53 protein-coding genes (2 of these 53 cut by a window edge) are annotated in these 57,671 nt (G+C 56.9%); 22 read left to right on the top strand and 31 right to left on the bottom strand.

The genetic code is table 11. From position 1 onward, the window contains the following. Positions 1-1,774: the 5' portion of a PAS-domain containing protein gene (locus tag ACR3E6_RS19330; protein WP_480489162.1), read on the bottom strand. It extends 92 nt beyond the left edge of the window; the window shows 1,774 of its 1,866 coding nt (coding positions 1-1,774); the start codon lies at positions 1,772-1,774; its stop codon lies beyond the left edge, outside the window. A gap of 158 nt (positions 1,775-1,932) precedes the next feature. Continuing rightward, positions 1,933-3,465, bottom strand: coding sequence for an alkaline phosphatase family protein (locus ACR3E6_RS19325; protein ID WP_209835057.1), 1,533 nt, complete (start codon positions 3,463-3,465; stop codon positions 1,933-1,935). 261 nt (positions 3,466-3,726) lie between these two features. Between ACR3E6_RS19325 and ACR3E6_RS19320 the strand changes: the two genes are divergently transcribed. The 4 genes from ACR3E6_RS19320 to ACR3E6_RS19305 are packed head-to-tail and all read left to right on the top strand — an operon-like array spanning position 3,727 to position 7,643. After that, positions 3,727-4,851, top strand: coding sequence for an ABC transporter permease (locus ACR3E6_RS19320; protein ID WP_480489160.1), 1,125 nt, complete (start codon positions 3,727-3,729; stop codon positions 4,849-4,851). A gap of 1 nt (position 4,852) precedes the next feature. Beyond that, complete coding sequence (locus ACR3E6_RS19315; protein WP_171636362.1) at positions 4,853-5,668, top strand: ABC transporter ATP-binding protein; 816 nt, start codon at positions 4,853-4,855, stop codon at positions 5,666-5,668. A 5-nt stretch (positions 5,669-5,673) separates the two neighbouring features. Further along, the gene (locus tag ACR3E6_RS19310; RefSeq protein WP_171636364.1) at positions 5,674-6,990 is read left to right on the top strand and encodes an MlaD family protein; all 1,317 of its coding nucleotides are present in this window, start codon (positions 5,674-5,676) and stop codon (positions 6,988-6,990) included. Then, positions 6,987-7,643: an ABC-type transport auxiliary lipoprotein family protein gene (locus ACR3E6_RS19305; protein WP_480488822.1), complete on the top strand. Its 657-nt coding sequence runs from the start codon at positions 6,987-6,989 to the stop codon at positions 7,641-7,643. Before ACR3E6_RS19310 ends, ACR3E6_RS19305 begins: the two co-directional genes overlap by 4 nt. Positions 7,644-7,726: 83 nt before the next feature. On the opposite strand, the gene ACR3E6_RS19300 is transcribed toward ACR3E6_RS19305, so the two are convergent. Beyond that, a complete protein-coding gene (locus ACR3E6_RS19300; protein ID WP_480488820.1) occupies positions 7,727-9,307 on the bottom strand; it encodes an FMN-binding glutamate synthase family protein in 1,581 nt (526 codons plus the stop codon). A 249-nt stretch (positions 9,308-9,556) separates the two neighbouring features. Between ACR3E6_RS19300 and ACR3E6_RS19295 the strand changes: the two genes are divergently transcribed. Next, positions 9,557-9,925: a fluoride efflux transporter FluC gene (locus ACR3E6_RS19295; RefSeq protein WP_171724558.1), complete on the top strand. Its 369-nt coding sequence runs from the start codon at positions 9,557-9,559 to the stop codon at positions 9,923-9,925. Then, a complete protein-coding gene (gene crcB, locus ACR3E6_RS19290) occupies positions 9,922-10,284 on the top strand; it encodes a fluoride efflux transporter CrcB (protein WP_171724559.1) in 363 nt (120 codons plus the stop codon). The genes ACR3E6_RS19295 and crcB overlap by 4 nt, the downstream gene beginning before the upstream one ends. Here the strand turns inward: crcB and ACR3E6_RS19285 are convergent. From ACR3E6_RS19285 to ACR3E6_RS19260, 6 genes are read right to left on the bottom strand one after another with little or no spacing between them, the layout of a single operon-like run. Beyond that, complete coding sequence (locus ACR3E6_RS19285) at positions 10,281-11,804, bottom strand: DHA2 family efflux MFS transporter permease subunit (RefSeq protein WP_480488818.1); 1,524 nt, start codon at positions 11,802-11,804, stop codon at positions 10,281-10,283. The two genes, crcB and ACR3E6_RS19285, sit on opposite strands and share 4 nt — an antisense overlap. Beyond that, positions 11,801-12,784 carry an HlyD family secretion protein gene (locus tag ACR3E6_RS19280; RefSeq protein ID WP_480488816.1) on the bottom strand — a complete coding sequence of 328 codons (984 nt, stop codon included), beginning with the start codon at positions 12,782-12,784 and terminating at the stop codon, positions 11,801-11,803. Before ACR3E6_RS19280 ends, ACR3E6_RS19285 begins: the two co-directional genes overlap by 4 nt. 34 nt (positions 12,785-12,818) lie before the next feature. Beyond that, positions 12,819-13,145, bottom strand: a complete 327-nt coding sequence (locus ACR3E6_RS19275) for a cytochrome o ubiquinol oxidase subunit IV (RefSeq protein ID WP_224856200.1) — start codon at positions 13,143-13,145, stop codon at positions 12,819-12,821. After that, positions 13,138-13,770, bottom strand: a complete 633-nt coding sequence (locus ACR3E6_RS19270) for a cytochrome c oxidase subunit 3 (RefSeq protein WP_171636380.1) — start codon at positions 13,768-13,770, stop codon at positions 13,138-13,140. The genes ACR3E6_RS19275 and ACR3E6_RS19270 overlap by 8 nt, the downstream gene beginning before the upstream one ends. Next, complete coding sequence (locus ACR3E6_RS19265) at positions 13,767-15,857, bottom strand: cbb3-type cytochrome c oxidase subunit I (RefSeq protein WP_171724563.1); 2,091 nt, start codon at positions 15,855-15,857, stop codon at positions 13,767-13,769. The genes ACR3E6_RS19270 and ACR3E6_RS19265 overlap by 4 nt, the downstream gene beginning before the upstream one ends. After that, positions 15,854-16,813: a cytochrome ubiquinol oxidase subunit II gene (locus ACR3E6_RS19260; RefSeq protein WP_253283324.1), complete on the bottom strand. Its 960-nt coding sequence runs from the start codon at positions 16,811-16,813 to the stop codon at positions 15,854-15,856. The genes ACR3E6_RS19265 and ACR3E6_RS19260 overlap by 4 nt, the downstream gene beginning before the upstream one ends. 179 nt (positions 16,814-16,992) lie before the next feature. On the opposite strand from ACR3E6_RS19260, the gene ACR3E6_RS19255 reads away from it, so the two are divergent. From ACR3E6_RS19255 to ACR3E6_RS19240, 4 genes are all read left to right on the top strand, one after another. Next, a complete protein-coding gene (locus ACR3E6_RS19255) occupies positions 16,993-18,234 on the top strand; it encodes a lytic murein transglycosylase (protein WP_480488814.1) in 1,242 nt (413 codons plus the stop codon). 658 nt (positions 18,235-18,892) lie between these two features. Continuing rightward, positions 18,893-19,786 (top strand): UTP--glucose-1-phosphate uridylyltransferase GalU, encoded by an 894-nt coding sequence (gene galU / locus ACR3E6_RS19250; RefSeq protein WP_480488812.1) that lies wholly within the window; start codon positions 18,893-18,895, stop codon positions 19,784-19,786. Positions 19,787-19,855: 69 nt separating this feature from the next. Beyond that, a complete protein-coding gene (locus ACR3E6_RS19245; RefSeq protein ID WP_480488810.1) occupies positions 19,856-21,295 on the top strand; it encodes a mannose-1-phosphate guanylyltransferase/mannose-6-phosphate isomerase in 1,440 nt (479 codons plus the stop codon). A gap of 169 nt (positions 21,296-21,464) precedes the next feature. Further along, on the top strand, positions 21,465-22,535 hold the full coding sequence (locus ACR3E6_RS19240) for a DUF2793 domain-containing protein (protein WP_480488808.1): 1,071 nt from the start codon (positions 21,465-21,467) through the stop codon (positions 22,533-22,535). A gap of 258 nt (positions 22,536-22,793) precedes the next feature. On the opposite strand, the gene ACR3E6_RS19235 is transcribed toward ACR3E6_RS19240, so the two are convergent. The 4 genes from ACR3E6_RS19235 to ACR3E6_RS19220 form a co-directional block, all read right to left on the bottom strand. Next, complete coding sequence (locus ACR3E6_RS19235; RefSeq protein WP_480488806.1) at positions 22,794-23,540, bottom strand: outer membrane protein; 747 nt, start codon at positions 23,538-23,540, stop codon at positions 22,794-22,796. A gap of 17 nt (positions 23,541-23,557) precedes the next feature. Next, positions 23,558-24,667 carry an HlyD family secretion protein gene (locus tag ACR3E6_RS19230; RefSeq protein WP_480488804.1) on the bottom strand — a complete coding sequence of 370 codons (1,110 nt, stop codon included), beginning with the start codon at positions 24,665-24,667 and terminating at the stop codon, positions 23,558-23,560. Positions 24,668-24,810: 143 nt separating this feature from the next. Then, the gene (locus ACR3E6_RS19225) at positions 24,811-26,475 is read right to left on the bottom strand and encodes a sulfatase-like hydrolase/transferase (RefSeq protein ID WP_209835065.1); all 1,665 of its coding nucleotides are present in this window, start codon (positions 26,473-26,475) and stop codon (positions 24,811-24,813) included. Between the two features lie 4 nt (positions 26,476-26,479). Then, positions 26,480-26,701, bottom strand: coding sequence for a hypothetical protein (locus tag ACR3E6_RS19220; RefSeq protein ID WP_152460509.1), 222 nt, complete (start codon positions 26,699-26,701; stop codon positions 26,480-26,482). A gap of 90 nt (positions 26,702-26,791) precedes the next feature. Between ACR3E6_RS19220 and ACR3E6_RS19215 the strand changes: the two genes are divergently transcribed. Then, the gene (locus ACR3E6_RS19215; RefSeq protein ID WP_480488802.1) at positions 26,792-27,706 is read left to right on the top strand and encodes an AraC family transcriptional regulator; all 915 of its coding nucleotides are present in this window, start codon (positions 26,792-26,794) and stop codon (positions 27,704-27,706) included. 162 nt (positions 27,707-27,868) lie between these two features. Here the strand turns inward: ACR3E6_RS19215 and ACR3E6_RS19210 are convergent, their stop codons facing one another. The 8 genes from ACR3E6_RS19210 to ACR3E6_RS19175 form a co-directional block, all read right to left on the bottom strand. Then, positions 27,869-28,858 carry a HupE/UreJ family protein gene (locus tag ACR3E6_RS19210; protein ID WP_480488800.1) on the bottom strand — a complete coding sequence of 330 codons (990 nt, stop codon included), beginning with the start codon at positions 28,856-28,858 and terminating at the stop codon, positions 27,869-27,871. Next, positions 28,855-29,685, bottom strand: a complete 831-nt coding sequence (locus ACR3E6_RS19205; protein ID WP_171724570.1) for a peptidyl-prolyl cis-trans isomerase — start codon at positions 29,683-29,685, stop codon at positions 28,855-28,857. Before ACR3E6_RS19205 ends, ACR3E6_RS19210 begins: the two co-directional genes overlap by 4 nt. A gap of 157 nt (positions 29,686-29,842) precedes the next feature. Continuing rightward, the gene (locus ACR3E6_RS19200) at positions 29,843-31,729 is read right to left on the bottom strand and encodes a DUF3604 domain-containing protein (protein WP_480488798.1); all 1,887 of its coding nucleotides are present in this window, start codon (positions 31,727-31,729) and stop codon (positions 29,843-29,845) included. Positions 31,730-31,963: 234 nt separating this feature from the next. After that, positions 31,964-33,112, bottom strand: a complete 1,149-nt coding sequence (locus tag ACR3E6_RS19195; protein WP_171724571.1) for an energy transducer TonB family protein — start codon at positions 33,110-33,112, stop codon at positions 31,964-31,966. After that, a complete protein-coding gene (locus tag ACR3E6_RS19190) occupies positions 33,109-33,486 on the bottom strand; it encodes an ExbD/TolR family protein (protein WP_152460515.1) in 378 nt (125 codons plus the stop codon). The genes ACR3E6_RS19195 and ACR3E6_RS19190 overlap by 4 nt, the downstream gene beginning before the upstream one ends. A 4-nt stretch (positions 33,487-33,490) precedes the next feature. Further along, positions 33,491-33,823, bottom strand: coding sequence for an ExbD/TolR family protein (locus ACR3E6_RS19185; protein ID WP_480488796.1), 333 nt, complete (start codon positions 33,821-33,823; stop codon positions 33,491-33,493). Positions 33,824-33,848: 25 nt separating this feature from the next. After that, positions 33,849-34,514, bottom strand: a complete 666-nt coding sequence (locus ACR3E6_RS19180; protein ID WP_171636404.1) for a MotA/TolQ/ExbB proton channel family protein — start codon at positions 34,512-34,514, stop codon at positions 33,849-33,851. Beyond that, positions 34,511-34,939: a hypothetical protein gene (locus ACR3E6_RS19175; RefSeq protein WP_171636406.1), complete on the bottom strand. Its 429-nt coding sequence runs from the start codon at positions 34,937-34,939 to the stop codon at positions 34,511-34,513. Before ACR3E6_RS19175 ends, ACR3E6_RS19180 begins: the two co-directional genes overlap by 4 nt. 650 nt (positions 34,940-35,589) lie before the next feature. On the opposite strand from ACR3E6_RS19175, the gene ACR3E6_RS19170 reads away from it, so the two are divergent. Both ACR3E6_RS19170 and ACR3E6_RS19165 read left to right on the top strand, forming a co-directional pair. Continuing rightward, entirely contained in the window at positions 35,590-36,417 is an 828-nt protein-coding gene (locus ACR3E6_RS19170; RefSeq protein ID WP_480488794.1) for a FecR family protein, read from the top strand. Between the two features lie 57 nt (positions 36,418-36,474). Then, a complete protein-coding gene (locus ACR3E6_RS19165) occupies positions 36,475-38,706 on the top strand; it encodes a CHASE2 domain-containing protein (protein WP_480488792.1) in 2,232 nt (743 codons plus the stop codon). A 59-nt stretch (positions 38,707-38,765) separates the two neighbouring features. Here ACR3E6_RS19165 and ACR3E6_RS19160 read toward each other — a convergent pair whose 3' ends face one another. From ACR3E6_RS19160 to ACR3E6_RS19135, 6 genes are all read right to left on the bottom strand, one after another. Next, entirely contained in the window at positions 38,766-39,761 is a 996-nt protein-coding gene (locus tag ACR3E6_RS19160; protein WP_171636408.1) for an ABC transporter ATP-binding protein, read from the bottom strand. Then, entirely contained in the window at positions 39,758-40,792 is a 1,035-nt protein-coding gene (locus tag ACR3E6_RS19155) for a Gfo/Idh/MocA family protein (RefSeq protein WP_480488790.1), read from the bottom strand. Before ACR3E6_RS19155 ends, ACR3E6_RS19160 begins: the two co-directional genes overlap by 4 nt. Continuing rightward, positions 40,789-41,628, bottom strand: a complete 840-nt coding sequence (locus ACR3E6_RS19150) for a carbohydrate ABC transporter permease (RefSeq protein ID WP_171229417.1) — start codon at positions 41,626-41,628, stop codon at positions 40,789-40,791. The genes ACR3E6_RS19155 and ACR3E6_RS19150 overlap by 4 nt, the downstream gene beginning before the upstream one ends. A gap of 10 nt (positions 41,629-41,638) precedes the next feature. Continuing rightward, complete coding sequence (locus ACR3E6_RS19145) at positions 41,639-42,553, bottom strand: carbohydrate ABC transporter permease (protein ID WP_171118044.1); 915 nt, start codon at positions 42,551-42,553, stop codon at positions 41,639-41,641. 63 nt (positions 42,554-42,616) lie between these two features. Beyond that, a complete protein-coding gene (locus ACR3E6_RS19140; RefSeq protein ID WP_209835070.1) occupies positions 42,617-43,867 on the bottom strand; it encodes an ABC transporter substrate-binding protein in 1,251 nt (416 codons plus the stop codon). After that, complete coding sequence (locus ACR3E6_RS19135) at positions 43,864-44,787, bottom strand: N-acetylmuramic acid 6-phosphate etherase (RefSeq protein WP_171636414.1); 924 nt, start codon at positions 44,785-44,787, stop codon at positions 43,864-43,866. Before ACR3E6_RS19135 ends, ACR3E6_RS19140 begins: the two co-directional genes overlap by 4 nt. Before the next feature lie 158 nt (positions 44,788-44,945). On the opposite strand from ACR3E6_RS19135, the gene ACR3E6_RS19130 reads away from it, so the two are divergent. The 5 genes from ACR3E6_RS19130 (at position 44,946) to ACR3E6_RS19110 (ending at position 49,802) form a co-directional block, all read left to right on the top strand. Continuing rightward, positions 44,946-45,833, top strand: coding sequence for a glucosamine kinase nucleotide-binding domain-containing protein (locus tag ACR3E6_RS19130; protein WP_480488788.1), 888 nt, complete (start codon positions 44,946-44,948; stop codon positions 45,831-45,833). Further along, positions 45,820-46,575: a GntR family transcriptional regulator gene (locus ACR3E6_RS19125; RefSeq protein ID WP_171636418.1), complete on the top strand. Its 756-nt coding sequence runs from the start codon at positions 45,820-45,822 to the stop codon at positions 46,573-46,575. The genes ACR3E6_RS19130 and ACR3E6_RS19125 overlap by 14 nt, the downstream gene beginning before the upstream one ends. Positions 46,576-46,587: 12 nt before the next feature. Continuing rightward, complete coding sequence (locus tag ACR3E6_RS19120; RefSeq protein ID WP_171724577.1) at positions 46,588-47,616, top strand: SIS domain-containing protein; 1,029 nt, start codon at positions 46,588-46,590, stop codon at positions 47,614-47,616. After that, the gene (gene nagA, locus ACR3E6_RS19115) at positions 47,613-48,746 is read left to right on the top strand and encodes an N-acetylglucosamine-6-phosphate deacetylase (RefSeq protein WP_480488786.1); all 1,134 of its coding nucleotides are present in this window, start codon (positions 47,613-47,615) and stop codon (positions 48,744-48,746) included. Before ACR3E6_RS19120 ends, nagA begins: the two co-directional genes overlap by 4 nt. Positions 48,747-48,929: 183 nt before the next feature. Next, positions 48,930-49,802, top strand: a complete 873-nt coding sequence (locus tag ACR3E6_RS19110; RefSeq protein WP_171724579.1) for a bifunctional allantoicase/(S)-ureidoglycine aminohydrolase — start codon at positions 48,930-48,932, stop codon at positions 49,800-49,802. Here the strand turns inward: ACR3E6_RS19110 and bhcR are convergent. Then, positions 49,780-50,628, bottom strand: coding sequence for an HTH-type transcriptional regulator BhcR (gene bhcR / locus ACR3E6_RS19105; protein WP_480488784.1), 849 nt, complete (start codon positions 50,626-50,628; stop codon positions 49,780-49,782). The two genes, ACR3E6_RS19110 and bhcR, sit on opposite strands and share 23 nt — an antisense overlap. A gap of 169 nt (positions 50,629-50,797) precedes the next feature. Between bhcR and bhcA the strand changes: the two genes are divergently transcribed. The 4 genes from bhcA (at position 50,798) to bhcD (ending at position 55,229) form a co-directional block, all read left to right on the top strand. Beyond that, entirely contained in the window at positions 50,798-51,988 is a 1,191-nt protein-coding gene (bhcA, locus tag ACR3E6_RS19100; protein WP_480488782.1) for an L-aspartate--glyoxylate aminotransferase BhcA, read from the top strand. After that, positions 51,988-52,956: a beta-hydroxyaspartate dehydratase BhcB gene (gene bhcB, locus ACR3E6_RS19095; RefSeq protein ID WP_171636430.1), complete on the top strand. Its 969-nt coding sequence runs from the start codon at positions 51,988-51,990 to the stop codon at positions 52,954-52,956. Before bhcA ends, bhcB begins: the two co-directional genes overlap by 1 nt. Before the next feature lie 27 nt (positions 52,957-52,983). Beyond that, positions 52,984-54,147: a 3-hydroxy-D-aspartate aldolase BhcC gene (gene bhcC / locus ACR3E6_RS19090; RefSeq protein ID WP_480488780.1), complete on the top strand. Its 1,164-nt coding sequence runs from the start codon at positions 52,984-52,986 to the stop codon at positions 54,145-54,147. Positions 54,148-54,263: 116 nt separating this feature from the next. Continuing rightward, positions 54,264-55,229, top strand: coding sequence for an iminosuccinate reductase BhcD (gene bhcD / locus ACR3E6_RS19085; RefSeq protein WP_171724584.1), 966 nt, complete (start codon positions 54,264-54,266; stop codon positions 55,227-55,229). Between the two features lie 166 nt (positions 55,230-55,395). Here the strand turns inward: bhcD and ACR3E6_RS19080 are convergent, their stop codons facing one another. The 3 genes in view from ACR3E6_RS19080 to puuE are tightly spaced (at most 53 nt apart) and all read right to left on the bottom strand, a layout consistent with a single transcriptional unit that may run on beyond the window. Then, positions 55,396-56,820, bottom strand: coding sequence for a uracil-xanthine permease family protein (locus ACR3E6_RS19080; RefSeq protein ID WP_480488778.1), 1,425 nt, complete (start codon positions 56,818-56,820; stop codon positions 55,396-55,398). 53 nt (positions 56,821-56,873) lie between these two features. Next, on the bottom strand, positions 56,874-57,359 hold the full coding sequence (locus ACR3E6_RS19075; protein WP_171636438.1) for an ureidoglycolate lyase: 486 nt from the start codon (positions 57,357-57,359) through the stop codon (positions 56,874-56,876). Next, positions 57,356-57,671, bottom strand: the final stretch of a protein-coding gene (gene puuE, locus ACR3E6_RS19070) for an allantoinase PuuE (protein ID WP_480488776.1). It continues 1,097 nt past the right edge of the window; 316 of the gene's 1,413 nt are visible here — the last part of the coding sequence; its start codon lies beyond the right edge, outside the window — the gene reads right to left on this strand; the stop codon is at positions 57,356-57,358. The genes ACR3E6_RS19075 and puuE overlap by 4 nt, the downstream gene beginning before the upstream one ends.

Raw genomic sequence — 57,671 nt, 5'->3', positions numbered from 1 at the left:
ACCGGTCCGAACTGGGCAGCGATGTCATAAGGATACATGGCAATCCTGGCTTCACCTGCCGCAAAATGTCCAGACCGGTACCACTTCCTTCGAGACGGATATCGGACAGGACAAGAGAAATGTCTTCAACGCTGTTAATCAACGCCAGCGCCTCATCTACCGAATTGGCCTCGATGACGGCGAAGCCCAGCTCTACCAGCATATCCCGAAACTGCCCCCGCAAATCTTCGCTGTCTTCGACCAGAAGTACCAGACCGTCTTGCACGGGCGGAGCTGGCCGATAGGGCAACCGCAAAACGACGGACGCGCCTGATACCGTGTTCTTGAGATTCAGATCGCCCCCGGCCAGCTTGACAGTGTCATACACCATGGGCAGACCAAGCCCCGACCCGTCGCTTCCCTTGGTGGTAAAGAACGGGTTCAGCGCCTTTTCCAGCGCCTCTGGAGTAAAGCCCGGGCCAGTGTCCGATACGGTGATTTCAACCCAGATTTCTCCGATGGTATGCGCGCTGATTGTAATCTGACCCGAACTGCCGCAGGCATCCCGCGCATTCAGCACTAGGTTCAGCAACGCATCCTGCACCATTCCCGGGTCCAGCATCAAAGCCCGGTCGGGCAAAGTGTTGACCACCGACAAACCGACGCCGCGCGGCAAGGAAGGCGAGGCCAATATTCTCAGGTCTTCCAACAGCGCCTTCATGTCCGTGGCCTGAGGATGTGGCGTTCGGTTCCCGGTCATATCCGCAATCCGGTTCAGCAATTGCCCACCCCGACGCGCCGTTTGCTGTGTCGCGGCAACCAGCTCATGTGCTTCATCCGACAGGTCCATTTTGTTCAGTTTGGACTGCATCCCAAGAATGATCGTCAGCAAGTTGGAGAAGTCATGGGCCAATCCACTGGTCATCTGGGCGGCCATAGCCCGCCGACGCGTTTGCTGCAAAACGACGCGCGCCTGCGTTTCTTCGGTGATATCAACCGACATTACATAGACGCCACCGGCGTCATCGGGCGTGAATGAAACGCGGATACGGCGGGAATCCTGATCCTCGGTGAACTCGAATACGGAGGTTTCTCCGTCATATGCTTTTGCCAGATGCGCTTTGACCCGCCGATACGCGGCGGCACCAAGAGCTTCGGATATGTGAAGCCCAAGAACCTCCGACGGACGTCCGGGAAGGACCGCGCTCAAACGGCGGTTGGAGTAGTCATATCGACCAGTGCTATCCAAATGCGCGATATGAGCCGGCATCATTTCGGTCATCATGCGTGTGCGGGCTTCGATTTCGGTCAGCTCGCGTTTGGCCTCTTCCAATGCCTTGATCGTGGCCGCAAGCTTTCGGTTGGTTGCAGACAGTTCTTCGGCGTGGCCGAGTAATTGTTCCGACAATTCTTCCGATCGCGCCCGCAGCAGGTTTTCTGCACGCCGGGTGCCGGTAATGTCAGTGTAAACCGCAACCCATCCGCCCTGTGGCAACGGCGCGCCTTCTATCGAGATAACCTGCCCGTTGGGCCTTACGCGTTCCATGTAATGAGGCTCGAAAGCCAAAGCCTGCTCGACGCGCAGGTTCACCATTTTTTCCACACTTTCTTCGTCACCGTATTCGCCACGGCTGGCGAGAAAATGGATGGTATCCCGAAACAAGGCTCCGCGTTCGACCAGCTCGTCCGGCAGGTCGAACATTTCCTTGAACCGACGATTGCTCAGCACCAGTTTCAGGTTGCTGTCATAGATCGAAAGCGCCTGACCGATGAGATTCAGTCCGGCAGTCGTCATCGCCTTTATGCGCTGTTCGGTGATGTCCAGGTTCGTCTTCTCCACGCCCCATGGGTACCATCAGAATTGATGCGCCGGTAGTGGAATTGATGAACGACAAAACGTCTCATGCAACTTCCATGATCCAACTGAAAAGAGCGCGAAAGCGTGCAGTAATCCTAATATCTGGAACGGGACTTCGCGCCTTCGGAAGTGATGGAGTGCAACGACAAGGTATGATCCATGTTTCGCATCCGATGGCGCAGCATCTGTCTGCCCAACCGGGCAAGATCAGCCGCAAAAGCGGGGTTTTCCGCAAGGTTTTCGAATTCTCCTTGTCCCTGGTGATCAAACAGGATCGGCGGCAGGTCGGCTGCAAATTCGATCAACGTGAATCGTTCGTCCCGCAATATTCCCAGACAGGAATCACTGTTGCCCGTTCCCAACCGCCGCTGCCAGAGGGTCGGTTCTTCGGGTTCCGAAAAATCCAGCTCGCTGAAGGAATAGCTGCGCCAATCACCGGGAACGTCGCCTTGCAACAAGGGCAACAAAGACCTGCCATCCATGGCGTTTGGAACAGTCTGCCCAATCCAATCAAGGATAGTCGGCGTGACATCAATCGACTCGGTAGGAACGGTCACTTTCGCGCCGGCCATGGCCTCGTTCCCCGGCAGACGTATCATCAACGGTGTGTGATAGGCCGCGTCGTACACAGTCATTTTGCCCCAGCTGTACCTGTCGCCCAGCATTTCGCCATGATCAGCCGTTATGACCAGCATGGTATCGTCGTATTGCCCACTGTCCTTGAGATACTGAACGACGCGCCCGATATGGTGATCGACCTCGGTCGCCAATCCCAGATAAACGGCGCGCAAAGTGCGGATGTTTTCATCCGTTGGCTCAACGTCAGCAAAGCCATGAACGAACTTTTCTGCCGTATAGGCGTCCAGCTTTGGTCCGAAAAACGGATGCAGTGCCTTTTCAGCGGCTTCGCTTGGCAGGCGTTTCGGCAGAGGGATTTCCGCCGGATCGTACATGTCGTTATACGGGGCAGGCGCAACCAAAGGTGGATGAGGACGGATGTAAGTCAGATGAGCAAACCATCCCTCGCCTTGATGAGGTGCAATCCCGTCCAGAAACGCATCGGTCAGGAAGGCTGTGTCGCTGTGTTCTGCCCGATACATGGCCGGGTCGTTCAGCTTGGGCGTTTGACCATCCGGTGAGACAGGCTTGTAAACATCCCAATATGTATCGAACGTATAGCCATTTTTCATTAAATATGATCGCCAGGGGTATGACTCTTCCAGGCGCATTTCGACAACTTCAAGGAACCCGTTCATCGATTGCTCGTAAGATTTGAGCACGGGATCGTTGGGATCATGGACTCGGGGATCGGCAGAGGTATCGGTGTACCCGAACAGCATCGGCATATAACCCGCCTTTCGCATTTCCGTGGCGATGTTCGGCGTGTCATGACGCAGCGGAGTACCATTTCGCACGGAACGGTGGTTCATCGCGTATTGGCCGGTCAAAATCGATGCGCGGGATGGCCCACAGGGATTGGTGACAGAGAAGTGGCGCGTAAAACTTACCGCCTCGTCCATGAAAGCCCGAAGGTTCGGTAGCTGCACGTGCTCGGCCAGAGCGCCATTCAGGCAATCTGCCCTCAATTGATCGATGATGATGAACAGAACGTTCTTGGCGTGATGCATACCGACTTCTCCGAATTCCGCACCCAGGGTTCCGCAGCGGAATGTGTCCCGCTTCCGTTTTTCGCGCAACCGATTAGTCCAACAGCCCTGCGTTTTCTTTTCCGGCCTGACTTGAGTCGAGAAAAGTAACACCCCTGTTTACAGTTACGCTTGCTTCAACTCATGGTCCGGCGTGACGCCAAGGCCATCCTGTGCGGCAAAAACCACGTCAAAGGGCACAAAGTCATTGCAGGCATTGAATGTTTTACTTCACATGGCACCATGACGCAGCCAACGATCACATCAGAGCGCGACGCCAGCGGCAATCAAGTGCGCATTTCTGGTGAGTTGCTCACACAATCCCTGCAAACCGTGGAGCGTGATTTTGCTGCGGTCCAACCTTGCGGGGGCAAAGTCGTTATTGATCTGTCCGGTATAGAAGCATTGGATACGGGCGGAGCCTGGCTGGTTGCGGACCTGGGCCGGAGGTTCACGTCAAACGGTGCCACGCTGGAGTTTCAAGGTGTGAAACCCGCACATGCGACACTGATAGACACGGTGACACGCAGCATCCCGGACAAACCCGGCAAGCTTGGGGACCCTCGTGGATTTCTGGACTGGGTCGCACATGTGGGTCAGGGCACATTCGGAGCCTGGAAGGATACCCTGTCGATTCTCGAATTTCTGGGCCTCACCCTGCACCGCTTGTTTCGGACCCTGGTTATGCCGTGGCGTCTGCGCAAAGCGGCCCTTGTCACTCATATGGAGGAAACCGGGGTCAAAGCCCTTCCCATCGTGGCCCTGATGGGTTTTCTGATCGGTGTCGTGCTGGCCTTTCAGGGTGCGACACAACTGAAACAGTTCGGGGCCGAGATCTTCGTGGTCGAACTGATTTCAATCTCGATTCTGCGAGAGCTGGGAATTTTGCTGACCGCGATTATTGTTGCCGGCCGCTCGGGTTCTGCATTCACGGCCTCGATCGGTTCGATGAAAGTACAGGAAGAGATCGACGCCATGCGGACGCTGGGCCTTGACCCGATCGAGGTTCTTGTCATTCCACGTGTTTTGGCGTTGCTGATCATGCTGCCCATTCTTGGCTTTGTCGCAGATGTTGCCGGCCTCTTCGGCGGCGCGCTGATGAGCTGGATCGATCTGGGCGTAAGCCCTGGCATGTTTGTCACCCGTTTGAAAGAAAACACCGATGTCTGGCAACTTGCGGTTGGGTTGATCAAGGCACCATTCTTTGCGCTGGTCATCGGGGTCACAGCATGCTGGCAGGCCTTGCAGGTCAAAGGGTCGGCCCAGAGTGTGGGGCAGCGTACAACCGCCTCGGTTGTGCAATCCATTTTCATGGTGATTGCAATCGACGCATTGTTTTCGATTTTCTTTTCCGAAATCGGAATCTGACATGAACGATAGCACGCAACACGAAACGGAACAGAACGCAGCGCAGCGTGACGCCGTGATCCGCGTTCGCGGTCTCAGAAACCAATTCGGAACGCAGGTGGTTCATGACGATCTGAACCTTGATGTCTGGCGCGGCGAGGTTCTGGGCATTGTTGGCGGGTCCGGAACCGGAAAATCCGTCTTGCTACGTACAATTGTGGGTCTGAACAAACCTGCTGCTGGCAGTATAGAAGTGTTGGGAGTGGATGTCCTGAACGGTCCCGAAGAGGAACGCCGCAGGATCGAACGCCACTGGGGCGTGGCCTTTCAAGACGGTGCGCTGTTTTCATCGCTGACCGTATTGCAAAACGTGATGGCCCCACTGCGAGAACATACGGGCATCAGTGAAAAACTGATGGAATCTCTGGGTGCGTTGAAGATCAGCCTTGTGGGTCTGCCCCAGCTGAGTTGCGGCAAATTTCCATCGGAGCTGTCAGGCGGCATGCGAAAGCGCGCGGCGCTTGCACGGGCACTGGCGCTTGATCCCGAAATCGTTTTTCTGGATGAACCGACTGCCGGATTGGACCCGATTGGCGCGGCTGCGTATGATGAATTGATCGGCGAATTGCAGCAGGCACTTGGGTTGACTGTTTTCATGGTCACCCATGATCTGGACAGCCTTTACGCCATCTGTGACCGAATTGCAGTGCTTGCAGAAAAACGCGTGCTGGTTGAAGGTCCGATTGAGGATATGACCAAGGTGGATCATCCTTGGGTGCAGGAATATTTCACAGGCCCCCGCGCCCGCGCGGCGCAACAGAAGGGTCAGGACAGGTAAAGGCGATGGAAACCAGAGCAAATTACATCCTGATCGGCGCGTTCACCCTTGCGGGACTGTTGGGCGTATTCGGCTTTTTCCTGTGGTTGGCGAAATTCGAAGTGACCCGGCAATACGCTTACTACGATGTATTGTTCGATAACGTCTCGGGGCTTTCGGCGGCGGGCGGGGTGAATTTCAACGGCCTTCCTGTTGGGCAGGTGATCTCTCTGAACCTGGACGAGGACGATCCGTCCAAGGTTCGCGTGCGAATAGAAGTGGATGCAGATATTCCGATCACCGAAGAAACGATCGCCCAGCTTCAATCGCTGGGTGTTACCGGCGTCGGTTACGTTGAACTTACTGGCGGGTCGCCTACTGCCGAAAGATTGCCGCAGGACAGCGTGATCAAAAGCAAGCGCAGCACCATCCAGTCATTATTTGAAGGCGCACCAAAAGTGCTGGACGAGGCCGTTACACTTCTGGAAAGCCTGAACAAGGTCGTCGACGACAAGAACCGGCAAGCCGTGAGCAGCATTCTGGACAACCTTGCCTCTGCGACTGGCCGGCTGGACAAAACATTGACAAGCTTTGAATCCGTGGCCAGCGACATAGGCAGTGCAGCCAAGGATATCGGTGAATTTTCAAAACGTCTGGACCCTTTGATCGAAACGGCGGATACGACCCTCAAGACCGGCACGGACACGCTCAATTCGGTCAAGTCCGCGTCCGAGTCAGCCAGGGCTGCGCTGGACGAAGCGAAAACGACGATCGAAACGGCAGACCGCATCTTGCAGCAGGACGTTCGACCTTTCATCGAACGCGGGTCGCAACTGGCCGAACGGTTGACCCTCTTGTCGGACGAAGGCAGCGTCACGCTGGGGATCGTGAACGAGACCGTGTTGAACGCCAACACGACACTTGGTTCGATCACATCTGCAATGGACACGGCCAAAGGTGCGCTGTCTTCGGCGGAAACGGCCTTTGAATCGGCCAACCGCGTCATGGAAGAAGACGTGGCGCCCGTAGCGGAAGATATCCGGAAGGCGGCCAACCAGGTCACCGAAACAGTCTCGAACATCACCGGTAAGATCGATCAGATTTCAGACGATGTCCTGAGCGCTTCGAACTCTGCGTCAGAGCTGCTGGGGACAATTGACGGCATCGTTCAGACCAACCGCCGGCAGGTGTCAGACTTCTTGCGGGTGGGTCTGCCGCAATTTATTCGCTTCGTCGAAGAATCCCAACGCCTGGTAATCAGCCTCGACCGTCTGGTGGACAAGGTCGAACGTGATCCTGCGCGGTTTCTGCTGGGCACCCAAGCATCGGAGTTCCGTCAATGATCAAGCCTGCAATTGCAATTCTGACGTTTGCATTGGTCGGTGGATGTGCCGGTTTGGGCACTTTGAAACAAGCCGCGAAACCCAACGATCTGTATCTGTTGACACCCAAAAGCACATTTTCGTCGGCGTTGCCGCGAATACAAAAACAGATCGTAGTTGAAGAACCAACAGCAACCGCCGCTGTGAATACGGATCAGATCGCCATTCAGCCCACCCCGTTCCAGGTTCAGTATTTGCCGCGGGCACGTTGGGTGGATCGCGCACCCCTGATCGTTCAGACGCTGTTGATCGAAAGCTTTGAGAATTCTGGCAAAGTCGCTGCCGTTGGCCGGTCAACGGTCGGTCTGCGTGCTGATTACGTGATCGCACCGGACCTGCGCGAGTTTCAGGGGATTGTTGTCGCGGACCCCGAGAACGGAGATAAAATCCGTATCGAAGTGCGCATGAACATCAAGGTCATCGATGAATACGACGACAAGATCATCGCTTCGAATTCGTTTCAGGAAAATGTCGTTGCCGCAAGCGACCAGACATCAGATCTGATCAAAGCGTTTGATTTGGCCTTGGGGCGCGCGATGCGAGATTCTGTTGAATGGAGCATTCGCAGGATCAGCACGCATGTGGCCAACAATCCCAGATCGAACCCCAGTTGAGTTAAGCCACATGTCAAAACAGTAAGTGCGGGCGCAGTTCGCCCACACCTGTTCTGGGTAAACGGTTGTTAACGGATCGGGTCTCAGAAACGAGATGCCGAAGCGCGTTCCCAATCCGCCGCGAATTCCTCGGGCACAACACCTGCCAGCAGCGCACCATCCTCCAGATAGGTGTAGAGGTCACCATAGGTTCGCTCATGCTCGTCCGCCGTGCGCCGCAAAATGTCGCGTGGATGCAGCTCGGACACTTTTTCCTTTCCCATCGCACCCAAGAGTTCGCGGAAACTTTCGAGTGTTGCGTCGTGATACCGGTGAACGCGCCGCCGCTTTTGCGGGATGTTCACAGCGCGCCCGCGCACGGGATCCTGAGTGGCGACCCCGGACGGGCAACGGTTGGTGTTGCAATGCAAGGCCTGAATGCAGCCCACCGCAAACATCATCGCCCGTGCCGCGTTGCACATATCCGCACCAAGCGCGAATTTCTCGACCATGTCGTATCCGGTCGCCACTTTGCCCGCGCAAATGATCCGGATCTTGTCGCGCAGCCCAACGCCACGCAGGCAATTGTTTGCGAAAATCAGCGCCTCGTTCAGGGGCATACCCAGACGGTTGGTGAACTCGACCGGGGCCGCGCCTGTACCCCCTTCTGATCCGTCAATGGTGATGAAGTCCGGCAAAATCCCTGTCTCGAGCATGGCCTTGCAGATCGACATGAACTCGGAAGGTTTGCCAATACACAATTTGAAGCCGACAGGTTTGCCGCCGGACATTTCGCGAAGATCTTGAACGAAGTGCATCAACCCCGAGGGCCCGTCAAAAGCGCTGTGAGTTGGGGGGGAAATCACATCCTGATGCTCGGGCACCCCGCGGATTTCGGCAATTTCGGCATCGACCTTGGCAGCGGGCAGAACGCCCCCATGCGCAGGCTTGGCACCTTGGGACAACTTGATCTCGATTGCCTTGACCACATCCTTTGTGGCCTTTTCGGCGAACTTGTCCTTGTCAAACCCGCCTTCCGGCGTTCGACATCCAAAATAGCCCGTCCCAATCTGCCAGATGATATCGCCGCCTTCGGCCAGATGGTGAGGAGACAACCCGCCTTCACCGGTATTGTGGGCGAAACCTCCATCCTTTGCCCCGCCGTTCAGCGCGCGGATGGCGTTGGCGCTCAGGGCGCCGAAGCTCATGGCCGAAACATTGAGACGCGAGGCGCTGTAAGGCTTTGTGCATTGTGGCCCGCCCAACATGACGCGATCTTCGCTTTTGTCCACGTGCTTGGGCGCAAGCGAATGATTTGCGCGGTGATATCCGACCTCGTTTATGTCGTATTGCGTTCCGAAGGCCTGCGTATCCATCTGGCCCTTGGCGCGGGAATAAACCAGGCCGCGTACGATCCGGTTATAAGGTCGGCCGCTTTCGTTGGTTTCAACGAAATACTGTCGAATTTCCGGGCTGACGAATTCAAGCATGTACCGGAAATGCCCCAGAACCGGATAGTTGTTCAGCACATTGTGCTTGGTAGTCAAAACATCATAAAGGCCGATGACCGCGTAGGGCACCAAGATGACCAAAAGCCAATGTACGGGTGGCCAGAAGAACCCCAACAGCAACACGAACGGCAGGCAGACATAGCTCAGAAAATAGTAGATCCTGCGTACAATCATGTTCCTGTCTCCTCATGTTTCCGACCGGTGGTTGCGCGTTCCAACAGCACTCAACGTGAAACAGATTGATTTTTAATTGCAAGCTTTCGCGGGAATTTATCCGCCCAAAGACGAAAACGTGAAAGTGCGTTACGGTGGCTCAACAGTTGAACAGGGTGTCGCCAGTGGATATGCCACGCATACCAGAAGGCGACAGGCATACACTTGACAAAGACGCATTCCCAACCCCGACGCGACCGAAAGAGCCTTATGTTTCTCGCCGTCTTTGCCGGAGGAGCGCTGGGATCGTTGTTGCGCGAAGTTTTCGCGCTGGAAATCCCCGGCCTCAGTTTCCTCACGTCGACCTTCGGCATTAACGTGGCGGCCTGTTTCGTCTTGGGGTGGCTGTATTCAATACGTCACAAGGTGCACGCGCATGTTCTGCATCTGGGCGCGGTCGGATTTTGTGGTGGGTTGTCCACCTTTTCATCTTTTGTAGCTGATCTGGAACGTATTGCCGAAAGTGATCTTTGGGCCGTGCCGCTTGCTGTCGGGTTGGAAGTCGCGTTAGGCATTGGCGCTGCCCTGGTCGGAGAGAAGCTGGGCAACCATTTTCATTCCGAGAGGTCACCGTCATGAATGACCTCTATCTTCATGCGATGTTCGGACTGGGCGGAGGCCTGGGGGCGGTCCTGCGTCATTGGCTGGCTTTGAAAGTGCGGCACGATTTGCCCTTTTCGACGTTGATCGTCAATGTATTGGGCAGCCTGCTGCTGGGGATCTGGATCGGCTATCTGGGCGGCCCTGTCGACATCCCCGAGGATCAAAGACGGCTGGTCTTTGGATTCTGCGGCGGGTTCACCACGTTTTCCAGCTTTGCCTATCAATCTCTTGAACTTCGGCGCGAGCGCACTCTGGTTCTGGCAGCTGGCAATATCCTGATCAGCCTGGTGCTGTGCTGGTTCGCCCTGTGGCTTGGGCTGACCTTGACGCGCTAATGCACATGAGCGGCAACATGTGACCCGGGCTTCGGAGCGCGACAAAAGAAAAGCAATGGAATTGTCGCCAAGGCAAGCAGACCCAGATTGTTGAATACGGTCAAATAGGAAATCATCTCGGCCTGCTTCATGATTTCCTGGCCCAGAATGGCAGCACCTTCAGCGCTGTCCGGCGCAAGGCCAAGCGGGCTCAGATACGCCTGGGCCGCGGGGTTGTAGGGCGTCACATTCTGGCTGAGCACCGCCGTATTGGTCTGCAACCCGCGTACAACCCAGGTGCCGACCAGCGAGATGCCAACCGACGACCCCAGTTGCCTTGTCACGTTGAACAGACCAGAAGCTTCGTCCTGCCGGCCTTTACTGATGCTCTCGAAAGCCAGTATCGACATGGGCACGAACACAAGACCCATCCCGAGGCCGCTGATGGCCCCCGGCCATGCGAGCTCCCAAAAACCGGCATTGAGGTTGATGGCCCCCATCATGAAATTCCCTATTGCTGTCAGCAACAGGCCGATGCCCGCCAGCAGGCGCGGATCGAAGCGGTTTACCAGAACTGCGCCGGTCAGAACCATGGACAGCCCTGCGGTCAGGCCACGCGGAATGAACAGATGGCCCGACGCGATGACTGGGAAATCCAGCAGACTTTGAACAAGCGTCGGCAAAATCGCGATGCCCCCGAACAGAGACACGGCAAAACCCGCGATGATCAGATTGCACAGGGCAAAGTTTCGGTCTGCGAACAGACGCAGGTCCACAACCGAATTGCGAGAGGTCAACGCGTGAAAAATGAAACCAAACGCCCCGATAACTGCTGCGATCACAGCCACCTGGATGACGCGGGACGACATCCAGTCCAGTGTCTCGCCTTGATCCAGAACGAATTGAAGGCACCCGATTCCAATAGCCAGCAGAGCAAGGCCTTTCCAATCGATCTGAACCTCCTCGGTTTTGTCTTCCGGCAATTCTCCGGCCAGCAGAAGCAGCGCAAGGGCCGCCACAGGAACATTGACAAAGAAGACCATCCGCCAGGAAAAATATTCGGTCAGGATTGCACCGACCGTTGGCCCCAGTACCGGCGCCACCACGACGCCCAGACCGAAGATGGCCATTGCCTGTCCGCGCTTTTCCCGCGGGAAGGCATCAAATAGAATGGACTGGGACAAAGGGATCAGGAAAGCGCCGAACATGCCCTGAGCCAGCCGAAAGGCAACGATGACCTCAAGGCTCCAGGACATGCCGCACATCATCGACATGACGGCAAAACCAGTCACCGCCGTCAGGATCAACCGTCGTCGGCCCACGCGTCGGGCGACGAACCCTGTCAACGGCATGATGACCACCGCGGAAACGATATAGCTGGTCAGAATCCATGTCGCCTGATCGGTCGTCGCCCCGAATGCGGCCTGGATATGCGGCAACGCCACATTGACAATCGTACTGTCCAGGACTTCCAGAATGGCGCTGAGAACAACGGCGATCACGATCACCATGTTCACATGGCCGGACGCCGCAGGGGTCATTTGCCGTCCACCGGACCTGTTGTATCTACGACAACTTTGCTGCTGCCTCCGACACGCAAGGGCGCATCGGTCGGGTCAAGCGCGATCCGAACCGGAAATCGCCGGGTGACCTTGACCCAATTCCCGCTCGCGTTTTCCGAGGGCAACAAGGAAAACGTGTCCCCAGACCCTCGCCCGATTGACGCCACCTTACCTGTAAGCGTCGTTCCGCGGAGCATATCGACACGTATTGTGACCGGCTGCCCCGGACGAATGCGCGCCAATGCGGTCTCTTTGAAGTTCGCGTCCACCCACCAATCGGACGATTCGACAATCGAGAATTGCGGGGCATTGGCGGACACCGAGGATCCTGGTCGAAGAGTCAGATTGGCGATCCATCCGTCGGCCGCAGCATGGATCTTGGTCCAGGCAAGGTTGGTTTGCGCAATTTCAAGTTGTGCCCGCGCAGACAGGATATCATCCTGTTTTGCCTGCAACCCGCTTTTCAGTGCCAAAAGGCTGGATTGGCTGGTCGTCAACCTTGCAGAGGCTTGGGCGAAATCCGATGCCGTCTGATCCAGCGATGCCTGCGCGATATCGCCTGATGCGAACAGGGCTTTTGCACGTTCAAAACTCTTCAATGCAGTATCGTAGGCCGATTGGGCGCTGTCGACCGAAGCCTCAGCTGCCGCAATCTGTGTGGAATAGGATTTGGCCTGTTGTATCGCACTATCCAGATTGGCTTTGGCTGCATCCACAGAAGCCTTGAATTGAGTGTCGTCGATCGTGAAAAGCAGATCGCCGTTTTTCACGGGCTGGTTTTCGATCACATGTACATCGGCCACCTGCCCAGTCACCTGCGCAGCGACGTAGATAATGTTCGCGCCCAGATATGCATCCTGAGTGGACGGGTAGCGCTCTTCGTGCCTCCAGAACAGAACAAGACCGACTGCAATTGCTGCAAGTATCAAAGCCACGGCTGCGATTTTGAGTGGCTTCATTCTCATATCCCGTTCTGCACGCGCCCCATGCGCATCACATCACATGCATGTGCATTCGAATTGCCAGATTGCCCAGCACCCAGACCGTTCCAAAAATCATGATCAACAGAACCATCGTGGAAAACAGAACCAGATGCAGGTCTTCGCGGCTGCTGCGCCGGCGATCGATGTGCAGGAAATAAACAAGTTGCAGAACAAGTTGGGCCAGACCCAGCAATCCAATTGTCAGGTAAACACCGGGGGTTTCGATCCCAAACAGATGGGCCACGCCGAAGGTCGCAAAAGTCAACAGCAGCGAACCACCGTATCCGATCACATAGCGCCGACGCTCGCGACGGTGCATTTCAGAGCGCTTATCCATAGGTCAGACCTCCGAAATAAACGATGGTGATGATCCCGATCCAGATCAGGTCCAGAAAATGCCAGAACAGAGCCAACCGTACCACGCGCGATATAATGACGTCCGTCATCCCTTTCACACGCAACTGGATACCCAGAACGATCAGCCACAAGCACCCAGCGGCGACGTGCAAGCCATGCAGCGGAACAAGTCCGAAGAAAGCCGACAAGAAACCGCTGCGCTGCGGAATGCCACCTTGTTCCGCCATGGCCATGAAATCACGCACCTCTAGCACCAGGAAGCTGATGCCCAGAAAAAGCGTGACGCCAAACCACAAGACAATACGAGCGCGCGGCAGATTGTATTTCAGCGCCAGCATGGCAAGGCCAACCGTCAGACTGCTTGTCAACAGGATGAGCGTCTGCGCAAAGACGCTTTTGAGATCAAACAGCTCGTGCGGGCCGGGACCACCGGCCTGTGCATCGATCATCGTGATGTAAATCGCAAACATCAGGCCGAAATAGACCAGGTCGCTCATCAAAAAGACCCAGAACCCGAAGGTGACGACCTCGGTCGCCTTGTCAGCACTCGCGTGACGTTCCCCCAGGTTGATACCCGGATAGCTGTGGGTGGGCGCGCGCTTCATGTCACCGCCTCCAGATCGGGGCGGGCGAGGCCGCGATTTTCCGAAGACGTCTCGAAATCGCGATCCACCGCCTTTTCACCGTGAACCAATGCAAGCCAGGCTTCGTGATCCTTGCGCACTTCTTCCGCCGGTATGGTCAGCTCGGTACTGTCGTCGAACGTCCAGACGATCACCGCCAGGATCATCAGAACCGTCATCAATGCAGCCAACCACCAAATCCACCAGACCAGCGCGAACATCCAGATACCACTCATGACACACAGAACGAACCCAATGCCTGTATTGCGCGGCAAATCGATATCTTCATAGGCGTCGGGCGTTGGGTAGGCTGCCCCCTTTTCCTTTGCTGCCGCAAAATCATCCCGGTCCGTAACGGTTGGGATGATCGCAAAGTTGTACGGCGGCGGCGGCGACGGAACAGACCATTCCAACGTCCGTCCATCCCATGGATCTCCAACGGGAACACGGGTCTTTTCGCGGTCACGGATGCTGACCCAAAGTTGGATCAGAACCGAGAACAACGCGCAGGTAATCACCAGCGCCCCGACGATCGCCACCACCATGAAGGGATGGAAAGATGGGTCATCATAGCTGAAAGAACGGCGCGGCATCCCCATCAGCCCGACGAAGTAAAGCGGCATGAAGGTCAACAAAAATCCTATGGTCCAGAGGGCAACCGTGACGCGGCCCCAGAACTCGTTCAGGCGAAAGCCGAAAGCCTTGGGGAACCAGTAGTTATAGGCGGCCAAAAGTCCAAACAGCACACCCGGCAACAGTACGTTGTGGAAGTGGGCCACCAGGAACAGCGTATTGTGTACCTGATAATCCACGGTCGGATTGGCCAGGATCACCCCGCTCAGGCCACCAATCACGAACAACATCAAAAATGCCAAACCATACAGCATCGGCACCGAGAACCGGATGCGCCCCCGCCACAAAGTCGCCATCCAGTCATAGACTTTTACACCGGTGGGAATGGCGATCAGCATGGTTGCGATACCAAAAACGGCGTTGATCAGGGCGCTCTGCCCCATGGTGAAGAAGTGGTGCAGCCAGACGGTAAACGACAGAACCGCGATCGACATCGTGGCGATGACGAGCGAGTTGTAGCCGTAGAGCCTCTTGGCCGAAAAAGTCGCAAAAACTTCGGAGTAGATGCCGTAGGCAGGCAGAACCAGCAGGTAAACCTCGGGGTGGCCGAACAGCCAGAACAGATTGGCATAGTTCATCATGTTGCCGCCGAGGTCATTGGTGAAAAAGTGGAAGTCCAAATAGCGGTCCGCGGCCAGCAAAAGCGCCGCGACGCCCAATGGCGGCATGGCAAAGACGATCAGGATCGAACTGCATATGATGGTCCAGCAATACATCGGCAACCGCATGAAGGTCATGCCCGGCGCGCGCATCTTGTAGATCGTCACGGCAAAATTGATACCGGTAAGCGTCGTGCCGATACCCGATACAACGATCGCCCAGATCCAGTAGTCCGGCCCAACGCCCGGATTGAAGGCGGCCCCGGTATACGGTGGGTAGGCCGTCCAACCACCGGTCGAGAACCGCCCCACGACCAGCGAAACCATAAGCATCATACCGGAAGACACCGTCAGGCCCAGACTGATCTGGTTCAAGCGAGGGAACGCCACATCCCGCGCCCCGATCATCAGCGGGACGACATAGTTCGCGATACCAAAGACAAAAGGCACCGCGACAAAGAAAATCATGATCGTGCCATGGGTGCTGAACAGCTCGGCGAAATGTTCGGCTTCCAGGAACCCGTCGCCCGGGCCCGCGGCTTGCTGCGCGCGCATGACAACGCCTTCCAACACGCCGCGCGCCAGCATGACGATGGCAAAGACGACATACATGATCCCTATCTTCTTGTGATCAACACTGGTCAGCCAATCGCGCCAGAGGGGCGTCCACAACCGAAACCAGCTGAGCAGGCTGACCACGACGACAACGCCAACCAAGACGATTGCGGCCGCGGCGTTGGCAACGATCTCATTCGCGTTCGGGTTCTGGATCAACCCTGTGATCGGAAGCGCATCCCAGTCGAGGCGGCCGAGGAATCCTGAATAGGACGGCGTCATTGCTGCACCACCTGCCCGAAGGATGCCGTTCCCGGCTGTTGATCAACCGGCAGCGCTTTGCCGCTGTGATAGCGGTGCAGGATCGTTTGAAACAAATCTTGTTCCATCGTGAAGTACAGCGCGTCCTTTGGCATTTTGTCGGTGCCCAGCGCCGCCTGCACCTCATCCCTGTCTGTCCGCATCGCGAGCATCTGATACGTTTCCGGGTCCAGTCGGATACCATTTTCGCGCACTTTCTGGGCCCAGCTTTCAAATTCATCACTGTTCATGGCAACGGTACGAAATTTCTGTTTGGTAAAACCCCGCCCGTTGTACTGCGTGTTCTCGCCTTGCATGACCTCGGGGACGTCCGCGACCAGATGCAGTTGGGTGGTCATTCCCGGCATCGCGTAAATCTGGCCCGCCAGCGCAGGGATCATGAAGGATTGCATGACGGTATCGGTGGTCAGCGTCATAGCCACTTGCTTTTTGGTGGGAATGCCGAACTCGCCCACACTGGCAATACCAAGATCGGGATAGATGAACAGCCACTTCCAATCCAGCCCGACAACCTGCACGCGCAAGGCCGGATCTTCACCAAACGCCGACGCGTATGGATCAAGCCGATGGGTGGCCTTCCAAAGGTAGAACGACAGGAGCGCCACAATCACAACGGGCACACCCCACATGAGGAATTCCAGTTTCGCGGAAAAATCCCAATCCGGTCGGTAAGCTGCGTGACTGTTCCTTCTGCGACGATAACGAAACGCGATCAACGGTACCAGTATCAGCACAGGGATAACAGCCACCATGATCAAAGCGGTCGCCCGCAGCAGATGCGTTTTCTGGATGGCGGCAATGGGTCCTTGCGGATCCATGAAACTGTCGCTGGCGGAAACCATGTGCGGCATCGACACAAACAGGATCACCGCCATCGCAAGCAAAGGGATTGGATTGGGCGTTTTTACATGTGCCATGACTGACTGCCCCTTCCTCAAACAAAATATCATTCGACTATCGACAAGTGCGTGAATTTTCTCAAGAGTTTTTCAAACCACCAATTGCCCAAGTCTATCCCGATTCAACTTCGGGTAAATGGGCCCAAGCCACTGCGGCATCTTCCCGTTGACTTGCAATCCCAACCGGGACAGACAAAATGACGATGCGTATTCTGGTATTCTCTTTCGGGTTCATCCTGCTCTTTCAGCCCTTGTTGGCACAGGATCGTGCGGCGATCGAACGCCAGTTTCAGTCGTGGTTGCAAGAAACCATTTGGCCTCGGGCAAAGGCCAAAGGTGTGACACGCGAGACGATGCAAGCAGCCCTTTCCGGCGTGACCCTTGACTGGAAATTGCCTGATCTGGTGCCTCCGGGAAGCGCGCGCAAAACGCCCAAGGTCCAGAAGCAGGCCGAGTTTGGCTCACCCGGTCGCTATTTCAATCCGGGGTCGGTACAAGGCGCAACATCGGCAGGACGGAAAATGGCACGGCGCCATGCCGCAACTCTGGCGGCGGTCGAAGCTGAAACCGGCGTTCCTGCCCGCATTATTCTGGCGATCTGGGGAAGAGAGAGCGGATACGGACAGGTTCCGATCCGACATGATGCTTTCCGGGTACTGTCGACTAAGGCTTTCATGAGCACTCGGGCAGACTATTTCACAGCCGAGCTTGTTGCCGCGCTGCAAATCGCAGAAGCAGGACACCAGCCCGCCCGGCAAATGAAAAGCAGTTGGGCTGGCGCTTTGGGTCAGCCTCAGTTCATGCCGTCCAACTATTTGTCCTATGCTGTCGACGGCAACGGCGACGGGGCGGCTGATATTTGGGGGTCACCCGAAGATACGATTGCGTCAATCGGAAACTACCTCATGAAACACGGCTGGGTTCCTGCACGGGATTGGGGATTCGAAGTTGTCGTACCCCAAAATGTCTCTTGCGCTTTGGAAGGCCCCGATCAGGGGCGACCTATTCAGGACTGGGTTGAGATGGGGATACGTCGCGTCTCGGGCAAACCCTTTTTAGCCCATGAGCTGCGTGGTGACGGGTACTTGATGATGCCCGCAGGACGACATGGTCCGGCATTTCTGGTCACGCCAAACTTCTACGTTCTGAAGGAATACAACAAAAGCGACCTGTATGCCTTGTTTGTCGGCCATGTTGGCGACCGTATTCAATACGGTATCGGAGATTTCAATGGCGCTTGGGGAAAGGTCGGCGGGCTGTACAGATCTGATATCGCCAAGATGCAGCAGGCGTTGGAACAGAAAGGGCATGATGTCGGAGGGGTCGATGGACTGCCGGGGTTCAAAACGCGTCGTTCGATAGGTCGATGGCAAGAGACCCTGGGCATCGAACAGACCTGCTTTCCGGATGCGCTGATGAAAACAAGCCTGGCCCCGTGAGGCAAACCAAGTTGTTCAGCCGACTCTGACACCCGGCCGGCTCATCGATCCAATGTGCAACAATCAGGCGCTTCCAGAACCTATCAACGGAACCTAGTAACAATTGTTGCCCATTCGAAAACAAACTCTAAAAGGGAAAATCAAAAACTCGGATGCGTTGAACAAGGCGGTCAGCCGCCCTTGTGGAAGTAAGAAACTCTGTCCGTCTGCACCCTTTGACGCGGTATGTCCTTCAGACCCCGTGCTTCCGAAAATGAGGGTTGTGGGCTGCTTTGGGCGGGTCGCGGTTTCCGGTTGGGAAAACCACGCAAAAATAACACGATACGCGGTGCGGCAACACAGTCGGGTCGGTTCGGGGGACCTCGTGATCTGCAAGATACGCCGCGAAGAACAAGCCTATGAATTTTTCGTGATGGACCAATGCGATATATCCCGCTCTTCACCGTGCAGTCAGCCAATGATCCAAGCACATGGTGCGCAAATTAAGTATGGATACCGCATCAGAGCGGACTTTTGACTCCTCCCTGGCAAGGTGGCAGGATTTGACTGATAGCAACCTGATCCATCAGGCATCATTGATTGACAGGGCATTGCGGCCTATGAGGACATTCCGGACATTTCCTGCTCTGCTGGCAAAACTTGATAATTGAGAGGCACCATGACACGCAAAGTTACCAAAGCGGTTTTTCCTGTAGCGGGCATGGGAACGCGTTTTTTGCCAGCGACAAAATCCGTTCCAAAAGAAATCATGACGCTGGTGGATCGTCCATTGGTGCAATACGCAATTGACGAAGCCCGTGCAGCCGGGATCAAGGAATTCATTTTTGTAACGTCACGCGGGAAATCCGCGCTGGAAGACTATTTCGACCACAACCTGGTGCTGGAGCAGGAGCTGAAAGCCAAAGGCAAAAACAAACTTCTGGACGTGCTGAACAAAACGAATATGGAAAGCGGCGCGATCGCTTATATCCGCCAGCACAAAGCACTGGGGCTTGGACACGCGGTCTGGTGCGCCCGGCGGCTGATCGGCGATGAACCATTTGCCGTCATGCTGCCTGACGACGTCATCGCCGCCGACAAACCCTGTCTGCAACAGATGATCGAGGCCTACGAAGACACCGGTGGCAACATGGTCGCGGCGATGGAAGTTCCGAAGGAAAAGACCAGCTCTTACGGCGTGCTCGATGTTGGCGACAATATCGGGTCCGTCGTCCCCACCCGAGGCATGGTTGAAAAGCCTGACCCATCAGAAGCGCCATCCAATTTGGCAGTCATCGGCCGGTACGTGCTTCGGCCGTCCGTTTTGAACAACCTCAACGCAAAAAAAACCGGAAGCGGCGGCGAAATCCAGCTGACCGACGCCATCGCCCAGGACATTGCCGCCGGAGTGCCGGCCTTCGGTTACAAATTCGACGGTCAGCGTTTTGATTGCGGTTCAAAATCAGGCTTTCTGCAAGCCACCGTTGCCTTTGCTCTTGCCCGCGAAGACCTGCGCGATGATCTGAGCCAATATCTGAATGACATTGTCGCCACGGGGAAAGCCGCTCAGTAGCCACAGATTGTTTTACTTGTCTAAAAACATGGCAATACCGTCAGTCACCCGCAATTCGAAGGCACGTGCATGACCAATACAGTCTACCCCGTCATTCTTTGCGGTGGATCGGGAACACGTTTGTGGCCCCTGTCACGCAAAAGCTATCCCAAGCAATTCGTTCCTCTGGTCGGCGAAACAAGCCTGTTGCAGAATTGCGCGGAACGGATGCTCGGGCCATCTCAAGAGCCATATGCAAAGCCCCTGATTCTGACCAACGAGGCATTTCGCTTTATTGTCCCCGAACAATTGATGGCCGTCGGAATTGACCCCGGCCCAGTTCTGATCGAGCCCGAAGGTCGAAACACCGCCCCCGCCGTTCTTGCCGCAGCCTTGTATCTGGCGGCACGAGATCCGGATGGCATCATGCTGGTGGCGCCGTCTGATCACGTGGTTCCGGACATGGACGCCTTTCATCAAGCCGTCGCCGAAGGCGTACGGGCAATAAATGAACGACGCGATCTGGTTACCTTTGGCATCACTCCGACACACCCGGAAACCGGTTACGGCTATCTCAAACTCCGCCATCCTCCGGAATCGACCCATGAGGTTGTCCCATTGGATCGTTTTGTGGAAAAACCTGACCGGAAAACGGCCGAGGCGATGCTGTCGGATGGCAGCTATCTTTGGAACTCGGGCATCTTCCTGTTTGCCGTTCGCGATATCCTGGCAGCTTTTGAACAGCATGCGAGCGAACTTATCCCGCCGGTTCAAAAGGCCGTTGCCGAGGCAAAAACGGACTTGGGCTTTCTTCGACTGGACCCGGCGGCATGGGCGGGCGTGGAAGATATTTCAATAGACTACGCCGTGATGGAAAAGGCCCTAAACCTGAGCGTGGTGCCTTATTCCGCTGGCTGGTCCGATGTCGGAAGCTGGACCGCGGTTCAAGAGCTGTCGAACCCCGATGAAGACGGTGTGGCGACCAACGGTGAAGTAACGGCAATCGACTGCCGCAATGCACTGATACGGTCCGAGTCGCCGGCGCAGGAAGTCGTGGCAATGGGTCTTGAAAACGTAATCGCCATTGCGATGCCCGATGCGGTTCTGGTCGCGAGCATGGACAAGGCCCAGGACGTGAAACAGGCCGTTGCAGCGCTGAAGGCCAAAGGGGTGAAACAGGCAGAATCCCTGCCGGTGGATCATCGTCCGTGGGGCTGGTTCGAAAGCCTGGTGATCGGAGACAGGTTTCAGGTCAAGCGCATCCATGTTCATCCCGGCGCGTCGCTCAGCCTGCAATCCCACCATCATCGTTCCGAGCATTGGATCGTGGTTGAAGGCACGGCCAAGGTCACCATCGGTGATCAGGAGCGTTTGGTAACCGAAAACCAATCCGTCTATATCCCGCTGGGAGCGACACACCGAATGGAAAACCCCGGGAAAGTTCCCATGGTTTTGATCGAAGTTCAGACTGGCACCTATCTGGGTGAAGACGACATCATCCGATACGACGACATCTACGCCCGAGATTGATTCTCGGGCATTGCTCTGCACGGGAACACCCATCGGCGGGTTCCCCGCAGACATCAGAATCTTACCAAAATCTTCCCTGGGCGGTCGGCCCGGTCAGACAGGATTGACGCGCTTTGCGGCAGGGTAGCGCGCAACCGAAGCTTCGGACCGACGCCACAGGAGGACCCCCGTGTCACAAACATCCCCCCGATTGAACCTGCCTTTGCTGCAACCGGCACAGGCGCAAAAACACGTTACCCACAACGAAGCCCTGAGACGGCTCGATCTGGTCGTGCAACTCTCGGTACGGTCAACGGATTCCGGGACACCTCCTGTTGTTCCCGCGCAAGGCGAAGTTCATGCTCTTGGAGCCAACCCGACCGGGGACTGGGCAGGACATGCCGGTGAACTTGCCGCCTGGCTGGACAACGCCTGGCATTTCGTTACCCCCGACATTGGCTGGCGCGCCTGGGATGAAGCGGCCGGAGATCTGAAATTCTGGACAGGAACAGCCTGGGCCCCCCTGCCTGTCAGCACGCAGAACCTGGACGGAGTCGGGGTTGCGACCAATTCAGACAGTACGAACCGTCTGTCCGTTCGCAGCCCGGCGACCTTGCTGAGCCACGAAGGCGGCGGGCATCAGCTGAAGATCAACAAAGCCAGCGCCGGTGATACCGCGTCGCTGTTGTTCCAATCGAACTGGACGGGTCACGCCGAAATGGGACTGTCTGGCACTACCGGATTTTCCATCAAAGTATCTCCTGACGGCGGCAATTGGACTGAAGCGATGACCTTTGATCCCGTAGCCGGAACCGTGTCGGGGGCAGCTGTTCAGGCGGACGCCAGCGACACGACTTCGGGCCGACTGATGCGCGCCGACTACGGATACGGCCCTGGAAACCTTCTTGGAACAGTGGCGGAAAACGCAGGTGTTCCGACCGGCGCTGTCATTGAGCGCGGCAGCAATGCCAACGGAGATTATGTGCGGTTTGCCGACGGCACTCAGATCTGTACGGCCACTCTTGCGCCCGTGGCCTGCACGACTGCTGAGGGTGCTCTTTTCAAAAACGGCCCAATAACCTGGGATTTTCCGGCTGACTTTTCGACGCCCCCGAACCTGAACGGCACTGGAGGCGTTGCAACCCGGTTTACCGGGTTTGATACACCTTCGTCGTCGCAATCGACATTCATCGTCTTCTCGGCGATCTCGGATTCGGCAGCCCTGGCGCCATCCGTCACAGCCATTGGCCGCTGGTTCTGACAGGCAGGGCCGCCTGGATACCGGATCAGGCGGCCATTCCGACCGCAGATCGCTTGCAACCCGTTCCGCGTTTACCCGCGCCACCAGATTTGCAGCCCTTCATCACACCGGCAAAAGCAGGATGGTTGGTGGAGCGCCCGCTCACGGAACGCAGCAAACAACTTGTAAGAAAAAGTTTGCACCGACCAAACATGCACGCCTCCCCGACTGACGTCTCGTACCAAGTCAAAGCCGAAGACAATAGTCGTTTACAATCAATCAGAATCGGTAGGTCGCCCCGATCACCGGCCCGGACTGATGGAACTCGAAATCATTGCCGCCAATCTCATGGTCGAAGGCGATATAGCGATATCCGCCACGGATCACCCATCTGTCATTGATAGCATAATCTGCCGTCAACAGAACCTGCCACGTTTCGCTGTCACTGCGGAAGCCGCCATAATCAACGAACCCGGTTCCCGTCCATTTGTCGGAAAAAACGTAACGTATTCTTGCGCCAATGACCGAGTCTACCCAATCGTCGTCCACAACGGTCGTGCGCCCAGGTGCCGAACCGGACGTTAGTGTGAAATTGGTTTCGGTGCTGAACCATCTGAAACCACCGGCAATGTCCAGTTGAACGGAAGGATCTTCATAGACCCGATAGGCCACGTACCCACTTAGGAACTGGGTGGTGAATGATGTATCGAGAGTGGATCCAGACGGACCGGCACCACTGTTGCTGAAGGATAAATTTGTATAATTATAGTCAGCCAGCAGGCTCCAACGCCCATTGGACGCCGCAAACGCGCCCATAAAGGCGAAATCCAGGTTGCTCAGAGCGTCAGAAAAACTCAACGTGCCGTCCAATGTTCCTGACGGGGTCTCGATAGACGTTTCCGTTTCAGGCATGAAAAGGTAAATCGTCGCTTCATGGGACCAATCGCTTTGCTGCGCGGAAGCGGTTGTGCCAAACGCCGCAACCAAGGCCAAACCCGCGCCTTTTAATGCCAGTTCTGTTTTCATCTCGTCCCTCCAATATTTCAGATGTAATTCAGCATTTTGGTGATCCAGAACAGGATTTCCGCCAACACACCGATTGCGCCCGCCTTGTCCGTAACCACCAGCGCAGTGCCGGAAGTCCCGAATGGAAAATCTTCGATATTGATCTGGTCCGGAACTTCGATTAGCACCGGATAGCTGGACACGCCAGCCAGATCGCGCAGTGAAGGAAGGCCCGTGCGCGAGTCAACAACGCCCTCTGCCGTTCCTACGGGCAACGATATGACGGTCCCAGGTATTTCACCGCCCGGCTGGATTCGCAGCGCAAGGCGGATCTGGTCGCCGACGGAAACGTTCATGCGACTTGATTGGGGCAAACTTGCGATCAGATGGCGGTCATCGGGGACAACAAAAGAGATCGCCCCCTGTGCGATAGATACACGATTTCCGGGACGCAGAGAAACGGCGGTGACAAAGCCGTCTTCCGGCGCGCGCACGACTGTTTGTTCCAGCTTCCAAAGCGCCTGCGCCAAAGCCTGCTCAGCCTCGACCACGCCGGCATCAATGCCGTCGATCTTGGCGGCAATCCGCCGCTCCAGACCGGCTTTGCGCGCCTCGGCCGCGCGCAGGCTTGCGGATAATTGATCGATGGCAGACACGGCTTCCTGCAACTGGAAGGTCGTCGATGCCCCCCGCTTCTCAAGATCGACAATGTCGTCACGGCGCTGGACGCCAAAGGTCAATTGCGCGGTGAGGGATTCAATGTCGGCTTCCGCCGCTGCCAGATCGGACTGTAACTGATCTGCCGCAGAACGCGCAGTTTCAAGACTGGCTGTCAGCCGGGCGACTTCGATCCGAAAGGGTGTATCGTCAATCCGGAACAGCGGATCCCCTTTCGCAACCCGCTCATTGGGGCGAACCGAAACGTCAACAACAGTACCTGACACATTGGGGGCAATGTTGGTGGCAACGCCTTGCACCGAAACAGGCCCTGTCGGTGTGGTGTGGTTGAGGGCACCGATTACAACCAGAGCAATGATTGCGGCACCCCCATAGACGACAGATTTCCAGAACCGGTTCCATGGAAGCAGCCCCAGCTTGGAAAACACCACCCAGATCACTCCGAAATAGAGACCTAAGACAATAAGCATATGTTTACTCCATTGCGCAGAGCTGCTGATACCAGCGGGGCGCAAGATTGGTTTCGGATGCGGCCAAGAAGTACGCCAACGCTTGCCCTATTTGCGTGTCGATTTCGCGGCCGCGCATTTCTGTTGACGCGCGCGGCCTTGTTTCATTGTTGCGCCGAAGATCGTTTGACCATGAAAGCCTCGACTGCCTGTTGCGTTTCCGGCCGCAGGTTTTCAATTCCTTCATACGGCATTCCTGTGGCCGGGCCTGTATCGGGGAACAGCTCTTTTCTCGCCATGTGGCGTCCCAGTATGCGGACGAACTCCTGCCCGCCCCAAGCACCAACTTCGGTCGAAACCGGGTACTTTTCGTGCGTGTCGCGCATCACATCAAAGAAATCTGCAATGATCGCGTTTTGACCCGGCCCGGGCAGGTTGAGCTTCAGCTTGTCCTTGACGACCGCCTTTGGGGTATTCACCGAATAGATGATCACGTGATCACGCCGACCTTTGCTTTCATCTTGAAACAGGATCGAGGCAGATTGATCCACGCCATCAATCAACCGGTCTCGGGGAATATGCTGAACCGCGCCGCCGAAACGAGCCAGCGTCGTATAAAGATCAGACACATGAATAATGTTGTTGATCATGCTGTCTGGTTCAATCAGAGCCGGCCACCTTATGAAAGCGTCCACGCGAACGCCGCCCTCGGTCGTATCGCCTTTGCCTCCGCGATAGACCATTGGCGTAAAACCAGATGCCGGTGAATACTTGGTGAAGTGGCCGTTATCGCCCATCAACACGACAATCGTATTATCTGCCACGCCAAGCTCGTCCATGCGCGTGAAGATTTCGCCCAAATACGTATCCAGCTCTTGCAGTTTGTCGGCGTACAGACCTCCATTGACGCTTTCCGGTCCGTCACGCCCGGCCCGCGTATTGTCCAGCGGGATCATCGGCCAATACTGTAGGAAGAAAGGCTCAGTACCGCCGGCCAAGCGTTCCAGTTCACTCAGGGTTTTGTCCTGAAAAGCTTGGTTCATCTCATCATATTTGGCTGCGTTCCAACGCTCCCCCGGCTCCATTCGAATCTCACGAACAGGTCCGCCGGCATTTCCTTCGATCACCGTGGCCATGGCCGATGCATCGGGGCGGAACCAGTCGTCGATCGTGTAATCGTCGACAAAATCTGCGATACCAACCGAAACCTGCTCGCGGATTGCATCGTCATTGAAAATCGTCAACTGGCCCTGTTGATGAACGGCGTGCTGCGCATAGTCGAACCCCTGGTTCATTGCCCAGCTCTCGGCAATGTCACCCATGTGCCACTTCCCGACATGCGAGGTTGCATATCCTTCGGCCTTCAATACCTCGGCAAGCGTCACTTCTTCTCCGGGCAAACCGAAACCAGCGATGTCGACGGTCGTATCACCCATTCCGATCCGAACCGGCAGACGACCGGTCGTCTGGGCCACACGTGTCGGGGTGCAGGAAGGCTCGGTGTACATGCGCACCATGCGCATCGCTTCGTCAGAAAAATCGTTGATGTTTGGGGTACTGATGCCGCGTACCGCGTTCAATTCTGGGATACCCATATCCCCAAAACCGATGTCATCGACCAGAATACTGATGATGTTCGGGGGGTTGCCACCGTTCTCGTCTCGAAATGCCGCGAGAGCCTGATCAACGGCTGTATCGTCCTGTTCCCAGGCATCCTTGTTCTGGGCCTGAAGGATATAAAACTCGGAATCATGCGCAATGGGTGCATCCTGCGCGTAGGCAGGTGCGCTGATCGCCAGAGAACCCAGCAAAAACAACTTGAGATCCATTTCTTTAGGTTTCCTTTTTCCTTGGGTTTTCTTCTCGCTCCAGACCCTGTGCGATAAGATCGTGGGCGACACTGGAAAGTGTCTGACCGGTTAAATCCGCAAGACGCGTAAGCCTGTGACGCTGTGAGGGTGTAAGAAGGGTCACGATCCGTTCCGACCGCACTTCTGCTTTCGGAAGCGGAGGGCGACCACGTTTGGGCGCGGCAAGCGGATCGGGCAATTTCATTTGAACATATTCCTATGTTTCGACTAAGCTTTTCATGCAAACTACAGGGGAGATATTTTGCACCGCATCAAAAAATCGACAAAACTAGACTTGGCCCCGCCCGAAGCGCCCCGGTTTTTTGCGGCCACTTTCCGTGATCCGAACCAGATCGCCGCAATATCCAAATGGGATATGGATTTCCGTCAGATCGAAGACGGCGAAATGCAGGCTGATTTCAAGGTTAGATCCGGCCCGCTTATTTCCGTTATGAAGTTTGGTTTCTCGCGGCGTGTGCACCAGATCGGCGCGTCTCCGAAGGGGCACATCACATTTGGCATCCCTACCCATTCAAGACTGACGGACTGGAACGGTACCAGCATCGAAACGCCACCGTTTCTGTCCTTCGGCAGCGGCGATGAGTTCGACTGTATCAGCGACAGCGGGTTCGGCGGATATACGATGACCGTTGAAACTGAGAATGCGATGAAAATAGGCGAGAAGCTGGGGATCGCAGTTTCTGATACGGAATTCCGGGCATTTTTGTTACCTGCAACGCCACCTGATCGCTCGGCTGCGCTTTTGAACGACATTCAGACTTTGTTGGCGAACCCAAATTCGTCAGAACAGGGCGAAACCCATTTGATCGAAGAGATACTGCGGATCGCTTTGGGGGGCGGGGCGGATCGCAGGGAACCGCGGATAAACCGAAAAGCTCTGGCACTTGCTGCGGCCATTGATCGGATGACGGCGACCCCGGACGAAAACGTCCCCATCAGCGAGATCTGCGGGGATATCAGTGTGTCATTGCGCACATTGGAACGCGCGTTCAACGAAAAATTCGGTATCGGCCCAAAGGCCTATTACACAAGGTTCCGCCTTAACAGGGTTCGCAGCCTGCTTGCAGAACAAGGCAAAGATCTGTCAATTTCTGACGCCGCAAACCGATATGGCTTTTGGCATATCGGGCAGTTCTCACAAGATTACAAAAAGTGTTTCGGCGAATTGCCATCGGCCACTGTCGATTGAAAACACTTGGCTTTGTGCTGTTTGTGACCATGGCCTTTCATGGAAGCAAAATCGAAACCGCGCAAAAGCTCAGCAGGTCAGGCTCGGGCCGCATTCCATTTCAGGCACATGCGCCGTCATGATCCACAAAATCTTGCTCAACTCTCGCGACTTCGCCACGGTTCAAAAACCGCTTATGCGTTCTATCAGCCAGTACATTGACACTGAGCCGATCCCATACGCGGTCAAGACCGTGGCATGTTTGCCAACCGGGAACGCGATCAGCCGCCAGGTCGCCATCAAAAGAGCCAAGGCAGCAATAAAACTCAGCTGCCCGGCTTCGACACCGAGGTTGAAGGCCAGCAATGCCGCGGGAATATCGTTAGGGGGCAACCCGATATCAGCCAATGCCCCTGCAAAACCTAGGCCGTGCAAAAGCCCGAACCCGAAGCATACGATCCAGGGTTTCTGTTTTGAAAGCCGGAACCGTCCTTCGCCACCTTTGACGATCTCAATCGCCAGAAAAACGATGGACAGTGCGATAACGGCCTCGACCGGTGGTCCGGGAACATTCAAAACGCCCATCGTTGCCAGCGCCAAGGTTATTGAATGCGCAAGTGTGAACGCTGTTACGGCTCCGACAAGTTTCCATGGATCGCGGACCAGAACAAACAGCGCAAAGACAAACAGAAGGTGATCCCAACCTTCCAGTATGTGTTCAAATCCCAACTGGGAATATGCGGCAAACACTGACCATGTCGACTGTTCAGAAGGTATGATTTGAACATTGATATCCGGTGTAAAACGAAACGTAGTAGGTTGCGCATCCTGGGGATGCACACGCGCCAGCACGTCGTTTCTCTGAGTCTCAAGGCCCTCAATGGCAATGGGTTGGCCCGCGATACCCGCCTGGCATTCGACGACCCAGGACGAAACCCACCCTCGACCGTCGGATATGGGATCCGGGCCACGCGCCGGAGTGCAGCCATCTGGCAAAACTGCGTCAATCGCCATCGGTTGGCCATTCACGTCGGGCTTTCGCCAATGAACGGTCCAGGTGTCAGAGGCAATCTGACGAATTTCCAGAAATCCCGGATCAAGCGCGTGCGCAGCAGCGAAATTTGCAGGCCACACAAACAGCAGCGCAAACAGGAAGCAGATCAAAGCTCTCATTTAGCCGGGCCTGAAAGATCGGGGGCCACAATCTCGTATTTTTCGGCCAGAGACTGATATTGCGCTTGCGCCAGATCTTCACTCATCGCGCGGCGCCAGTCCCGCAGCACCGTATTGTGAATTTCAGCAAGTGGCGGTGTTCGGCTGGGCTCGACCGCAACGACCTCGACAAGGTGGATACCGTAACCTGACCGGATCGGACCCGTCCACTGACCTGTTTCGACCTCTGTTATGCTTTGCGAAAACCCTCCTCCAAAGACCGACTCGACAACCCGCGTCGCGGACAAAGGCATTGATGCCGGCAGCAAGGTCGAACCGCCCAGATCGGAGATGTCTTGCTTGGCGCGCAGGGTGGCCAGGGCTTTCTCGATTTCGGCCTCTCCGGGCTCCTCTCCAAGAAAGGCCTGATTAAAAGCCACCATGACAGGCGTTGCATAGCGTTCCGCGTTTTCCTGAAGAAAAACCTCCAGATCTTCGTCATTCGGAACGATGGAAGTGGCAATGGCTTCGGTCAGATAATCCATTTTTTGGCTCAGCCGGGTCCTTATCAAGGGATCTCCGCGATCCAGACCAAGTTGTCTTGCCTCCCGGACCAGAACCTCTTCACGAATGGATGCGTCGACCAAAGCCTTCAGTTCCGCATCGCTTGGAGGGCGTTTCCACTGCGCTTCGAAACGAGCGGACAAAAGCGCAACGTCATCCTGGTCGAGTGTTATTTTCTCAATATCTTCAACGTTCTCGCTTTCCGGCGCTACAATATGGAACCAAACAAAAATTGCCGCTCCAATCAAAAAAAAATGGAGCAGAGGTTCTTTCAGTACTCGCATCAAGCCTCCTGCGTGAAACGTGGCCAGATTGTTTGTTCAGATGTTGGCGTCATCGGGTCGGGTTTTGCATGATGATGCCCTCCGCGTGTTACAGTAACGCGGAGGACGCACCGAGGTAAGGTCATTAACTCGGCTTGTGTTCCAATCGCAGAACGGATCACTCTGCCGGGGTGTACCAGATCGGGGACGAATAGGCGCGTTCCTGATGCGTAAGCACTGCATCCTCGGGCAATTCGATACCATATCTCAACTTGTCATACAGGATCCAACGCGGCGTTGGAATTTCGATGGCGCGGACGTAGTAAAATGCGCGCGCATTCGGATCGAAATCCGGGTCTGACCATACGGTGACAAGTTCGGCCGTTCCGATTGTGTTGGTCCAGCTGGCAGTATCCACGTCCACAGTGTTTCCAACCGCAGGGACTTTGCCGTTTTGATCGACCTCGCGGTTATCCGACCATGCGACGTCGTAGACCTTTTCCTGCAAGGCACCTTCAGAATCGAGCCATCCCTTTATCACTTGAACACGGTCAAGATTGGCACCAACCGGGTCGCGCAGAGCGGCGATCAGGAAGCTTGGCGCAGCCTCACCCTCGCGCGGGCGCAGGTCCGAACCCATTGGCACCCCTTTGGTATAGCCAACATTGGCCAGAAAACGGGTTTCAACATCAGCTTCACTGAAATCCCATCCGCCAAAGAACCGCAGGCCGATCCTTGGCCCGGTCGTTGCATAGGTTTCGCGGCGCTTGAACGCGTCAAAGATCGCCGCGCGTGTATTCTCAGTAGCCCAGACAGCCGTGTATCCGGAGGCGACAAGCAGGTCGCCGGGAATTTCACCAAGGTCATTGGCTATGAACGGATGCTTGATACGCGAGGCTGAGGGCTCGACGCTGACGGATTTTCCAAAGAAGTTGTCTTCTTCGGCCGTGGCCAAAGAGGTATGGCTGTCCGTCGCACCCCCCATGCCGAATTTATAGGGGTTCACGCCAAACTTTTCTTCCAGCATCAATCCGCGTTTCAATGCCTCTCGGGCGTATTCTCCGGCCAGCATGTCATCGGTTTTCAACTCGGTTATGTCCAGATTGCCGACGTCCCAGTTCTCGTAATCGGCAAATTCATCATCCGGGCTCAGGAAAGGATGCGCTTCACCGTCACCCTTGATCTGGGTGACTTCGTAATGGGGCTCCCATTTTGCGCGGGCCGCGACATATTCCTCGTCAACCTTGCCGCCGTGATAGGTGTCTTCGGTCGGGAACATCCACCCATTCGACAGGTTCCCGTTATGGGCAAAGGCAACTGCACGCCCCCCCGTTTTTTCCTGATACTCTTCAAGCCAGGCATAAAGCGCCTTTGGATCCGTATCACCGTAGGGCGGTTGCGTGACCGGCGGCACCATTTGAAGCGCCCTGATTGGGCCATCGCGCAGCATGACATTACGGTGCAAGTTGAACCCTTTCGGTACCGAGGTCCATTCAAAGCCGATGAAAGCGGTAAAGGTGCCGGGGTCATTGTGCCGCTCTGCCGCCAGAACGATGCTTTCCCAGGTAAAGGCAAATGCATCGGCACCGGGGCTGTACGATTCCAACAGGATTTCCGGCAGTGTCATTTGCGAAAAATTGGTGATGATGTCGAAAGCCGCTTTACCGGCTTCTTCCCCGCCGGCCTTGTACCCCTTGTACCACTCCAGTCCTTTGGGATCAGAAAGAACGCCCGGCTTGCCAGCCTGCAAATCCGGCGCGAACCCCATCAGATCCGTGTGATCCGTGAGAACCATCCAATCCAATGGTCGTGACAGTCTTACAGGCTGACCCGTTGAAGAAATGACCTGCTCACCCTTGGCGAAACGCCACGCCTCATCCGGCAGCAAGGTGTTCCCGAAAGCACCCGCATCCAGCGAAAGCCCGGTGTGAAGGTGAGTGTCCCCCCATAATGGACGTTCAGGAAATGTGCGTTGGGCGTAAGGGGAATAGGGCTGATCAGAAAACAATCCCTCGGCAGCATCTTCGCTGGGTACGGCGTCGGCACCAACAACAGCGGGGACCAATATGAGTGAGATTATGCAAGCAGACTTCCGAAACAAAGTGACCTCCCAGTTCAGGAATACTTAGCTATGAGGGCGAATTTCATCGCGCCATTATTATATTCCCATTTTCTTATATCACATTCTATCGGCCAAAGGGTATTTTAATCTCAGAGCTGCAAACCCGCGCAATCAGGGAATTCGGCGAAAGCCCTTAGGGTGATCGCTAATCGTGTTCACCTGACAAGACCCGTCGGATCATCTTATCTGATAGTAAAATGAAAGCTTCCGGCTGACGCCCCCCGGCGGGCGCGGGAAAGGTGCGGCGGTTCGAACCTGTTCTTTGGCTGCGCGCTCTATTTCCGGCGAGCCAGAGCTTTCGACGACATCAACCCAGGCCAATGAACCATCCGGGTCAATCTGGAAAAACACCCGCGCATAACCTCGACCGGCAACGTAAACGATTGGCGCCCTGTTCAGATGAACAAGAACCTGACCTGCATAGTTCGTGGTGTCTGAATTTCCCGGCCCCCGCCCGCCTGAACGTGTGCCGCCCCGGTTTTGTCGGAAGGCGTCGACACCCTCTCTTTGATACGTAGCCAGCGGTGATTCAATCGTCTGCTCCGGAAATCTCAGAGCGTCAAAGTTGCTTGACGGATCCAACGCACCCCGCAGGGTGGGTTGCGGGCGTCGGTCTGGAAGGCGAGGCCGCAATGACGTGGCTACGGCCTGTTCGGATCCGTCCACGCTGGCATCGGGTACGGTCAATTCGGCGTCTTCATCCAGAGGTTCTGACGCTTCTTCCGGTATCACAGGTTCAAGTGGGGACGTGTTTTCCGGAACAACCGGAGCCACCTCGACCGGTAACGCGGCGATCTGTTGTTGTTCCTTGGACACCGGTTCTTCGGCAGAAGAAGGCTCAACCGGAGCAACCGCCTCTTCCTTAGGCACCTCGGGTGTTTCGGCCAACGCTTCAGGCCTTGCCGACGCAGCGCCTTCCGCTTCAGCGGCTTCGCCTTCGTCCTCCAGGTTCTGGTCTATAGGGTCCACGACAATCTCATCCGGCGCCCTCGGCTGGATAATCGTTGAATTCCCGGTATCGGGCGTGAACGTCTCTTGCGGATTCGGCGAGGCCACGCGGGCATCACTTGTCGGAACTTCTGCCTCCTGCGGCTGGGTTGGCGGTTCCACCGGAGGGGTTGGCGGTTCATCCGGCGCGGGCGGTACGGGTTCGATCCTGGTATCGGCCAACTCTTCGAACGCGTTGCTGAGTTCGATTGTGTCGGTACCGGGTTCCCCGGAAGCCGGATCTGACAACTCTGGCACCGTGACAATCAAGCCGATCAGATGCACCAGTACGGAAATCGAAATTGCAATGATTGCAACAGAAATGGACCGCCTGATCATTCTAGGGCCTGTTCGGTCACCAGAAAAACGGTTGGCGCACCCAACCGGCGCAAACTGCTGGTGATCTCCATCAATCGAGAGGCCGACGCATTCCTGTCCGGAACGATCCGCACAGGCCCCGAGTCATGCGCGGCCATGAAAGCTTCCGCCTCGATCGGATTGCCGCGAAAGCTCAATGTCCCGTCCCGATGAAGAACAAGCGCATCCGGCGGCTCGCGGCCGTCAAGGTCCGCTGTATTCACCAGATCCAGATCGGGATCCAATGGCGGTGCAATCGTACCCGTAATCAGAAAAAAGATCAGGATCAGAAAGACGACGTTGATCAGCGGAATGGTGGAATCACGATTTCGACCGGGTCGGATGTAACGGATCATTGCCTCACTCCAACACCCTGACCGTCAAACCTTCGCGCCCACGCAATGGGACAAGCAGGTCCACAAGACGTTGCGCAGTTGTCTCCGGATCAAGGCTCACCAACACCTGACCGGCTTGGACCTGATCGAACAATTCCTCAAGCGACAGGGGTTGACCGTTCAGGACAACACGTGTGGAGCCAAGTTGCACGAAAAGGCGTTCGGGCGGCGTTGCGTCGGCATTCCCGCCTGTGGCGGCGCTGCTCAACTCGATCTCGCTGAACCGCGAAAACGTTGAGGACAGCATGAAAAACAGCAACAGCAGAAAGATCACGTCGATAAGGGGTGTCATCGACATGCGCCGCCGCACAAAAGGCGCAGTGTTACGCATGTTCTGGGGCGACCGGGGCCTGTGCCGCTGCCTCTGTACTTTGGATGGAATGACCGGGAACCAGAACCGTACGCAAAGCCTTGTCCGCAAAAACACGCTCGCGTGCGGTTCGGCTTTCAAGCCAGGACAAAACCATCGACGTTGGCATCGCAACGGCCAGACCAACGGCCGTGGTGATCAGGGCCACCCAGATCCCGCCGGCCAAAAGAGACGGATCAACCGATGATCCAGCGGTTTGCAAGCTTTGGAAAGCACTGATCATACCCAGAACCGTACCAAAAAGACCCAGCAAAGGCGCCAGCTGCGCCACGGTGTCCAGCAAACGAAAACCACGTTCCAGACCGGCAAGCGCCAAACCCGCTTCGGCATCCAGCCGGTCATCGGCCCCCGGAACACCAGATGCGTTCATCGCCGCGCCCACAATAGGGGCAAGATAGCTGCTGCTGTCCGCCAGCCTTGCGCGCGCGGCACTGTGATCTCCTGCGTCCCAGGCTGCCAGAGCTTCAGACAGCACCTTGTGCCGCCCGACACCGCAGGCTGCAAATTGCCAGAGTTTGTAGAGGGTGACGGCCAGCGTCAAAACCGACATGGCGATCAATATCGCCACCACCGGCCCGCCGAGGTCAAATATCTCACGTAGTGCGGCTACAGGACTCATCCCAACAACTCCATTTCCACCCTGCTGCTGAGCGTGAGGGTGCTGTCGCATATGTCACTTTCGGAACCATCCACGACGCAGGAGTTCGCGCCGTTGATCAAGGCTTGTCCAACTGTGTCACATGTTCTGTTGGGAAGGTCGAACTGGCGCACCCGGGGCCGGTCGGCGGGCAAGTCACGAAAGTCGAAAAGTGAAAGGTTCAAAACACCACCTTCGGTGTCGAAAATGACGGTTTCGAACACGGCACCGTCGATCGGCTGCCCGGTTTCATTCTTGACCAGAAACGTCAACCTGCACGCGTTGGCGACATTCTCGGCCGAGTTCAGCTCCACAAAGAGCCGTGCAGCAGAATCGGATTGTGCAGGCGCTGTGGACAGCAAACAGCCAGAAAACATGGCCGCGACCATAATGCGACGAAACAGCATGAACAGACTCCGTGTTGCAGCGCTGGAACAATCGGGCAGCGACCGTCAGCTTGCCCATCTGCGTTTCTACCCGAGGGACATGTCACATTAAAGAGCCGCGAAGGGTGGCAAAGTAAAAGGGTCGTCAGCGCGTGTTGATATACGTACGTTCACGGCAAGACATACGCTGCGCAATCAGAATTTCAACTGCACACAATGCTGCTCAGCGCATCTGGACACCCAGCAAGTTGATGTCGGATCTAATTTGAAAAGTCGCACTTTTTCCAAACAGGTGCTTAAGCCGCAACAAAAGGTTCGAAACTGCGCCCGATTAAGGCTGCACAGAAGCGCCCCCAAAGCGGATTTGGAACGTCGTTTTCACTTAATTCTTGCTAAAAGCGCGAAAAATAATGCATATTTGTCTACATTTTTAATGCATATGAATAATAACATGCTTTTCGAGAGGCAAGCGTCGAGCACAGCGCGGTTTCCGTGCTTTCAAGCCCATTGGGGGAAGGGGTTCGAGTTTGTCGTTGTTAAAGATTGTAATGGTTCTTTGCGTTGTCGTGGCCATACCGTCGCAGACCATCGCCAACATCGGAAAAATTATTAGCGTCAAACAAGGCGCCCAAGTCGTTCGCGCGGGAAAAGCACAACCCATTTATTCAGGAATGGAGGTTGCGTCCGGCGACGCGCTCAGCACTGATCAGACTGGCGTAATCCAGATCGTTTTTGTGGATGACACCAAGATTGCCATCGGCCCCAACGCACGCATGGTGCTGGATGTGTCCATGCTGCGAAGTAACCGCAAAGCCAAGAGCTTTGCCGTTCAGGCCTTGGGTGGCAGTTTTCGGTTTATTTCCGGAAAAAGCCGGAAGAAAGCATACTCGATCAGGACTCCGTCGGCGACAATGGCCGTGCGCGGCACCACCTTCGACATGTGGATCGTGTCGGAAAAGCAAAGCGCGATGCTTGTCCTGCAAGGTACGGTCCGCATGTGCGGCAGTCAGGGCGCGTGCAGGTCTTCGGGGCGTCAATGCAGCATGTTCGCAACAAGCGGAGACGGAGGAGTTGGACGGCCTGCCGATCAGGCGCAATACGAACAAGCGCTGAAAAGCGGGTTTCCATTCGTTCAGTCTCAGGAAGGGCTGCTGCCTCCTTTGCAGGTACGCGTTGAAGGGTGCTCAGGTGATGGAGCGCCCATACGGCGCATCGAGACAGACCGGTCGGAAGCCCGTAGAGACCCTCCTCAGCAACGTGAAGCGCAGAATACGGTCACTGGACCTTCGCCTTCCGCGAACAATGAACCGGCAAGAGAAGAACCGGACCCTGCGGAACCCGAACGCGAAGAACCAGAGCAGGAAGAGCCCGACAGAGAAGAACCGGAGCAGGAAGAACCTGAACGGGAAGAACCTGAACATGAGGAACCCGAACGGGACGAACCGGAACCTGAGGAGCCCGAACGGGACGAACCAGAGCGGGAAGAAACTGATCCGTAATTGCTCGGGAATTGCTGTTTAACACGCAGTTCCAGTTCCATTTGTCTGGAGGATGGTGTGAGCGACAAGGTGCGGAAATCCAGGAACGGGCGATGGGCCTTCCGCCTCGTGGGGCTGGGGCTGATCCTTTTGGGTTGCTTCATCCGGGCGTGGGATCCGTACCCGGTTCGAATGACGCGCCTGATCTATTTCGACGTTTTGCAAAGATTATCCCCGCGGGAGTTCAATCCCGAACTCCCCGTGCGCGTCGTGGATATTGATGAAGCTTCGCTTGCCAGCTTTGGACAATGGCCCTGGCCCCGCACTTTGGTTGCGCAGTTGGTTCAAAATCTGGGTGACTACGGCGCCGCGACGATTGCGTTCGACATGCTGTTTGCCGAACCTGACCGGTATTCGCCGTCTCGCCTTCTCAATGATCCATCGCTGGCGGGCGTACTGACTGTGGAACGCCATGCCGAAAAGCTGGACAACGATGTCTTGCTTGGGATGGAAATGGCCTACTGGCCCGTGGTGCTGGGCGTTGCCGCGCGATTGTCAGCCAAAGGTGAACCCATTGCGGCCAAGGCCGGAATCGTTGAATTCGGGGAAAGCCCCGCCGAGGGGCTGATCTCGGTTCCGCATTGGACGCCGATCGCGCCACCATTGGATCGGGCGGCGGCGGGTGTCGGCGGGGTCAATGTCTCGCCCATCGGTGGGACCGGCATCGTAAGACGTGCACCGGTTCTTTGGAACGGTCCGGACGGTCCGCTGCCAAGCCTTGCCGTCGAAGCCCTCAGGGTCGCCCTGGGTGAGACCAGCATTTTTGTGGAAGGCGCGCCTGACGAGGCTGGCATCATGCTGGCCGTCGAAATCGCCGGATACCGTTTGCCGACAACCGAGAATGGCGAGCTTTGGCTGAAGTACCGGCGGGACAGCCCCGACCTTTACATTTCAGCCAAGGATGTTCTGGAAGGTTCCGATAACCCCGGGCTGCGATCCGAAATCGAAGGAAGAATTATCCTGATCGGAACCTCCGCTGCCGGTTTGTTCGATATTCACCAGACGGCACTTGGCGAAAGCGTCCCCGGTGTTTCAATTCATGCCCAAATGATCGAGCAGACTCTGACCGGGGAAATGCTCAGCCGGTCTGACATAACCGCAGCACAGGAACTGCTTGCCTTTGCGTTTCTGGGGCTTGTGGTGATTGCCGTCATGTCCAGCTTTGGTGCCATCGCATCCTTCATCGCCGGTGGCATAGCCGCCGCAGCCGTTCTTGCCATCAGTTGGCTGGTTTTTCAAAACCAATCCATCCTGTTCGATGCCACCTTCCCCCTGATTGGAGGCATCGCAAATTTCGGTCTGCTGGCGGGGTATCTTTTTGTTTCGACCGAGCGCGAAAAGCGCCAGATTCGAAAAGTCTTTTCGCATTACGTGGCCCCGGAAATCCTTGATGAAATGGAGAATTCGGGCCACCAGCTGCAATTGGGCGGAAAAAGTCAGGAAATCACCGTGATGTTTTCGGATATCCGGGGATTTACCGCTCTGTCCGAGTCCGCGTCGGCAACGGAACTTGTATCCTTGCTGAACGCGCTGTTTTCTAAGCTCGGAGATCAGATCCTGCATGAGCGTGGTACGATCGACAAGTTCATCGGTGACGCCATCATGGCCTTCTGGAACGCGCCTTTACCTGTTGCGGACCACCCGTGCCGCGCAGGGCTTGCCGCGCTCAGGATGCGGCGTGCCTTGGCACAGTTCAATGCATCCGAGATCATGCGGAACCGAAAGCCGATAGCGCTGGCAACCGGAGTCGCCACGGGGCAGGCCTGCGTCGGCAACATCGGATCGCAAAAACGGTTCAACTATACGGTTATTGGAGACGTCGTGAATGTTTCGGCACGGATCGAACAATGCTGTCGAACGGTCGAGTATGACATTGTCGTTTCAGACGCGGCGTATCAAGCCGGGCGAGATGACCTGGCATTTTTGCAGGCAGGCCAAGTTGACCTGAAAGGCAAAGCCAACCCAGAGCCCGTTTTTGTTCTGGTTGGAGATTCCGCTTTGCGGAGGACCGACGCGTTCCAGGAACTCGTTGCACGGCACGGTAAGTTGATTGCAGCATTGAGAACCCGAAAACCTCAGGGCGACATCGTGCGCATGTGTCAGCATTGCGAAGAACTTGCCGCAGATATCGAACCCGGATTGCGCCAGTTCTATCGCGCTTTGGCGGGTCGCGCCGCTGATTTCCGCGCGGCCTCATCATCCGGGCCGGTCATGTTCACCCGAAACACCAGAATAGCCGGTGGTGTTTAGGCGGCGCTGCATGGAAAAGTCGGCTGACTTCGGCCCCCAGAGCCCTGCGTCAGTGAGTGTCACGCGAGACGCGCGCCCTGTGCGTCGAAGCGATAGACCCTGCCCGGAGAATATCCAAATCGGATGCTCTGACCGGCTTCAACCTGATGCTGCCCGAACAGGCGCGCGGTGATCTGGTGATCCTGCATCATGGCAATCACGTTGGTGTCACCGCCCAAATGCTCGACATGGGTGACGTTTGCGACCACCGGACCGTCGTCAGACAAAAACAGGTCTTCCGGCCGGATACCCGTTGTAATGTCCGCGCTTTCGCCGATCATGCTGGCAGGAAAGAAATTCATCGACGGCGCCCCAAGAAAACCGGCCACGAACTGGTTGGCGGGATTGTTGTAAAGCTCCATCGGGCTGCCGACCTGTTCCACACACCCGTCGCGCAGAACGACGATTTTATCGGCAAGAGTCATTGCCTCGGTCTGGTCGTGGGTCACATAGATCATCGAAGCGTCAAGCTGCCGGTGCAGGTTCGCAATTTCCAACCGTGTATTCATACGCAGAGCCGCATCGAGATTGGACAGAGGCTCGTCGAACAGGAACAGCTTTGGTTCCCGGACGATGGCACGACCGATGGCGACGCGCTGGCGCTGTCCACCGGACAGTTCGGAAGGATACCGGTCAAGGTAAGGTTCGAGGTTCAGCATCTTGCTTGCCCTTTCGACACGCTCGTCGATGACCTGCCTGCTCTGGCCCTCCTGTTTCAGCGCCAATGACATGTTCTTGCGCACGTTCAAGTGGGGGTAGAGAGCGTAACTCTGGAACACCATCGCGATACCGCGTTTCGAGGGCGGGGTGAGGTTCATGAGCTCTCCGCCGATGCGCACTTCGCCCGACGTCACATCCTCGAGCCCCGCGATGACACGCAAAAGGGTGGACTTGCCACACCCCGAGGGGCCGACGAAGACGACGAATTCGCCGTCTTCCACCTCGATATTGATGTCTTTCAGAACCTCGACGGTGCCGAAGGATTTGTTCACGTTTTGCAGCGTCAGGGCGGTCATGTGCGTGCCTCTTTCAGCGAAATGGGTTGGCCAGTACGGATGCTTTCATCAGCGGCCAGGCAGATGGCCAGCGATTGCACGGCGTCGTTCATGTGGCGGGTCAGATCGAAATCTTCGGCGATGGCGCGCAGCATATAGGCCTGTTCAGCGTCGCAGAGTTCCTGATGGCCGGGCTCATCCGGCATTTCGATTGTCCGGTCGCCGTCAGGGCGGTGGACCAGAAGACCGCCAACCTTGGTGTGGCCGTCAATATCCGCGGATGCGCCCTTGTTGCCATCGGCGATTGATACCGATCCGTTGGGGGACACGATATCTTTCACGAAAAAGGCAGTCTCGGACATCATCGGGCCCCAGCCAGCCTCGTACCAGCCGACCGAGCCGTCTTCGAAGATCACCTGAAATTGGCCGTAGTTATACATGTCTTCGGCAATCTCATCGCTCAGCCGCAGGCCCATGCCATGCACGCGGACGGGATCGGAATCGGTGATCTGGCACATCACATCGACGTAATGCACGCCGCAATCGACGATAGGCGATGTCGTCTGCATCAAGGCCTTGTGGGTTTCCCATTCGACCCCGCTGCTTTGCTGGTTCAGGTTCAGACGGAAGACATACGGCCCGCCGAGATCGCGCGCCTCCGAGATCAGTCGCATCCATGACGGGTGGTGCCGCAGAATATATCCGATCACCAGTTTCCGGCCGGTTTCCACTGCTTTTGCGACCACGCGTCTGGCGTCCGCAACTGTCGTGGCCAGTGGTTTTTCAACAAAGACATGCGCACCTGCTTCCATTGCGGCGCAGGCGAAGTCTGCGTGGCTGTCGGAATAGGTTGCGACGACGACCAGATCTGGGTTTGTCTCGGCCAGTGCCGCCTGAAAATCCGAATAGGCCGGATAGCCTGACAGTTCGGGATGGTCTACATGACCTGTGCGGTTGACCAGCCCCACGATCCGTGCGTCGGGGTGGCGATGATGGGCCAAGGCATGGCTCAGGCCCATGTTGCCAAGACCAGCGATCAGAACCCGGGTCATTTGACAGCTCCTGAGGTGATACCACGGATCAGCTGGCGCGAGAAGATGACGTAGAGCACCAGAACTGGCAGGATCGCCATGCTGAGCGCGGACAGAACCGCGTTCCAGTCGGTCACAAACTGGCCGATGAAGACCTGGCTGCCCAACGTCAGGGTTTTGGTCTCTTCAGCGGGTGCCAGGATCAAGGGGAACCAGAGATCGTTCCAGATCGGGATCATGTTGAACACGGCGACGGTCGCCATGGCAGGCCGGACCAGAGGCAGCACCAACCGGAAAAAGATCGTGTATTCCGAAAGCCCATCGATGCGCCCTGCATTCTTCAGGTCATCACTGACCTGGCGCATGAACTCGGACAGGATGAACACCGCCAGCGGCAAACCCTGTGCCGTGTAGACGAAGATCAGGGCCCAGAGCGTGTTCACAAGCCCTGTGGCGACCATCATCTCCAGGATCGCCACGGTGCCGATGCGGATCGGGATCATGATCCCAAGCGCCAGATACAGGCCCATCAACATGTTGCCCTTGAACCGGTATTCGCTGAGGGCAAAGGCGGCCATGGCGCCGAACAGCAGGATAAAGGCCAGTGAAACAACGGTGACGATCAGCGAGTTCTGAAAGTAGAGAAAGAAATCCCCCTGCTTCATCACCGTCTGGTAGCCGATCAAGGAAAAGCTTTCGGCATCAGGCAAGGCAAGCGGCTCGCGAAAGATGGCCCGGCGCGTTTTGAAGCTGTTGATGATGATCACGAAAACCGGGAACAGCGCGATCAGAGTGTAAAGGATCAGCGCACCATGCATTGCGGCGGTGTTCAGTGGATTGGAGCGTGCCTTGTTCATTGCAGAGCCCTCACAGCTGATACCGGCGCATCCGGGTCTGGATGCCGAAAAGGTAAATGCAAACACCCACAAGGATGATGGCGAACATGGCGCCGGCAATGGCGGACCCCATATACGGATCACCCAGTTGCAGCTGGAAACCAAAGAACGTGCGGTACATGAAAGTGCCCAGGATGTCGGTCGAAAAATCCGGCCCCGCCAGCGCGCCCTGAGAGACATAGATCAGGTCAAACGCGTTAAAATTGCCCACGAATGTGAGGATCGAGATGATCCCGATCGAAGGCAGGATCAGCGGCAGTTTTATTTTCCAGAAAGCCGAAGCTCCGGTGATCCCGTCGATCTCTCCGGCTTCAAGAATTTCTTCGGGGATCGATAGAAGGGCCGCATAGATCAGCATCATCGGGATGCCGACAAATTGCCAGACCGAGACAAGCGCCAGAGTTGTCAGCGCGTATTCTTCCTTGCCCAGCCAAGGCGCGAACAGGGATTTCAAGCCAACCGCGTCCAGCATCGAGGGCGCAATCCCCCAAAGCGGAGACAGGATCAGTTTCCAGGCAAAACCCACGATCACGAAGCTCAGGATCGTGGGAATGAAAATGGCCGACCGGTACAGTGCGGCAAAGCGCAGCCTCGGGTGTGACAGGATCGCGGCCAAAGCGATGCCGATGGGGTTCTGCACCAGCATGTGGATCAGGAAGAACCAGAAGTTGTTGCCCAGCGCATTCCAGAATTGCTCGGACCAGAGCGGATCAAGGAACAAGGTTCGGAAATTCTCCAACCCCACATACACACGCGCCTGATCGACTTCGGTAAACAGCGCAAGGCGGAGCGTGTTGAACAAGGGCAGGATCATCACCGCCGTGTAAACCAGCACCGCAGGTGCAAGGAAAACGGCGATGTGCCAGCGTATGCGGCGGGTCTGCATGGGGATCTCCGGGGAAAAGGTGCCGGACGCGACGGGCCGCGTCCGGTGAGAGTGGTTCAGGTCTTACTGATGCGGTGCGTACCAGCTGGCCAGCCCGTCTTGCAGTTTCTTGCCCAAAGCCTCAGGGCTTTCGGTGCCCTTGATGGCTGCAACGGACGCACCCCAGGTCTCGTTTTCGAGGTTGGGCGTGCCACGTGACAGGATCTGATAGGTCGAACGGATGGTGCTCTCGCACTCATCCCGCCATCCGACGATTTCCTTGGCAAGGGGATCTTCCAGTTCAACCGGAGTATTGGACAGAGGGAAGAAACCGGGAACCGCATTGCCGAAAATGCTGGCGAATTCCGGGCTTGCGACCCAGGCCAGGAACGTGCGGGCAGCCTCCTGGTTTTCGCTGGCAGCGTTCAGACCGATGCCGATATCGGTATGGTCCGAGATATAGCAGGTGTCACCGGCATTTTGGACCGGCGGCTTGAAGGCGCCCATCTCAAAATCTGCCTGCGTGTTGAAACCTGCGATTTCCCAGCTGCCTGCCGGATAGATCGCAGCGCGGCCCAGCGTGAACAGGTTTTGGCTGTCGGGATAGGTCTGCGCCTCATATCCGTCGCCCAGATACGCGCCCCACTTGGCCAGTGTCGCAAAAGGTGCAACCCACTGTGGGTCGGTCAGCTTCTGTTCACCCTTGATCAAGGCCAGACGGCCTTCTTCGCCCTTCCAGTAGTTTGGGCCGATGTTGTTATAGCCCATCGTTGCGGCTTCCCACTGGTCGTTGGTGCCCATTGCCATCGGAATATAGGTGCCGTCTTCCTTGATCTTGTCCAACACCTCAAAGAATTCTGCCTCGGTGGTCGGAACCTCCAGACCCAGTTCGTTGAACGCATCCTTGTTGTAGATAAAACCGTGGATCACCGATGCCATCGGAACACAAAAACTGGCCGACCCATCGTCTGTCTGCCACGCCGATTTGGCTACGTCCGAGAAATTGTCCATCGCATCCAAATCGGACAGGTCGGTCAGATGGCCCGCTTCGTACAGCGCCAGAGAAGCATCGAACGGGCGGCAGGTGATCAGATCACCGGCGGATCCGGCTTCCAGTTTCGAATTCAGAACCGCATTGTACTCCGCCGGGGCTGAAGGCGAGAAAACAACTTTGATACCTGGATTGGCCGCCTCGAAAGCAGGGATGATCTTTTCCTGCCAGAGAGCGAGGTCGTCGTTGCGCCAGCTTTCGATTGTCAGCGTGGCGTCTTGCGCATAGGCGCTTGTGACCAGCGCCGTGCTCATCAGAGCTAGGCTCAGAACTTTGCGTTTCATTTGGTTTCTCCCAGGTTGCTATGTTCGTTATTTTCATTCAGCCGGTTCATCGCATGACGCAGATGGCCATTCGTTTCAGCCAGTCGCTTTTGTGCATCCTCTGCCGATGCGGCACCTGCGGCGACAAGTGCCGCGCATTTCAGGTTCCCATCCGCGGCCCTCAGGGCATCATCAGCACGTTCCGGTGATACGCCGGTAAGCTGGCACACGATTCCGTTGGCGCGTGCGCGCAATTTGTCATTGTCCGCCCGCAGATTGATCATCATGCCGTCCTGAATATGCCCAAGCTCAATGGCCATCAGCGTCGACAACGTGTTGAGAGCTATTTTCTGCGCAGTGCCGGCCCCCATCCGGGTTGATCCCGAGATCAATTCCGGAGGGGTCGCAAGCAGAACGGCATGGTCCGCCAGTTGTAACAATTGCGAACCCGCGTTGTTTGCAATCCCGATCACGGGCGTCCCCCGGTCGCGCGCCAATTTTGCGGCAGCGACGGTATAAGGCGTGGTGCCGCTGGCCGAGACCGCGATGAGCGTATCGTTGGCAACCATATCCGACACCTCTTGCGCCAGCCCATCAACAGCGTCCTCTACATCCCCCGGCATGTCTGCCGTGATCGGCATTCCACCCGCCATATGAATGCGGATCTGCTGCGACGGGATGGAAAAGGTTCCGCCAAGCTCAAGCGCGTCCGAGGCCGCCATGAGGCCGGAAGACCCCGCCGCAAGATATCGAAGCTTGCCGCCCGACCGGATCGTCTGGGCCATGGCCGTCGCCCCGCTGCAAATCGGGCCAAGCGCATCAAGCACTGCCGTTGCCGCTGACACCTGCGACCTCGCCAGCAGGCCGGCAACTTCGGCCAGCGGACGGGTATCAAGCCCATGCGCATCCTGATGCAATTGTTCTGTCGCCGGCGTAATCAAGTGATTCTCCCCCAAGAACTCTCGATATCATACCTTTTAAATACCATTAGTCTACCATTTATTTTTTTCCATATTTTTGGCCGATATAGCATGAAATTCGCCGCTTTGGTCGCAATTAGGACTTCAAAACACGTTAAAGGTATTATAAAGGTATGTATATGGCAAAGTCATCAAAACCCATGTTCCTGGCCGCCGACGGGGGCGGAACGCGTTGCCGCGTCGCCGCTTTTGTTGATGGCAAAACACACAGAGTCGAAGTCGGCGCAGCAAACGTGTCCACGGATTTCGAGGCCGCCTGCATCGAGCTGCAGCGCGGTCTGGAAGCTCTGGCCGTTCAGGCGGGCCGTTCGCCCGAGGAGCTTGCGCAAGCGCCCGCCTATCTGGGCCTGGCCGGGATAACAGGTGACGCAATTGCCCGGAAACTTGCGACGGCATTGCCATTTCGGCACGTCCGGATCGAAGATGATCGCGCAGCAGCTTTGCGCGGCGCATTGGGGGCCATGGACGGGTTTGTCGCACATTGCGGTACCGGTTCTTTTGTCGCAATGCAAAGGGGTGGCACGATGAAGTTTGCCGGCGGGTGGGGCCCTGTTCTGGGCGATCAGGCTTCCGCGCAATGGGTTGGCAAACGGGCGCTGGCCAAGACGCTGGAGCACACGGACGGCACGACCGGCCCTTCGGCATTGGCGCAGGATCTGCTGTCTCGATTTGGCGATGCCGCAGGAATTGTACGGGCCGCCGCTGACATGACGCCATCGGACTTTGGCGCCCTCGCCCCGCTTGTGACCGAGATTTCCAATCGCGGGGACGACTTGGCCAGATCCATCCTGCAGGACGGTGCGGGCTATCTGATCGACGTGATGAAGAAAATGGGCTGGAACGTTGGCCTGCCCGTTTGTCTGACCGGCGGAATTGGCCCCCTTTACGCGCCCTACCTGCCTGCGAACATGCAATCTGCTCTGGTCCAGCCCGCAGGCGATCCACTGTCCGGCGCACTTGCATTGGCACAGGCGTATCTGGAGGAAATCGAACATGAACATAGCTGATTTCCTGCGGCCCGAAGGATGGTTGGGGCACAGCTCGGGCCCGCGCTATGTACAGCTCCGTCAACGCCTTGAACAAGGGATCAAGGACGGCATCCTGCCTCCCAACAGTTCGCTGCCCCCTGAAAGAGAAATCGCCGAGATCACCGACCTGTCCCGTGTGACCGTACGCAAGGCCATTCATGAGCTGGTGCGCAAAGGTGCAATCGAGCAAAGACAGGGGTCTGGGTCGTTTGTTCGCGAACCCGTAGCGAAGGTTGAACAATCGCTGTCCCATCTGACATCGTTCACCGAAGACATGGAGCGGCGCGGGCTCAAGACGACCTCTACATGGCTGGAGCGCGGGGTTTTCCTGCCATCCCCGGAAGAAATGATGGCATTGGGCTTGTCGGCAAATGAACAGGTCGCGCGTATCTACCGCCTGCGAGAGGCAGGAGGACGCCCGATGGCGTTGGAAAAAGCGGCCCTTCCGCTCGATATCCTGCCGAACCCCACCGACGTGACGGGGTCGCTTTACTCTGTTCTTGAACAATCTGGTCTGCGACCGGTGCGCGCGATCCAGAAAATCTCGGCCATCAACCTCGAACCGCCCGAGGCAGAGCTTCTGGATGTTGCGGAAGGTACGGCCGGGCTTCGGATTCAACGCACCTCATATCTGCAAAGCGGGCGGGTCGCTGAATTGACCCGCTCGATCTACCGCGGTGACGCCTATGACTTTGTGGCCGAACTGCGCCTGTCAAATTGAAAGCCTGGGAAAATGCCTGACACAACCACTCAGATGCGGCGCGAGATCGATGAGATTCCCGACGCCGTAGACCGCCTTCTGACCGAGGGCGCGGAATTGATCGCGCAAACCGCCGACGAGATCCGGGCCCGCGACCCGCGGTTCCTGATCTCGGTGGCGCGCGGATCCTCGGATCATGCGTGCAGCTTTCTGAAATACGCCTCGGAACTGTTGCTTGGTTTGCCGATGGCTTCGGTCGGACCGTCGGTGAAATCCATCTACGGGGTCGACATGCGCTGCGAGGATGCAATCTGCATCTCTGTCTCACAATCCGGTCAGAGCCCGGATATCGTGCAGCTAACGCAGTCGCTCACATCCGGCGGGGCTTACTCGGTCGCGATCACGAACAACCCTGCCTCTGCCCTGGCCGAGGCGGCTGCGGCAACGCTGCCCATTCACGCGGGCCCCGAACTGAGCGTGGCGGCGACAAAGACATTCGTGACGTCTCTGGTCGCCGGGCTGTGGCTGATTGCGCAGGTGAAGCGCGAAGATCACCTGTTGCGCGCAATCCATGGGCTGCCGGACAGTTTGTCGACCGCAATCGCCTGCGACTGGAGCGCCGTGGCGGACGCGGTGGATGGGCGTTCTTTGTTTACCTTGGGCCGGGGCCTGTCTTTGGCAATCTCCAACGAAGCCGCGTTGAAATTCAAGGAAACCTGCCAGATCCACGCAGAAAGCTATTCGGCGGCCGAGGTTCTGCACGGCCCGGTTTCCATCGTGGATCAGGGCTTTCCAGTGCTTGCCCTGTCGTCCGGGGATGCAGCAGAGGACAATCTGGCCGAAGTTGCGGACGCACTGGCGTCCAAGGGCGCTGTGGTTTTCGCCACAACCGGCCGCGTGAAACACGCCACGGAACTGCCCCATGTCCGAACGTCGCATTGGATGACGGACCCGATACCGACAATCGCTGCGTTTTATGGAATGGTGGAGAAGGTGGCCACACAACGCGGGATCGACCCGGACACACCGCGCCATCTGAAAAAAGTGACGGAAACGGTATGACCAGCTCTACTGTTACCTTTGCGGGCGGCCCGATCTTCGATGGCACTGAATTGCGTGAAGGATATGCCGCACGGTTCAGAAACGGCGTGCTGGATGCGTTGCTACCTGAGGCCCAGATCGCACAGGATGACCAGATCGAGGATCTGCATGGCGACATCCTCAGCCCCGGCTATGCGGACTTGCAGGTCAACGGCGGCGGTGGCGTGATGTTCAACGACGATCCATCGGTTCACACGCTGACCCAAATCACCAGCGCTCATCGCGCGCTGGGTGCCACTCGCATCCTGCCAACCCTGATCACGGACACGGCCGAGAAAACCCGGGCCGCGATTGATGCCGCCATCAAGGCCGTTCAGACGGGTGTTCCCGGCATTGCGGGCCTGCATCTGGAAGGTCCGCACCTGTCTGTGCGACGCAAGGGCGCACATGATGCCGCCCTGATCCGCCCGATGCAGCAAACCGATCTGGAAATTCTGATCGACGCTGCAAAACACCTGCCTGCATTGATGGTCACGCTGGCACCTGAAAGCACAACCCCGCAACAGGTTGAAGAGTTGAAACGCGCGGGGGTCATCGTTTCTCTGGGGCATACGGACGCGCCTTTTGAAACCTGCCAGGCGTTTTCAAGGGCCGGGGCGCAGTGCGCAACGCATCTGTTCAATGCAATGAGCCAGCTCGGCAGTCGTGAACCGGGACTGGTCGGCGCGGCGCTATCCTGCGGATCGCTATCGGCGGGCTTGATCGCGGATGGCATCCACGTTCATCCCGATACGATGCGGATTGCCTGGGCCGCCAAACGCGGACCAGGGCGGATTTTCCTTGTCAGCGATGCGATGGCGGTCGCCGGAACGTCACTGACCGAGTTTCAGTTGGAAGGACGCCGCATCCGGCGGGAAAACGGCAGGCTGACTTTGGAGGACGGCACTCTGGCCGGGGCAGACTTGTGCCTGACAAAAGCGGTGCGGGTTCTGACGGAACAAGCTGGGATCCCCGTTCAGGATGCACTCGCCGCAGCGACAAGCGTTCCGCTTGGGGTGATTTCCGGTAAAAGCACAGGACTGAAACCTGACCTGTCGCAGATGATACGGATTGCCCCGGATCTGTCCGGGGTCAGACCGGTGCAACCCTGACCCAATCCTTGTTGGTCCGACCGGCTGCGCAGCGCACGCATGATGCCAATGCTGCGCGCGCTTAACGACGGCCAAATTCTGATTTTTCAAATCTTCACGAATAGAGCTGTCAACTTTTTGCGGGTGGTCCGCACCGATCCTTCGGCGCATATTTCAGGCATATGACATTTTTCAGGAGCATGCATGACCGCCAAGTATTATTCTCCACACGGTGGGCACCCTGGTCAGGAGCAATTGCTGACTGACCGCGCCGTATTTACTGACGCTTATGCAGTGATCCCAAAGGGAACGATGCGGGATATCGTGACCAGTTTTCTGCCGTTTTGGGACGACACCCGCTTATGGGTGATATCCCGCCCGCTAAGCGGCTTTGCCGAAACCTTTTCGCAATACATCATGGAGGTTCAGCCCGGCGGTGGCTCTGACCGGCCCGAGACCGATCCCGAAGCCGAAGGCGTTTTGTTCGTGGTCGAAGGCACAGCGACCTTGACGGCCGACGGCACGACCCATGAGCTGACGCCCGGCGGCTATGCCTACCTGCCCGCTGAATGCAACTGGACCTTACGAAACCGAGGCGGTGAGACCCTGCGCTTCCATTGGATTCGAAAGGCTTATGAAGCGGTGGAAGGGCTTGACCGCCCGGACGTTCTGGTTCTCAACGAAAATGAGATCACGCCGACGCCGATGCCCGGAACCGACGGCAAATGGGCCACGACGCGCTTTGTCGATCCAAGTGACCTGCGGCACGATATGCACGTGACCGTGGTGACTTTCGAGCCCGGCGCCGTCATTCCTTTCCTTGAAACACATGTGATGGAACATGGTCTGTATGTTCTTGAGGGAAAGGCCGTCTACAGGCTGAACAATGATTGGGTAGAGGTCGAGGCCGGCGATTACATGTGGTTGCGCGCGTTCTGCCCGCAGGCCTGTTATGCGGGCGGACCGGGTAAGTTCCGTTACCTGCTGTACAAAGACGTGAACCGTCATATGGCCCTGCGGCCGGGACCAGCGGCTTATCCGCAGCACCGGAGCCTCAAGACAGCGGCGCAGAAATAGTCCCGCCGATGGCCAGAGTTAACTGACGCGCCGCCTCGATGACGGGGCGGCTTAGGCGCGCGATTTCGGCTTCGCTGACGCGGCTTGTCGGTCCGGATACCGAAATCCCGGCTACAGCCTCTCGGTTGATATCGAAAACCGGCGCAGCGATACATCGCATACCCGCGTTTTTTTCTTCGTTGTCTATCGAGAAGCCCTGTGCCCTGACCATGGCAAGATCTTCTTTCAGCGCGGCCGGGCTGGTAATCGACCGGTCCGTGAAGGCCCGCAGTTCCGTCTTGGCCAACAGCCGGTCCAGCCGATCTTCATCCATATATGCCAACAAAGCTTTCCCGATGCCCGATGCGTGCATCGGAGACAGCGTGCCCGGTGGGAAAAACGCCCGGATGCTGGCATGGGTTTCCACCTGGCTCAGGAACAACACCATTCCTTCTTTTTCGACCCCCAGGTTTGCGGTCTCGCCGGTGGCCTCCATCAGCTTTCGCATCACGGGTCGGGCCCGGTCCACAAGGCTGGTGCGACGCAGGAAGCGCGAGCCGATTACGAACGCACGAGGACCGATGTGCCAGACCTGCTCGTCATGATCGAACTCGACAAGTCCCCTCCCCTCTAGTGTAACGAGAATTCGGTAAACTGTGGCGGGCGACTGGCCCATTTCGTCGGATAGCGCGGTTAACGCCTTGCCCTGCGCTTCACTCAAATACTCAAAAACTTCCATCGCACGGTCGAGAGATTTGATCGTGTTTTGCGCTGTCTTGTCGTCCCATCCCCGTGGTCTTCCACGGGCTTTTCTGCGGACTTCGCGAGTATTGTCTTGAGAATCCATAAAAACCCTTTGATCATTCGTGAAAGACTAATTCATGATATGAAAAATATAAGGCTCTGACAATTATAAATTAAATTCAAAACGCGGTGTTTTGAAAGGCTTTTTCAAAAATATATCGGGCGGAGCGGCTAGAACTTATTGTGTGGTCAACGACGGAAGGAGACCACCCATGAGCTTTCAAAATCCCGTTTTCATTCCGGGCCCGACCAATATCCCCGAAAGCCTGCGCAAGGCTTGCGACATGCCCACGATCGACCACCGCTCGCCGCTGTTCGGGCAGATTCTGCACCCAGCCCGCGCGGGTGTGCAAAAAATTCTGAAAAGCGACAGCGCCGAAATCTTCATTTTCCCTTCGACCGGAACCGGAGGCTGGGAGACCGCGCTGACCAACACCCTGTCGGCCGGTGACAAGGTTCTGGCGGCGCGCAACGGCATGTTCAGCCATCGCTGGATCGATATGTGCCAGCGCCACGGTCTAAATGTCGAGATCGTCGAAACCCCTTGGGGCGAAGGGCTGCCAGCCGATCGTTACGAAGAGATTCTGACCGCCGACACAAGCCACGAAATCAAGGCTGTTCTTGCCACGCATAACGAAACGGCGACCGGTGTGAAATCGGATATTGCCGCTGTACGCAAGGCTCTGAACGCTGCCGGGCACCCTGCAATGCTGTTCGTCGATGGTGTTTCATCGATCGGATCCATGGATTTCCGTTTTGACGAATGGGGCGTTGATGTGGCCGTCACGGGTTCGCAGAAAGGGTTCATGTTGCCTGCGGGCCTTGCCATCGTCGGGTTCAGCCAGCGGGCAATGGACGCGACCAGCACAGGGACCCTGCCCCGCACCTTCTTTGACGTGCACGACATGGCGAAAGGCTATGCCAACAGCGCATACCCTTACACACCTGCGGTTGGCTTGATGAATGGCCTCAATCAGGCCTGTGACATGCTGCTGGGTGAAGGTTTGGAAAACGTCTTTGCCCGGCATCACCGTATTGCCGAAGGCGTGCGCGCCGCCGTGGGCGCCTGGGGGCTGGACCTGTGCGCGGTGAACCCTTCGGTTTATTCTGACACCGTCAGCGCGATCCGTACGCCAAACGGTTTCAACGCCACCGATATTGTCACGCACGCGGCCGAAAAATACGGCGTTGCCTTCGGTGTCGGTCTTGGCAAAGTCGCGGGCAAGGTATTCCGCATCGGGCATCTGGGAAGCCTGACGGATGTCATGGCCCTGTCCGGGATTGCCACCGCTGAAATGTGCATGGTCGACCTGGGCCTGAACATCCAGTTGGGCTCGGGCGTGGCGGCTGCGCAGGAATACTATCGCGGTCATTCGGGCGCCATTCAAAAGGACGCCGCGTGATGAAGGACTGCAACATGTATATCCCTACCTACGAGGACATGCTGGCGGCACATGATCGGATTGAACCTTTCATCCGCCGCACACCGGTCCGCACATCAGACTATCTGAACGAGCTATCCGGTGCACAGCTGTTCTTCAAATGTGAAAACTTTCAGGAACCGGGCGCCTTCAAGGTTCGCGGCGCTGCAAACGCCGTGTTTGGCCTTGACGACGAACAGGCCAGGAAAGGCGTCGCAACCCATTCTTCGGGCAACCACGCCTCGTGCCTGTCCTATGCGGCAATGAAGCGGGGCATACCGTGCAATGTCGTCATGCCGCGCACAGCGCCACAGGCAAAGAAAGACACGGTGCGGCGCTATGGTGGGAAGATCACGGAATGTGAGCCCTCCACCTCGTCGCGCGAAGCAACCTTTGCCGAGGTTCAGGCCGCCACGGGCGGGGATTTCGTCCATCCCTACAACGATCCGCGCGTGATTGCCGGGCAAGGCACCTGTTCGCGCGAGTTCATCGAGCAGACCGATGGTCTGGATGCGGTTGTCGCGCCTATCGGCGGCGGCGGCATGGTGTCCGGCACCTGTCTGACACTTTCGACGCTCGCCCCGGAAACCGCGATCATCGCGGCGGAACCGGAACAGGCCGACGATGCCTATCGCAGCTTCAAGGCCGGCCACATCATCGCGGATGACGCACCCAAGACGATCGCCGACGGGCTGCTGGTGCCGCTGAAAGAGTTGACCTGGCATTTCGTGTCGAACCACGTATCCGAGATTTACACGGCATCAGAGCAAGAGATCATCGACGCGATGAAGCTGACGTGGAAACACCTTCGGATCGTGATGGAGCCATCTTCGGCCGTTCCGCTGGCCACGATCCTGAAGAACCCGGACGCATTCAAAGGCAAGCGTGTCGGCCTGATCATAACCGGGGGTAATGTCGATCTGGACAGGCTGCCCTGGCTGAACGCGTGACATCAATCCCGACATAGGAATACGGAAATGAAAGATATGACCAAACTCGACGAATTCGAAGTAGGCTTTGACATTCCGGCCAAGCCCGGAATGGATGAAGAAGATATCCAGACCCCCTCTCTTGTGCTGGATCTCGACGCGCTTGAACGCAACATCAAGAAGATGGGCGACTATGCCAAGGCGCACGGCATGCGCCACCGCGTGCATGGAAAAATGCACAAATCGGTAGACGTGGCCAAGTTGCAGGAGAAGATCGGAGGCGCCGTGGGCGTCTGCTGCCAGAAAGTTTCAGAGGCCGAGGTGTTCGTGCGCGGCGGCATCAAGGACGTTCTGGTGTCGAACCAGGTGCGTGACCCCGCCAAGATCGACCGTCTTGCCAGCCTGCCAAAGCTGGGCAGCCGCATTATCGTCTGTGTCGATGATCTGGACAATGTCGCGGATCTTTCAGGCGCGGCGGTGGATCACGGAACACAGTTGGAGGTCTTCGTCGAAATCGACTGCGGCGCTGGCCGGTGCGGTGTGACGACAACATCCGACGTGATCGAAATCGCCAAAGCGGTCGAAGCAGCCGAGAACCTGAAATTCACCGGCATACAGGCCTATCAGGGGGCCATGCAGCACCTCGACAGCTATGAAGCGCGCAAGGAAAAGCTCGACACCGCCATTGCCATGGTAAAAGACGCAGTTGAGGGCCTCAAAGCCGAAGGCATCGAGTGCGAATTGGTCTCGGGCGGTGGCACCGGTTCATACTACTTCGAGTCCAACTCGGGCGTGTACAACGAACTGCAATGCGGGTCCTACGCCTTCATGGATGCCGATTACGGCCGTATCCTGGACAAGGACGGCAACCGGATCGATCAGGGCGAGTGGGAAAACGCCTTCTTCATCCTGACCAGCGTCATGAGCCACGCCAAGGCGGACAAGGCGATCGTCGATGCGGGCCTCAAGGCGCAATCGGTGGACAGCGGTCTGCCCGTTATCTTCGGCCGAGATGATGTCGAGTACATCAAATGTTCGGACGAACACGGCGTCGTCATGGACCCGAAGGGTGTGCTGAAGGTCAACGACAAGCTCAGGCTGGTTCCGGGGCACTGCGACCCAACCGCAAATGTACATGATTGGTATGTCGGCGTTCGCAACGGCAAGGTCGAGACCGTCTGGCCCGTATCCGCCCGCGGACGCGCTTATTGATCCGAACTTGCCGTGTTTGGGAGGGCTGGCTCGGAAGCAGCCAGACAGCCGCCCGCGTGTATGCTCTCCTTCCGGCGGTGGCACGCGGGCGCACGAATGTTTGATTGGAGAATGAAATGCTGATCGTACCCGAGCGTGAGATCGCTGACCTTATGACCCGACAAGCGGCTTTTGACGCGGTCGAACAGGTCTTTGCCGCAATGGCGTCCGGCGACGCCTACAACTTCGCTGTCGTGCGTGAAGCCATCGGGCACGAAGATGCACTGTACGGCTTCAAAGGGGGGTTTGACCGCGCCGGCCTGACGCTGGGACTGAAGGCGGGCGGCTATTGGCCGAACAATCTGGAAAAACGCGGGCTGATCAACCACCAGTCCACCGTTTTTCTTTTCGACCCCGACACCGGCAAGCCATCTGCGATGGTCGGCGGGAACCTTCTGACGGCCCTTCGAACGGCGGCAGCATCATCGGTATCGATCAAGCATCTCGCACGCAGGGACGCCAAGGTCATAGGCATGATGGGCGCTGGCCACCAGGCAGCCTTTCAGCTTCGCGCGGCTTTGGAGCAGCGCGCCTTTGAAAAGATCATTGGCTGGAACTACCACCCCGAAATGCTGCCGAATATCGAGAAGGTCGCCAATGAAGCCGGTGTTCCGTTCCAGGCGGTCGAGCTTGACGAAATGACTGAGGCGGATGTGATCATTTCGATCACTTCGGCCTTTGCGCCCTCGCTGATGGCGAACCATGTCAGCCCCGGAACTCATATCGCCTGCATGGGCACGGACACCAAAGGAAAACAGGAAGTCGAAGCCGCCCTTCTGGCCAGGGCCAGCGTGTTCACGGACGAAGTCGCGCAATCCGTCAGCATCGGCGAAGCGCAGCACGCGGTGGCCGAAGGCCTGATCCAGGAAAGCGACGTGGCGCAGCTTGGCGCGGTCATCAACGGCACCGATCCGGGCCGGATATCGGACAATCAGATCACGCTGTTCGATGGCACGGGTGTGGGCCTTCAAGATCTTGCGGTCGCCGCGTCCGTGGTTGACCTCGCCGTTCGGAAAGGGGTCGCGATCGAGGTCGATTTCTGAAGCCAGACGCCGCCACCTTCTTGGGCATTGTCTCAGCGGTCCTTTTTGCCGAAGAGCTTTTGACAGCAGATCTCAATTCAATGGTGACCAAACAATGAAACGCGGCGCGCCTAGGCGCGCCGCTTCATGTTTTTTCCAGAACGATCAGTGTATCACGCCGAACGCATCAGACGTGGTCGTCTTGCTCGATGGACCCAAGACCATGTCCGGCCATGCCGCCCGAGACCTCTTCCATCGCTTCGTCGGAAAGTTCTTCGGGAAGCACCAGATTCAATACAATGGCGATGACGGCGGCGGGCAGGATTCCTGATGTCGCCAGAACCTTCAATGTGCCGGGCAAGTATTGCAACGCGTTGGGTTCCAGCTGCAAACCCAGTCCAAGGCTTAGGGCGATTGCAAAAATCACCATGTTGCGCCGGTTCCAGTTCACGTCCGACAGCATCGAAACCCCTGCGGCAACAACCATGCCGAACATCACGATCACGCCGCCGCCAAGAACCTCAATCGGAATGGACGAGATTATCGCCCCGATCTTTGGAATAAGCCCGCAAATGATCAGGAAAACCGCGCCGATGGTCACGACCATGCGGCTCATGACTCCGGTCATGGCAATCAACCCGACATTCTGGCTGAACGACGTGTTCGGCAGCGCCCCAAACAGACCAGAGATCGCAGTACCAAGACCATCAGCATAGGTCGCGCCCTGTATTTCCTTGTCGGTAGCTTCTCGGCCAGCGCCCCCCTTGGTGATACCGGATACGTCCCCAACGGTTTCAACGGCGGAAACAAAGGACATTGCACAGAAACCGATGATGGCCGCGACCGAAAATTCAAGGCCAAAATGCAAGGGGTTCGGCAGTGCAAAGGATGCCGCGTTGCCGACGTTGCCCAGATTCACCTGGCCAAGCAGGAAGGCCACGGCGTATCCGACCAGCAGTCCGATGAGAACCGCCGACACCGACAACATGCCCCGGGCAAAGAATTTCAGGCCAAGCGTGACCACGATTACGGTTCCGGCCATGAACCAGTTCAGACCCGAGCCATATTCCTCGGTGCCTATGGCGGGTACGCCGCCGGCGGCATATTGAATGCCGACTTTGACAAGGGCCAGGCCGATCATGGTCACCACAAGGCCTGTAACCAGCGGCGGAAGAGCAAAGCGAATGCGCCCTATGAACAGCCCGAGGCAGGCGTGGAACAAGCCACCGACAACGACCCCGCCCATCAGGACGGCAATTGCGTCAACGCCCTTGCCCACCACCAGTGGAATCATGATCGGGATAAAGGCAAACGATGTTCCCTGTACGATCGGCAGCCGGGCACCGACCGGGCCTATGCCAACAGATTGAAACAACGTGGCGACGCCCGCGAAGAACATCGACATCTGGATCATGTAGATCATCTGCGGGAAATCGGGGCTGTTCGAGCCAAAGCCGAAACCGGCCGCGCCACAAACGATAATGGCTGGCGTGACGTTGGACACGAACATCGCCAGCACATGCTGAATTCCAAGCGGCACCGCCTTAAGCAGCGGCGGAGTATAATTCGGATCGCGGAGTTGTTCCGGCGATCCGATGGATGCATCTGACATTTGGTCTTTCCTCCCTTGAGGTTCGCAGCCGGCTCCTCTTCCGGCAACGCGCCTCATTCTGTGATTTCAAACGCCTCCTCGAACCAATGCTCTTCGAGGTTGGGCCCGGCTCCAATTCGGTCGACCACCGCAAAAAGTCCGGGCGCATGAAGCGGGGTCAGAACGCCATGCCAAGTGTTGCGATGATAATTCACTCCCTGTCCGGGCGCTGTTTTGAAGGCGATGGGCCGACCGGGTTTTCCGTTTTCATCCGGGGCCACAACCACGACAAATGGTTTCTCCGACAAAGGCAAAAAGGCTTGGCTGCCATCCGGATGGCGTTCAACCATTTCCAACTTGATCGGCAGGCTGAAGGCTTCGGACTGAAACACACTGATACCCGCGCGCCCATCGTGGAAATCCAACACGGCCCGGTCGTGATAGCGGGCGCATCTGCCCTGATTTATAAGCTTGTCCACCCGGCCAGCCGCCTCGATGACATCGCCAAATGGTGCAAATGCCTCTGACGTCAAGGGACGGAGTTTCAAGCCAGCCGTCATTGCGCGAACTTCTCGATCAGACGCAATTCGGCAATGCGCTCGACCTGACGGCAGGCTTCGGCAAATTCGCTGTCGCGGTCATTGTCGATGCGACGGCGAAAGGCTTCCAGAATGCTGGCCTTGGTGTTGTCTTTGACGGCAATGATGAAAGGAAAGCCGAACTTGGTCGTGTAGGCTTCGTTCAACGCCGTGAACGTTGCGCGTTCTTCATCGGTCAGCATGTCCAGACCCGCACCGGCCTGTTCCGCGGTGCTTTCCTTGGTCAGGCGGCCGGCGGCGGCCAGCTTGCCAGCCAGGTCCGGGTGGGCTGTC

It is taken from the genome of Ruegeria sp. AL3, assembly GCF_056536065.1.
This window is presented reverse-complemented; position numbering and strand designations above follow the sequence as displayed.

Bases quoted from the DNA above. Each gene is read 5' to 3' on its own strand.
- ACR3E6_RS19325 (WP_209835057.1), bottom strand. From the start codon at position 3,465: ATGCATCACGCCAAGAACGTTCTGTTCATCATCATCGATCAATTGAGG.
- ACR3E6_RS19320 (WP_480489160.1), top strand. From the start codon at position 3,727: ATGACGCAGCCAACGATCACATCAGAGCGCGACGCCAGCGGCAATCAA.
- ACR3E6_RS19315 (WP_171636362.1), top strand. From the start codon at position 4,853: ATGAACGATAGCACGCAACACGAAACGGAACAGAACGCAGCGCAGCGT.
- ACR3E6_RS19310 (WP_171636364.1), top strand. From the start codon at position 5,674: ATGGAAACCAGAGCAAATTACATCCTGATCGGCGCGTTCACCCTTGCG.
- ACR3E6_RS19305 (WP_480488822.1), top strand. From the start codon at position 6,987: ATGATCAAGCCTGCAATTGCAATTCTGACGTTTGCATTGGTCGGTGGA.
- ACR3E6_RS19300 (WP_480488820.1), bottom strand. From the start codon at position 9,307: ATGATTGTACGCAGGATCTACTATTTTCTGAGCTATGTCTGCCTGCCG.
- ACR3E6_RS19295 (WP_171724558.1), top strand. From the start codon at position 9,557: ATGTTTCTCGCCGTCTTTGCCGGAGGAGCGCTGGGATCGTTGTTGCGC.
- crcB (WP_171724559.1), top strand. From the start codon at position 9,922: ATGAATGACCTCTATCTTCATGCGATGTTCGGACTGGGCGGAGGCCTG.
- ACR3E6_RS19285 (WP_480488818.1), bottom strand. From the start codon at position 11,804: ATGACCCCTGCGGCGTCCGGCCATGTGAACATGGTGATCGTGATCGCC.
- ACR3E6_RS19280 (WP_480488816.1), bottom strand. From the start codon at position 12,784: ATGAAGCCACTCAAAATCGCAGCCGTGGCTTTGATACTTGCAGCAATT.
- ACR3E6_RS19275 (WP_224856200.1), bottom strand. From the start codon at position 13,145: ATGGATAAGCGCTCTGAAATGCACCGTCGCGAGCGTCGGCGCTATGTG.
- ACR3E6_RS19270 (WP_171636380.1), bottom strand. From the start codon at position 13,770: ATGAAGCGCGCGCCCACCCACAGCTATCCGGGTATCAACCTGGGGGAA.
- ACR3E6_RS19265 (WP_171724563.1), bottom strand. From the start codon at position 15,857: ATGACGCCGTCCTATTCAGGATTCCTCGGCCGCCTCGACTGGGATGCG.
- ACR3E6_RS19260 (WP_253283324.1), bottom strand. From the start codon at position 16,813: ATGGCACATGTAAAAACGCCCAATCCAATCCCTTTGCTTGCGATGGCG.
- ACR3E6_RS19255 (WP_480488814.1), top strand. From the start codon at position 16,993: ATGACGATGCGTATTCTGGTATTCTCTTTCGGGTTCATCCTGCTCTTT.
- galU (WP_480488812.1), top strand. From the start codon at position 18,893: ATGACACGCAAAGTTACCAAAGCGGTTTTTCCTGTAGCGGGCATGGGA.
- ACR3E6_RS19245 (WP_480488810.1), top strand. From the start codon at position 19,856: ATGACCAATACAGTCTACCCCGTCATTCTTTGCGGTGGATCGGGAACA.
- ACR3E6_RS19235 (WP_480488806.1), bottom strand. From the start codon at position 23,540: ATGAAAACAGAACTGGCATTAAAAGGCGCGGGTTTGGCCTTGGTTGCG.
- ACR3E6_RS19230 (WP_480488804.1), bottom strand. From the start codon at position 24,667: ATGCTTATTGTCTTAGGTCTCTATTTCGGAGTGATCTGGGTGGTGTTT.
- ACR3E6_RS19225 (WP_209835065.1), bottom strand. From the start codon at position 26,475: ATGGATCTCAAGTTGTTTTTGCTGGGTTCTCTGGCGATCAGCGCACCT.
- ACR3E6_RS19220 (WP_152460509.1), bottom strand. From the start codon at position 26,701: ATGAAATTGCCCGATCCGCTTGCCGCGCCCAAACGTGGTCGCCCTCCG.
- ACR3E6_RS19210 (WP_480488800.1), bottom strand. From the start codon at position 28,858: ATGAGAGCTTTGATCTGCTTCCTGTTTGCGCTGCTGTTTGTGTGGCCT.
- ACR3E6_RS19205 (WP_171724570.1), bottom strand. From the start codon at position 29,685: ATGCGAGTACTGAAAGAACCTCTGCTCCATTTTTTTTTGATTGGAGCG.
- ACR3E6_RS19195 (WP_171724571.1), bottom strand. From the start codon at position 33,112: ATGATCAGGCGGTCCATTTCTGTTGCAATCATTGCAATTTCGATTTCC.
- ACR3E6_RS19190 (WP_152460515.1), bottom strand. From the start codon at position 33,486: ATGATCCGTTACATCCGACCCGGTCGAAATCGTGATTCCACCATTCCG.
- ACR3E6_RS19185 (WP_480488796.1), bottom strand. From the start codon at position 33,823: ATGTCGATGACACCCCTTATCGACGTGATCTTTCTGCTGTTGCTGTTT.
- ACR3E6_RS19180 (WP_171636404.1), bottom strand. From the start codon at position 34,514: ATGAGTCCTGTAGCCGCACTACGTGAGATATTTGACCTCGGCGGGCCG.
- ACR3E6_RS19175 (WP_171636406.1), bottom strand. From the start codon at position 34,939: ATGCTGTTTCGTCGCATTATGGTCGCGGCCATGTTTTCTGGCTGTTTG.
- ACR3E6_RS19170 (WP_480488794.1), top strand. From the start codon at position 35,590: ATGGAGGTTGCGTCCGGCGACGCGCTCAGCACTGATCAGACTGGCGTA.
- ACR3E6_RS19160 (WP_171636408.1), bottom strand. From the start codon at position 39,761: ATGACCGCCCTGACGCTGCAAAACGTGAACAAATCCTTCGGCACCGTC.
- ACR3E6_RS19155 (WP_480488790.1), bottom strand. From the start codon at position 40,792: ATGACCCGGGTTCTGATCGCTGGTCTTGGCAACATGGGCCTGAGCCAT.
- ACR3E6_RS19150 (WP_171229417.1), bottom strand. From the start codon at position 41,628: ATGAACAAGGCACGCTCCAATCCACTGAACACCGCCGCAATGCATGGT.
- ACR3E6_RS19145 (WP_171118044.1), bottom strand. From the start codon at position 42,553: ATGCAGACCCGCCGCATACGCTGGCACATCGCCGTTTTCCTTGCACCT.
- ACR3E6_RS19140 (WP_209835070.1), bottom strand. From the start codon at position 43,867: ATGAAACGCAAAGTTCTGAGCCTAGCTCTGATGAGCACGGCGCTGGTC.
- ACR3E6_RS19130 (WP_480488788.1), top strand. From the start codon at position 44,946: ATGGCAAAGTCATCAAAACCCATGTTCCTGGCCGCCGACGGGGGCGGA.
- ACR3E6_RS19125 (WP_171636418.1), top strand. From the start codon at position 45,820: ATGAACATAGCTGATTTCCTGCGGCCCGAAGGATGGTTGGGGCACAGC.
- ACR3E6_RS19120 (WP_171724577.1), top strand. From the start codon at position 46,588: ATGCCTGACACAACCACTCAGATGCGGCGCGAGATCGATGAGATTCCC.
- nagA (WP_480488786.1), top strand. From the start codon at position 47,613: ATGACCAGCTCTACTGTTACCTTTGCGGGCGGCCCGATCTTCGATGGC.
- ACR3E6_RS19110 (WP_171724579.1), top strand. From the start codon at position 48,930: ATGACCGCCAAGTATTATTCTCCACACGGTGGGCACCCTGGTCAGGAG.
- bhcR (WP_480488784.1), bottom strand. From the start codon at position 50,628: ATGGATTCTCAAGACAATACTCGCGAAGTCCGCAGAAAAGCCCGTGGA.
- bhcA (WP_480488782.1), top strand. From the start codon at position 50,798: ATGAGCTTTCAAAATCCCGTTTTCATTCCGGGCCCGACCAATATCCCC.
- bhcB (WP_171636430.1), top strand. From the start codon at position 51,988: ATGAAGGACTGCAACATGTATATCCCTACCTACGAGGACATGCTGGCG.
- bhcC (WP_480488780.1), top strand. From the start codon at position 52,984: ATGAAAGATATGACCAAACTCGACGAATTCGAAGTAGGCTTTGACATT.
- bhcD (WP_171724584.1), top strand. From the start codon at position 54,264: ATGCTGATCGTACCCGAGCGTGAGATCGCTGACCTTATGACCCGACAA.
- ACR3E6_RS19080 (WP_480488778.1), bottom strand. From the start codon at position 56,820: ATGTCAGATGCATCCATCGGATCGCCGGAACAACTCCGCGATCCGAAT.
- ACR3E6_RS19075 (WP_171636438.1), bottom strand. From the start codon at position 57,359: ATGACGGCTGGCTTGAAACTCCGTCCCTTGACGTCAGAGGCATTTGCA.